The following is a 57,671-nucleotide window of genomic DNA, read 5'->3' as shown; positions in this document are numbered from 1 at the left end:
AAATTGCGGAGTTCACGATTTGGTTAATGCCCATAGAAATAGACTCACGAATAACCGTAACATCATTCATGACATAACTCAGCAGCTTCCCAACGCCGTTCTTGGAATAAAACGTTGCCCCCAGCCCGGTAAAATGATCAAATAAGCGGTTCCGCGTTTCAAACTCGAAGCGTCGACCATTCCGCATGATCATATATTGACCAATCGCGACAAGAACTCCAAAGGTAACGCCAATGATGAGCAGCTGCACACTGTATGTTACAATTAAGCTTTTACTCAGCCCGCCCTTCTGCAACTGGTCCGTAAACTTCCCAAGCAGCTTCGGATAATACGCGTGAACAATATTCCCTACCGAAATAGAGAGTGCGGCGATGACATACAACGGCCACTTCTTAAGTAAGAAATCAACCAATAACCGTGTAGGCTTCAAAACAACATCACTTCCCATTACAATTTTGTCTGGCATGTAAGGCTTTACATTTACACATTCTTCAACAGATGCATCACATTTTCCAGTATACGCCTATTCACATGTACTTCCTATATCAGATATTGACGTTATAATAAAGGAAGCCGTCATAAATTTACATAGCACGAAGGAGACGAACGAGAATGGATTTCATTTTGGATCGGATTGATAATAAAATTGAGTTCTTTCAAGCCTATGATATGAAAACATTAGAGAAGAAAATCAACGAACAAATCGACAATAACAAAGCACTATTGCTCGATGTTTACGCCATCCAACATCACGTTGTATTCGACCCGAATGCAGGTAAAATGCTTTATAGCGCTGTCGTTCATTTCAAAGTGAAGTAACATGACGATTAAACGCAGTATTCTGGAATCGGCAGGACACTTATATTTCGTACCTGAGCTGCCCCTTTATGTAAATCGCGTTCATGAAACCTTCGACATGCAGCAGCATACTCACGATTTTATCGAAATCAGTTATGTGGCTGAAGGAAGCGGCTCCCACTATATTGATAATATCAGTATGAAAGTGGCCAAAGGAGATCTGTTCTTCTTGCCCGTTGGCGTTTCCCATGTCTTCCGCCCTTCTTCTACAAATCAGAATAAACCTCTCATTGTCTATAATTGTATTTTCACACAGGCATGGATGAATCAATTGCTTCGGCATGCGGCAGCGATGGGAGAGCAGGAACTGCTTCTTTTTTTTCAAAAGTCTGCTGAACCGAGTGAACATGTGAAATGGCTCTCGTTTCAGGAGCAAAACGGTGAATTTCAGCCTCTGTTTGAGCGTTTACATTTCGAGTATAACGCCCGTCGCGTTGGTTTTATTACGGTTATGCAGGCTTGTGTTGCACAGTTGCTTGTGCATATGCATCGTGCGACGCTGGATCAACTTTCTGAGACACCTCAAACGACACCTCAAGCCAGTATGAAAAGTTTAGAGGGTCTTCTGACTCATATTCGCTTGAATTGCAGCTCGCCAATCACGCTCGTAGAAGCGGCGGCAAAGTTATCACTTAGTCAACGCCAACTCCAACGACAGCTGACTAAATTAACCGGAATGAGCTTTACGGCCTACGTCCAGCATGCGCGGTTAGAAGTCTGTTGCCAGTATTTACGAGAAACCAAGGACAAAGTTAGCGAAATTGCTGCGCAAGTCGGGTATCAGGATCTCAAATTTTTCAATCAGCTTTTCAAAAAAGTAATCGGTGTCACACCTAGTCAATATCGCCAGGGGCATGCTGAGCGCAGAAAACCACTCCCATTATCTGAATGAGAGTGGTTTTAATTTTTTAAAGATCAAGCATAAATTGCAAAGTCAAATCACCGAAGCCTGGTAATCCTTCATGACCGAAATCTGGGAAAATTTCTAGTTTTTTGTTCGCTTTGATTTTATTATAAGCTGCAAATTGGGTAGATGGCGGGCACACTGTATCGATGAGACCTACGCCCATCATGACGTCGCCCTGAATACGATCGGCCAAGTTTTGGATATCGATATACCCTAGCTTCGTGAAGTATTCGTCCTCACGTTTGTGTTGCGGGTCATGACGACGGAAGAAATCCTTCAGTTCTTGATACGCATCTTTAGCTAGATCCATTTCCCAAACGCGCTTGTAATCACTAAGGAATGGAAAAACTGGCGCTAACTTCTTAATGCGTGGTTCTAATGCTGCACAAGCAATCGTCAAAGCACCGCCTTGTGAGCCTCCCATCGCACCTACACGCGTAGGGTCAACCTCAGGCATATTCATCGCAATACCTGCAAGCTGTGCGGTATCCAAGAAAATATCACGGAATAAAAGCTGATCTGGGTGATCATCCAAACCGCGAACGATGTGCCCTCTTAATGTCGTCCCTTTAGTTCCGCCAACATCTTCGGATAATCCGCCTTGACCGCGGCAATCCATGGAGAAGAAGGAGTAACCAAGAGCTGCATAGGATAGCTTATCATGCCAATCCCCCGAATTTCCGGAGTAACCATGAAACTGCACGATGGCTGGATGCGGTTCAGTTGCGTGCTTAGGACGAATGTATTTCGCGTAAATACGTGCTCCTTTTACACCTGTGAAATAAAGGTCAAAGCACTCTGCATAAGGTACTTGAAATTCACTCGGGCGAAGCTCGATTTGTGGATCTACTGCTTTCATTTCTGCGATAGCGCGCGCCCAATAAGCATCAAAGTCTTCAGGACGTGGGTTTATCCCTTGATAAGTGAGAAGCTTTTCTAATGGGTAATCAACTGCTGGCATGTTTTCATCCTCTTTTCTTTGGTTTTAAGCGACCGTATACGAAGAAAAATCAATTGTTTCATCATTGACTCGTCTATTGATTTCTGGATCTGGGCCACTTGCTAGCAACAATATTTGCATATCCAAGGATGTATAAGTAATCTCGTTGTTAGGTCCGTAAATGGGTTGCTTGCCTTTCATCATCTCAGCAAATTGGTGGACATCGCTGATGCTATGGGACTCTGCTGTTGCGAGATCGATGCATTCAACTACGACTGCATTCGTTCTGCCACGGCTAGTCACGAAGCAGCGATCCTCCAGAACCTCGCGGTAATAGGGTTGCTGAATAAAGACAGCCATATATACATTGGCGCAGCGTCCAAATAGTCCGTTTGGTGTCTCAACCCACTCACCTAGTGGTAAACAACCTTTGATGTAAACAGGTTGATTTTCAGGCATGGAATAGGAAGCAATAATCACATTCCGATGAAAAAGCACTTCTGTGTATTCGCTTTGATGCCGTAGATCTCCTTCTGGCTGTTCCAAATCCGGATGGAAAAAATAAGCATGATTCACGCCTTGCAGCTGGTCCAATGGGAATGTAACATCCCAACGGTGCTGCTCGTTATCAAACTCGCGAATGCGCTCCCACATGCCCCCCATCGCAAAGCTCTCTGTAAGGTACACATAGCTGTGAAGCACATCATTCTCGTGCTCAGCTTGACTAATCTGTTTCGGAACTTGCCTTTTAATTTCGACAGGCACTGATGACCGTTGCAAAGCCGTTTGCACACTGGATGCAGGAGCTTCATACGCAAGGAAGCCAGCATATTCGGTTCTTGGCATGTGATCTGGCAGCTTGAAGTCTCCGTATTGCACATAGTCGTGCAGCACATTCGTATCCTTCGGCATATCATGCGGCCAAATTCGAGCATGCGGGCCTACCCATGCGCCGCCTAGGTAAAATGTTGCGCGTTCATTCCAGAGGTAATCCAACATCCGAGCTAGCTCACTTCGGATATCTGTATTTTGCGCTAAATGCCAAGCACATGTAAAAGCCTGCACCCAATGCCAGAACCACGGCAAACCGCCGTACTCTGACATCCCTTTGGAAGTCACTCGCTTGTACGTCATTCGTAAACTTTCGAAACCCTCTGCTAGTAAGGCAGCATCCTCATATCGTTGGCCAAAAATCAGCTTCGCAGCAGTATATTTGGCATCGTGATGACCATAATGCGTGACTGGCTTCCGATAGAAGTTGCTGTCATAAATATGCCTTAGTGTGTTATCAAAAGCTACGCGAAGAGCCTCACTCATCTGCTCTTGATATCGTTGAGCAAAATAAACCATCAAACTCCCCATAAGCTCAACAGGCAATGTATTCTTGGATGCCTCTTGAGGCGTTGGTCGTAAGTTAAGCGGCCAGTGGCCGTACGTCATGCTGGTTGGATTCTGATCTTGAATCTCTACTAAATGAAGAAAAACCTGCTCTGCTTTTTCCTTCGCTTCTTTGCGGTCACCTACGAAAGTAATTGCAGGATCCACGGAAGCTGCAAAAAGATAGGATGCGTAGTAGAAATTATCACGAACGTCTCCTTCAAATAAAAACCCATTGCTCAAAACAGGCTGATTATACGCTGCTGACGCAATGCTCGCAATAATTTCATCCTGTCGTTGCTGTATCGTAGTCAAATTGTCATCTCCTATTGGAACGCTTATTTTAACGTTCTTTTTGTGTTCTAAGAGTGCCGCATTAATCTGAGTTGAAACGTTTCACTTTTTCAAGTTTATACGTTACTAAATGTAGCGTCAATGCGAAGTTTTGGGTAAGGGATGGAAGAGTTTGATGGGTCTGGCTAATCTTAGCAGCATGAAACAACTGGAAAATGTAAATAAAAAAAGAACTTCCGCGGTATGCGGAAGCCCCTCGTCTATCTTTTATTGAATTAGCGAATATATATCCATATGCTCATACCCATGCGCTTCAGCAACTGCTTGATACGTCACGTGACCGTGTGCCGCATTAATGCCTTTGGCAATGGCTTTATTCTCAAGCGCAGCGCGCGCGAAGCCTTTGTTAGCGATTTGCAATCCGTAGTTGGTTGTGACATTCGTCAACGCCAATGTGGATGTACGTGCAACCGCGCCCGGCATGTTAGCTACAGCATAATGGATGACGCCATGCTTCACATACGTTGGTTGATCATGTGTGGTAATGCGGTCGATCGTCTCGATCGATCCACCTTGGTCAATGGCAACATCAATGATAACACTGCCTGGACTCATTGTTTTTACCATGTCCTCTGTCACGAGACGCGGTGCGCGTGCACCTGGAATGAGCACAGCGCCAACTACCAAATCGGCACGGCGAACGACTTCTGCGATGTTGTAGGGATTGGACATGATCGTTTTCACACGTCCTTGGAATTGATCATCCAGCTGACGCAGTCGATCTGCATTCAAGTCGACGATCGTTACCTCGGCTCCGAGGCCGATCGCCATTTTGGCCGCATTGGCGCCGACGATCCCACCACCGATCACGGTAACTTTACCTTGCTCAACACCAGGTACCCCACCTAGCAGAATGCCCTTGCCACCATGGGCTTTCTCCAAAAAGTGAGCACCGATCTGCACGGACATGCGTCCTGCCACTTCACTCATCGGCGTTAACAACGGCAAGCTTCCATTATCTAGTTGAATGGTTTCATAAGCGATGGCGGTTACTTTTTTGCTAACCAAAGCATGTGTTAATTCAGCCTCCGGCGCAAGGTGTAGATAGGTGTATAAAATCAAACCTTCATGAAAGTAGCCGTACTCCTCGGGAAGCGGTTCTTTTACTTTAACAACCATATCAGATGACCATACTTCAGCTGCAGTTGCAACAATTGTCGCTCCAGCTGCTGCATAATCTTCATCCGTAAAACCAATGCTGTGACCTGCTAGCGTTTCAATCCGTACTTCATGTCCTGCATTTTTGTATGAAAGCACCGAGCTCGGTGTCATGCCAACGCGAAACTCATTGTTTTTAATTTCTTTAGGAACCCCAATAATCATGGCTCATCAACCTCTCTTGAGGACTCCATAAATGAGGAATCGCTCTCTACTTGTCTCCAAGTATAAGAGAGATTTGAGTCAGTTCCATTAGACATTTTGTCAAAAATTGACCACTGTCCTTTTCACAATTTATTTTCCGGATGCAAGAGCTGATACGCTCTAATCCCTACTTGCAGCGCCAATCTTTTCTCAGGAAGCATATAATCAGCGCCCAGAAGCTCCTCGATTTTGTCCAATCGATAATATAGGGATTGTCGCACGATAAAAAGCTGCCCTGCAGCTATTTGCTTCGAGCCATCGTGGTCGAGATAGACCTTAAGTGTGCGCAGCAGCTCGCTGCCTTTCTGTCTATCGTGATCAATTATCGGGCCGAGATAGGACCGAATGAAGGACTGTAGAATCCCTTTGTCCGCAATATGAAAAAGCAGCTCAAATACGCCCTGCTCATCATAGAACATGACTTTCTTCTGTTGTAGTGTCACCGTTAGTGAAAGCGCTTGAAGTGCTTCCTGATAGCTGCGATGCGCTTGCATGAAGCTTTGATTCGGTTGCCCAATGCCAATCATTAAGCGAATGCCCTCACTGGTCTTCATTTCCTGAAGCGACTCAAACACGTGCTGCAGACGCTCCTTTGCGGGCTTCTTGGGTACCTTATCGAACGCGACGACAACGAGTCTGTTGTGTTTTAACGTGATTAAAGGGTGAAATAGCTGCCCTTCAAAAATCGATCGAGCCACAAGCGATAAGTGCAATCCTACTGATTCGATCCCATCTTCTTCTGACGGGTTTTCTTCTTCGTGCTCTTGTTCAAATTCAATCAAAATCACTTGATAGCTCAACGCATTCAACCACTTGAATTCAGCACCAATCAGCACCTTGATCTGCTCTTCATCATGAATTCGCATATGAAGCAGATCATCCACCCACAGCGTTTGCGAATATAATTTGCGCTCTTCCATGTAGCGTTTCCGTAATAAATCCTGCGCGATGGAAAGTGAGGCCGAATCCAGAATTAGAAACTCAAATTCCTGCGGCTTCCGATCAAGCACAAGCAAGATGTGCGCCCAGGTTTTGCCCATAGCTCCCACGGGCTGAACAATAACGGTTTGACCCTCTACATCTTCAACATAAGGTCCAACCTCAGGTCCGATTTGCCCATTTTCGGAAATACGGCTTTGCAGAAATGTTAGCCATCTTGCAGATTCTCGCTTCGGGGCAGGAGGAATGAACTTTGGCTGTGCATCAACAGGCACATAGATGACTTGACCTTTGGTACTGCTCTGCAGGAGAGCAAGCACTTGCGTGACACCTTGGGAAGATAAGGTCAGGCGATGAAATTCACGAGAAATTTTCTCCAAGTCCTGGAGAGTTTTGTGATGCTGGTTAATAATCTGCGCATGAATATCCTGTGTAATATCGATAAACCTCACGGCTTCTGGGAAAATAATAAGCGGTAAATCATGGGCTTCTGCCGCATCCCTCCATGCTTGAGGGACCACACTTATATAGTGCCCCATCTCAACACACAAACAGGACACATTTCTATGAATTAACTGCTCTAGGTAGGTCATGAACAATTGGGTATCGTTTTTGAATGCGGCGCCTGTGGTTAGAATCATTTCACCACCCTGCAGCAGGGTTTCGAATTGAATGACTTCAATGATATGAACCCAGCGGACTAGCCGTCCTAAGCCCATCTCCCCCGCAGCAATATAGGCATGTTGAAAGGAAGGGCGTTTCAATACCTCTTCAACGGTTAATTGATATGGTTGATGCACGTAAAGTCACTTCTCTCTTGTCTCATCTCGTTCTGCTCGTCACAGAAAGTTATCCACAATCTCTCATACAGAGTATTTGTGGATAATACAATGTGCTGCTAAATAATCAAAGCTTTCCATGACTAAGTGTACACGAAAATAAGACGCTATCCAAAGGAATTGAAAAAGAAAAAAAGGCCGTCGCAATATGCGACAGCCTTCAAATCCTAGTATAACGCTTTATCGATAGCAACCGTTTGCCCAGTCCAAACCTGCTGCGAGGTCCACGGTGCCTCTGCACCTTGCCAGAACTCATCATCCTCTGCCAAGCCAAGCGGAAGAAAGACTGCGGAGCATAGGTATAAGCTTCCTGTTGAAATATACGGCTCGCCAAGTTCCGGCTGATGGCCGCATAGACCAATTCGCAACCAGCCCCCTTCGTCGAAGGTGCCTGGTGCTTCGCTCAATCTGCGAATAACAGCCGTCAGTGCACCGCGTACTTGAGCAGGTGAAACTCCTGTAGGCAGTTCGCAGCGAAGTGCCGTTTGGGCAAGTGATTGAAATGCACCGAAGCGGTAGGCTAGCGAACGACCAATCGCAGGAAAAGTACCCTCAGGTGAAATCGAACGTTCCTGAACAGCCGCATAGCGCTGAGCACGCTTCAGGATATTCGTACGCATTTGACCCCAATCCTCATAATGCACTTGTACATGCTCGATGATATCCACTAACATCGGCTGAATAACGAAGCTGTTGTAGTAATCCGCATGATACTCAATGCCATCACCATACATGCCGTCTCCAAGGTACCACTGCTCATGCTGCTTCAGTGCGAAGTCAACACGCATGTGATCCCAGTCCTCGCCCATGTAGCCAAGAGCTATTTCCGTCATCGCTGCAAAGAGCAGCCAGTTGTTGAAAGCAGGCTTGCGCGTTCGTGAGGTTTTCATCGCCGCAGCAAGATTCACTTTAACCCGCTCATCTAAGCTATGCCAAAGCGTGTTAGGCGCACGCAGTATGGCATTTGCAAGGAATGCCGTATCTACGATCGGCTGTCTCCCCTTCGCGAAGTTCAAGAAATCCGGAGATTCTGGATCCGTAGCCGCATCCATAGCCTCGCGAACCAACTGTCCATACGCTACCCGAAGCTTTTCTTCCTCCGCATCCCGTGCAGGTGTCTCCAGCCAAGGCGCCATGCCAACGAGCGTACGACCGAAAGCTTCGAGATGTGTGTATTGACGCTGCTCCTCTTGTTTACATTCCACTGGCATCGTCGCACGAAGTTTTCTAGCAGCGAGTGCCCGGAGAACAGGCTCTGCTATGCGAAGCATCGTCTGTATCCAATACGCGCGATCTGTGCCCACTGCCTTTTGTGAATTACTCATACCAGTACCCCTTGAAACCTTTTTCTAGACGAAGTAATGCTTCTAGGTAATAGTAGTCGCCCCAAATCACGTAGTCATCAGGTGCTAAGCCACCACGTACGAAGTAAGAACCGCGCTCAAGAAAACCTTGTGCATCCGGCTTTCCAATGGTCGCGTAGGATTTCACTAATCCAGCCATTGAACGTTGAACGCCATTTTCCAAATAAGCACGATCGGGATCATCCGCTGCTAAATGCTCCAATATCTCCAATGCACCCGCTGAAGCAATCGCAGAAGCAGAACTATCCCGTTTCGTTTCAGCATTTACTGGGACATTGAAGTCCCAATATACAACGTCATCCTCTGGCAAACGCTCGAAGAAATAACGCGCTAAGCGTTTGGCTGTCTCTAAGTAGAGTGGGTTTTTCGTATAGTGATATGAAAGCGCAAAGCCGTAAATTCCCCACGCTTGTCCCCTTGTCCAAGTTGAACCATCTTGATAGCCTTGATGCGTTCCACCATGCAGCGGTTCACCTGTTTCTTGATCAAAATAGAAGGTATGGTACGATGAATCATCACCGCGCACCAAGTAGCGGCGCGACAAATCAGCATGAATCGTAGCCACTTCTTTATATTTAGCATCACCTGTTTGTTCATAAGCCCAGTACAACAACGGTAAATTCAACAAACAATCGATAATGATCCGTCCGCCATTTTTCTCGTCACCCTCAGGTCCCCAAGCTTGAATATATTGCCCCTTCGGTCTCCAACGCTTCATCAGAACATCAGCAGCTTGCAAAGTGAGTTGCTTCGCATTCTCATCCTTCTCAAGAATCCATTGTGCCTTCGAAGATAGGGAATAAAGGAAGCCGATATCATGATGATCTAACCCAACATGATTTTCAAGTCTTTGCTTAAAGCTCGCAACGGTTTTCTGAGCGGCCTCTTGAAACACTTTGTCCCCGCTGTACTGATAGCTCAGCCACAAAATCCCTGACCAGAAGCCATCTGTCCAATCCGTATTCGGATTCAAATGATAAATATCGTTCTCACTGACATGAGGGAACTGATCCCCGAAACGCTCAATATTTACTTTCGTTTTCTGCAAAGCATCCTCAATTGCTTGTTTCCACATGTTAGAATCACTCCGTATCATTTGTTATAGGTTGCTCAGTAATTGCCTCAACTCCGCAAACTTGTTAAACGTTTAACACCCACTTTTAGATTAAATTGAAACGTTTAACCTGTCAAGTAAAATATACGGTTACATCGTTCTTCTTGGACGAGAGTGTTTACCCAAAAATAGAGCCGATGTATGATGTGAAACATTTAAATTCTATATTTTTAAAAAATAGGCTGCTCATTCTAAAAAAAAATAAAACCATCGGCTCCTTTCTTACGTAATACTATTCATGCATGACATTCTTTCAGGGTTAGGGAGGTTTCTTGCTTATGACAATGACACTAGCTTTTCACCAAAACACTTCAATTCGGGACGCTATCTCTATGGTAGTCTGGTATCTGCGAAAGAAGCGTAGAGCGTAATACAAGCCACAAGCCATTTCCCTAAGAAAATAGAAGAAGAACAAAGCCCATGGCTTTCCATTACCGGAGAGCCATGGGCTTTGTTCTATTTACCAGAATGGAGACACCTGCCTACAAGGCGGCACCTTTTCCACCATCGATGTTCACAGAAGTTCCCGTGACGTAAGAGGCAGCATCGGATGCTAAAAAGGTGATCACATTCGCCGCTTCCTCGGCATTGCCGATTCGGCCAAGTGGGATATCATGCTTCGGATCTCGCGCGAATTCATCCCAAGTCAGGTCTGGCGCAAGCCTTTTCCATACCTTCTCGATCTGGTCACTGCGAATCGTTCCAATACACACCGTGTTCACACGAATCTGAGCCGAGCCAAGATCCTTGCTCATCGCATTGGTCAAAGCCAACCCCGCAGCTCTGCTGACGGAAGTTGGAAGTGACGACGCTGGTGGTGTTTTGGCAGCGGAAGTCGTAATATTCACGATCGAGCCGCCACCCGCCTCTCGCATATGTGGAATCGCATAGCGCGAGCAATGAATCGCCCCGAATAATTTTAACTCCAAATCCTGACGCCATACCTCCGTGCCTACATGCTCAAACGGCGCAGCAGCGGACGTACCTGCATTATTCACAAGGATATGTAAGCCGCCAAAACGACCAACAATCTCTTCTATTGCACGCTGACAATCGGCTTCCGACGTCACATCGGCTTGAATGGGTAGTACCTCACCTTCGGTCAAATTGGCAATTTGGATGGCTGCTTCCTGAAGCTGCTCTGCATTACGAGCAAGGATAGCAACTTTCGCCCCTTCACGGGATAGCGCAATCGCTGTTGCAAGTCCGATTCCTTTGCTTCCTCCAGTGATTAATGCAACCTTATCTTGTAAGCCTAAATGCATACCTTTCGCTTCCTTTCCCTCGATAACGGAATAAGTCCTACACAACGATAAGCATACGCCATCTCAAAGCTGTTTTTCAAATTTCAATTGGGAAAAACACAAACCAATACAAAAAAAACCATCAGGACCGATCATCCTCATGGTATTTTCATTAATTAGACTTCTATTCGCTCAAATAAACAGCTTTGCCCGTACGCGCAGACTCATAAATGGCTTCAAGAATTTGCGAGACCACATACGCTTGTGCTGGTGTCACGACTGGCTCAATATCTTGATCAATGGCATTGATCCAAGCACGCATTTCCACATCTGCAGCACTTACGCTAGCTCCGTCATAGAAAGCAACGCCGCCCGATTTCAATTCAACCTCAGTTGTGTATAAACGGCTATGCTTCTCACCATTGATGCGAAGTCCGCCTTTCATGTCTGCGCCACCTTCTGTACCACTTAACGAACATTTCGCTTCGTCCACTTCAAGTGTATTCAACGCCCAACTGGATTCAAGGATAATTGTCGCACCATTCTCCATCACGATCATCCCGAAAGCGGAATCCTCAACTGTAAACTTACTTGGATCCCATGGTCCCCAAGCGTTGGCAGCGTTTTCTCTTTGGGACAATTCATGATAGGACGTTCCTAATACAACCTTCGGCTTGTAGTTGTCCATCATCCAGAGTGTTAGATCCAGCGCATGGGTACCAATATCGATTAATGGACCTCCACCTTGCTTTTCTTCATCAAGGAAAACACCCCAAGTAGGTACAGCGCGACGACGAATGGCATGTGCTTTGGCAAAATAAATGTGCCCTAGGTCACCTTCCGCACATACGTTTTTCAAATGCTGGCTATCTGCGCGGAAACGGTTGTTATAGCCGATTGTCAGCTTTTTGCCTGTGCGTTTCGCTGTTTCCATCATGCGTTTCGCATCTGCTGCCGTCTTCGCCATCGGTTTCTCACACATGACATGCTTGCCTGCTTCAAGCGCTGCAATCGAAATTTCCGCGTGTGAAATATTCGGTGTTAATACATGGACAATGTCAATCGTTGCATCTTGTAAAACTTCTTTATAATCCTCGCATACAAGCGCGCCTTCAATCCCATATTTCTTTGCAGCCGTTGCTGCACTCTCTTGGACTATGTCACAAAATGCGACTAGTTCAACATTTGCTAGCTTGCTTAAACTTGGCAAATGCTTCCCATTTGCAATTCCACCACAACCAATAATCCCAATGCGATACTTACGTGACATGTGACGACCTCCAGTAGGTTTTTACCTTGCATACAACTATATGATATATAGACAACTGTTCTAAATGTAGCACAGGAAAACGCTTATTTTTAGTCTAACATTCGGACAAATAGAGTCAGAAAATACGACATGACAAAAAACCAGGAGAATTTCTCCCCTGGCACCTAGTCAGCCAACATTAGCTTCTTCCTGCCCTCTTTTGGGCATCTTCCAAATAACTCCGAAAAAGCGGCTCATTCGGTTGCTCCTGCGTTAAATCTTCATAGTACCGAGCAACCTTTTGAAAATAATATGCGTGTACATCACTGGTCGGCACGAGTCGATGTGGTTCCCACCGATACGTTTCAACGCTGTACACCTGGCTTTGTTCCTGTGTCCACAGGGCGATTTCGCAAAGTCCATCAGTGCCGTTTCGTGTTGGCATATCTTCAATTTCCAAATGTGAATAAGTCGTTCCGGGGGGAATGACACGTTGAAACCCGGTCTGCGTCCATTGAATAATATCTAGCTCAGATGCGGGTTCTCCCCCGTTTTGCCAGCCGATAATAACATTCCAGCCTTCTTTGCGTGAGATTGGAGCTGCAGCAAAATCCTTTACCGCCTGCCCCCTGCCCGTTGAGGCCGATCCAATCGGAAACCAGTTGCCAGAGTATTCCTTCAGGGAGAATAAATATTGATGATCTAAATATCTATATAGGGCTGTGATTTCAGGGAATCCATCTCCATCTACATCGGCATATAGAATCGCCGCGGGATTTCCCTCCTGCTGCAGAACGACAATCTCGGCCTCCTGAGGTATACAGCTACGGACAACGGCTAGAAAATCAATCGAAGTCAAGCTCATGGTTATCCCTCTTTTCGCATCTTCTCTGGCTTATTATATGCGGAGGGGAACTTGGCACATGTATTGCATTCTATTAAATGCATAGCGGATTACACAAATAGAGGATCAAGCACTACCTCGTTCCTCATGCAGTTGGTGAACACATTGGATAAATCGCACCGTCTGGGTTTGAGCTCTCATTACGACAGAGTGGGTTTGTACACGACCGCCCCAGCCATATTTAACACCATTTAAAAAATCACCCGATGTTACCCCTGTTGCGGCAAAGATAATATCGGAATCTCCAACAAGCTCACGCATACCCAATATTTTCGATGGGTCCGCAATCCCCATTTTTAGGCAGCGAAGACGCTCTTCTTCATTCTCAGGAAGCAGTCGTCCTTGCAATTCGCCACCCATGCATCGGAGTGCCGCGGCTGCGAGTACACCTTCAGGCGCACCACCTGAGCCCACATGGAGGTCTATGCCAGTTTCCGGGAAGGCCACGGCCATTGCCCCAGCTACATCTCCGTCACTAAGAAGATAAATTTTGACGCCTAGCTTGCGCAAAATCATGATTTGCACGGCATGCCGATTGCGATCCAGAATAGAGACGGTAAGCTCTGATATATCCTTTTGCAGCAAACTTGCGGCTTTCTGAATGGTCAGCTCCAGCGGTTCATCGAGACTCAGCTTGCCAGCCAAGCGAGGCCCTACGGCTAGCTTCGCCATATACATATCCGGGGCATGGAGGAGATTGCCCTTCTCGGCAATTGCAACAACGGATAGTGCGTTGTTCCGACCGCTTGCTACAATATCCGTTCCCTCTAACGGATCAACCGCCACATCAAATTCTGGCCCAGCTCCACTGCCTACCTCTTCACCGATATAAAGCATGGGAGCTTCATCCATTTCCCCTTCTCCAATGACAACTGTCCCGCGAAAAGGAACAGCTCGAAAATATTCACGCATAGCAGAAGTTGCAGCCCCATCCGCATCGATCTTATTCCCTTTTCCTGTCCAGCTAGCCGATGCGATTGCTGCGGCCTCCGTTACCCGTACGATTTCCAAAGACAAGTCTCTTTGCATGAGCGATCCACCCTCTCCAAATTGGTTTGATTCGTTATATGATGCGTTATGCTCTTTCCGCCAAGATTAAGCCTGCTGTTTCTTCAATTGCTTTCTCACTCACATCAATAACCGAACAACCCAACTCGCGATACAACCTCATGGCAAAAGCTATTTCTTCCTCTACGCGCTCTTTCGTGGCATATTTGGCTCCAAAAGGAAGTCCAACGGCTTTCAATCGTTCCGTACGAATGCCAATCAGTTTATCGGCACTCATTGTGAGCCCGACCAATTTCTTCGGGTCCAGTTCATATAAAATGGCAGGAGGTTTAACCTCTGGAACAAGGGGATAATTGGATACCTTAAATCCTTTGTGGGCTAAATAGATGCTGAGTGGTGTCTTGGACGTCCTTGAGGGTCCCAGCAGCACGATATGCGCCTGCTTCATGGTGCTAGGATCCTTGCCATCATCACTATTGACGGTGAACTCAACGGCTTCAACCCGTTGATAATATTGTTCATCTAGTTGATAGAGCAGTCCGACTTTTCTTTTAGGCGAGTCCTTAAACGTATCGATGAAGGCTTGCATCATGGGACCCATAATATCGATCGCATTCACGTTCAATCGAATAGCTTCCTGCCGCATCATTTCTCTTAGCTCAGGCAGCACGAGGGTGTAGGCGATAAATCCCTTCAGCCGTGATGCTTCTTCAACGATTGCACGCACTTCGTCTTCCGTTCGGATGGAGCCGTGCCTCTTGACGACAACCTGACTTGCATTAAACTGCCGAATTGTTGCTTGTACAACCGTATTTGCCGTCTCACCTACCGAATCCGAACAAACGAAAATGGTATGCAGCTTCTCTCCCATGTAAACTCCCCCTGATTTACGTACCCAGCGCTACATCCAGCAGCAATTTGGTCATCGTTGTTTTCGTAATCCGGCCTACCACTTCCAGCCCTTCCCGGCCTTCAAGTGCCTTGACGACGGGTAAGCTGTCAACTTCATGATGAATCATTTTCCGTGCTGCCTCCAGCACACTGTCTTCAGGTTTTATCGTAATAATGTTCGGCTGTCTGGTCATTACTAACGATACAGGCATAGCCGTTGCCGTTGCATGTCCTAGCGTTACTTTGAGTAAATCTTTACGTGAGACGATACCAGCTAGGGCACCCTCTAGATTCACTATTACCAGACTTCCAACATTTTCGAGAAAAAGTGTAACGACTGCGTCGCTGACTGTTACCGTTTCTCGAAGTACAACGGGAATGCTCATCACATCCTTCACCTTCATGGACTCCATCGTCTTGAATGGTGTGTGTACCTCGAGAGATGCTGTACCGAGAAAATACCCTACCTTGGGTTTGGCGTCGATGTGCCTTAACATAACTAAGACAGCTAGGTCTGATCGAATGGTCGGTCGACTAATTCCCAGTAACTCAGCAATACGTTCCCCTGCTATGGGCGCATATTTGCCGACGAGATCAATAATTTCTAACTGGCGGGCTGTAAGCTCGATGATGTTTCCCTCCTAAACCGTGGAAATACCGTTATATAGTGTGTTCTATTTGTTATATATTGTACATTATATAACATTTTATCGAAATATAAAGTTGTTTATTGCCTATAAAAGAAATTTTTATCACCTTGATAAGAGTAAAAATGAAAAAAACTCCTTTCATTGCCTTGAAGGCACGAAAGGAGTTCGTGATTGAAGCCTCCCGTTTCGGGCGGCTCAGCCCCACTTTTTTAAATTCCTATAGAAAAAAGACAATCCCTAGAACGCCGGCAAGCACAATCACGATAAATGGGTGCAGCTTATATTTGACAATCGCAATAAAAGCGCCTCCTGCGATGAGAAGGGTTGCAACCTGTTTCCAAGTGACTCCCGTCTTTACCGTTTCGAAGGAAGATAAGCCAAAATGCAGCGCCGCATAGATGATAAATCCAGTCACAACCGGCTTTAAACCGTAGAATGATGATTTAAACCAGCTATGTGAGTGCCATCGGAATAAGAATGCGGCCACAACGATTATCAAAACCAATGAAGGCAGAACCATGCCTAAGGTTGCCAAGATTGCGCCTGGTACACCGGCAGCCTCATATCCAATTAGTGTCGCACTATTCGTGGCAATCGGGCCTGGGCTTGTGCCTGCTAGCGAAATCACATGGTTAAATTCGTCCAAAGTGAGCCAATGATGCTGCTCAACAACCTCTAGCTGGATTACAGGAATCATGGCATAACCGCCGCCAAAGGAAACAAGTCCGATTTTGAGAAAAGTAAGAAATAAACTTATCAGCATCTGCGAAGCACCTCATTCCTTAAATCCCATCCGCCATATACAATTCAGCGGTCTTGATGTCTGTGCTGGTAGCTTCTATTGAGTCATTATGGGAAAGGGGATTTTTCATACCCCATTTTTGCTTGAGATACGTGCCGATCACACCTACAACCAAGCCAAGTACAATCAACACAAGTGGCGATACGGGAACAACTATCATCACAATTACGGTTCCAACAGCGGTGAGGAAGGTCAATCCATCGAAGATCGAGGATTTCGCCATTTTGTAAGCCGCAGCCGCAATGAGACCCATAATTGCAGCATGAATGCCCTCCATGATGGCTTGTATTTTCGGGTAATGCTCGAGCCACGCATATAGCATACTAAGCATGAGGACAATCAGAAAGGTCGGAAGCGTAATCCCGATGACAGCTGCGATGGCTCCCGCAATTCCTGCTAATCGGTAACCAACTAACGCCGAAACATTAACACCAACCCCACCCGGGACTGCGCCGGAAATGGCTAATAGTTCTGACATTTCCGCGTCTGACATCCAATGATTCGTTGTGACAACCTCACGGTGAATAGCAGGCAGCATCGCATACCCTCCACCAAACGTAAGCGGACTAATTCGTAAGAATGTCCAAAATATGCGGATTTGCTTGCTTATGATGTTATTGTTCATGTTGATCCCCCCTGCACTTAATTCTATTTTGAACTAAAGTGAGGGTGAAGTCCAATCAGTTATATTAATCCGTTCCTATATACACGCTTATAATCTGGGTTATCAGCCCTTTAATCAAGTAAAAAATTCAACTCCCTTGGCATATTTAAATTATTTCGGAAGAAAGAGGCGTACATGTCGCTTCATCGCTAGATTCGTCATATAGACTCCCAACACGATCCAGAAGGCGCCCAATAAATGATAAAGCTGTAACGATTCTCCCGTAAAGGTAGTTGCAAAGATCGCGCTAAATAAAGGGATGAAGTTAAGAAAACCCGCGCAGCGTTGAGGACCAGCAAGCTCAATCGCTTTATTCCAGCTCAGGAAAGCTACAATAGAAGCAAAGATGCCGACATAAAGTAACCCACTCACCAAAGCCCCACTCCACGCCACATGAGGTGCCTTGACCCACCACTCAATGGACGAACTCGGAATCAACACAACGAGCGCGACAGCGACTTGCACCAGCAAAAAGGGGCTTGCCGGGAAACGTCCGGCCATCTTCTTCATTCCTACTGAATATAACGCCCAGCAAAGTACAGCAAGCAGCATGAACAAATCACCTTTATTAGCAGATAAATGAAGAAGTGCAGACAATTTCCCCTGACTAATAATCCAACATACACCTAGCATGGATACGCCAATCCCTGGCAGCGCCCACCAAGCAAGCTTTTCTTTCATCACAAACCAAGTAATAAGAACAACGAAAATAGGCGTTGCTGAATTCATTAAAGACGCATTGATTGAGCCCGTGTATTGGACAGCTACATACGTTAATGAGTTAAATCCTGCTACACCTGTCAGGGAGAGGAACAGCACCATTTTCCAATGCGTAAGAAAAATATCTTTACGCCGCCAAGCCTCCTTGCCGAAGAAGGGAAGCAAACACAGGAAGGCAATACTCCAACGCCCTGCTGCCAAAGTGATGGGAGGAATATGTAGGACGAGTGCCTTACCCGCAACAAAGTTCCCACCCCAAATACAAGTCGCAAGAATTAACAAGAAATACGGTGAACGTTTCAGCATAGATGAACTCCTTTGGGTCTTTCGAAATGTCTAACTTGGTGGCGATACGTTCGATTCCAATATCCCCATTGAAAAAAATGCATAATCAAGCATGGAAAATATCTACAGATCAACAGGAATACACTTGTCCAATACTTAGGCATCAATAAGCTTATCATCTCCCCACAAATTTTAACAACTGTTCGTCCCGATCTGATTTGGGATAAGCTTTAGATTGGCATATCGTCTATCCAATAGCGAGCTTTCAACTGGACGTAGAAACCAACATTCGTGATTATGGCATGATTCGCTAGAGGTCCTCATCCAGAAAACGAACCTCGCAGAAGCAGCCGAGGGGAATCATTTCGCTCAAGTAGCGAAGCATGTCTCCCTTCTCCTGCTCCTCCATTCGCTGAAGCGCATCGAAATCAAAATGAATGACACTATTGATGACGTCATAATGCTTAAACTGCAAGCGCCCATATGGAAATTTCCGGTTAATCGCGGCTAGAATCCCATATTGATTCAAATTGCTGCGCAAGGCGGTTTGAGCGATATCCAAGGGTACTTCCTGCTGCAACGGAACCTTATCCGCTCTAACCGCGCAATATGCCTTGACTTGGAAAACCACATACGGGTACAAGTAAGCGTTTGCATATTTCTCTACGTTCAGCGCATCTTGCTTCGACAGTTGCAAATCTTCCGTCCAAGCATAGATAGTTGCCTTATATTTATCTGAAGTGTGAATTCGGATGTACCTTAAATGGGGAAAGCGGGTTTTCACAAGCTGTTCCGATAAAAGCCTTGTTCCCACCAAGATCACCTCTTTCAATCGTGTCATTGTGCTATTAGTATATGCATGAAAACAAAAACAGCCATCCTTTTACTTAGAAAAGGTAGCTGTCTTTGGCATTTCATTTATTCAGGAACTGGCAAACCAAGCCCTGCAGCAATGCGCGCCCCATATTCAGGGTCCGCTTTATAGAAGTGGCCAATCTGTCTGAGCTTGATCGCATCCTGCTCAACAGGCTTCATTGCTCCCACAATCGTTTGAACCAATCGCTCACGCTCTTCTTCGCTAAGGAGTCGGTACAGATCTCCAGGCTGTGTGTAGTGATCATTGTGATCATAGGCGATACTATCTGCTGATCCCGTTACCTCGAAAGCTGCCGGTTTATAGGCAGGCGTTTCCGATGGGCCTCCCGCACTGTTCGGCTCGTAATAGACGGAGCCGCCACCATTATCATCCGCGCGCATCTGACCATCGCGTTGGTAGGTATTGACCTCGCTTCGCGGCCGATTGATCGGTAACGCCTGATGATTGGCCCCAACGCGGTAGCGATGGGCATCACCATAAGCGAATAAGCGGCCTTGCAGCATTTTATCAGGGGAAGCTTCTACACCTGGAACGAACGTTCCCGGCGAGAAGGTTGCTTGCTCAACCTCAGCAAAATAATTGTCCGGATTGCGATTCAGCACCATGCGGCCGACCTCAATCAGTGGATAATCCTTCTGCGACCACACCTTCGTCACATCAAACGGATCGAATCGATATGTATTCGCATCTTCCAGCGGCATAATCTGTACACACAGCTTCCATGCTGGGAAATCGCCCTTCTTGATCGCTTCAAACAGATCCTCCGTATGATAATCCGGATTATCGGCAGCAAGCTGCGCTGCAACGGCTGGCGACATATTCTGAACGCCTTGCTCTGTTTTGAAGTGATACTTCACCCAGACAGCTTGCCCTTCTGCATTTACCCACTTGAACGTATGCGATCCGAATCCATGCATATGCCGCAGCGTAGCTGGAATTCCGCGATCTGACATCAGGATCGTGACTTGATGTAACGACTCCGGTGATAGGGACCAGAAATCCCACACGGCATTCGGATTTTTCAAATGCGTCTGCGGGTGCCTCTTCTGCGTATGAATAAAGTCGGGAAATTTAATGGCATCGCGAATGAAAAAGACAGGCGTGTTGTTGCCAACTAAATCATAGTTACCTTCATCCGTATAAAATTTCACCGCAAATCCGCGAGGATCGCGGACCGTATCTGCGGAGCCGTTCTCCCCCGCAACCGTAGAAAAACGAACGAATAACGGCGTTTGTTTCCCGACCTCAGACAGGAAGCTCGCCTTCGTAAACGCTGTCAAATCTTGCGTTACCTCGAAATACCCGTGTGCACCTGCCCCTTTGGCGTGCACAACACGCTCCGGCACACGCTCACGGTTGAAATGTGCTAATTTCTCTAGCAGGTGAACGTCTTGGATCAACGTAGGTCCGCGGGCACCTGCCGTTTGCGAATTCTGGTTATCCCCTACGGGCGCTCCCCAGCTCGTTGTCAGTTTGCTTTTATCATTCGTACTCATATCGATTCACCCACCTCATTTCATCATTCCTCACTCATCTATATTCCAGAACTTGGCCTGATATGATATGGAGGGACAAAGAGGTAAGCAACCTTCAATAGATCTGAGGAGCACTTTGGGTTGGCGGCGTAGGGTTTATATTAAGAAATAACGATGGACTTTTCTTTGTACTTCTGAGAAAGATCAAGAGCCCGCTCTGAAGGACAAGCCATGAGCAGCAAGTTCTTGGCGAATCGCTTCTTTAGCCTTAGGGCCCATTCCGTGTAACTTCATAAGTTCCACCTCTGTGATTTTGGTGAAATCCTTGAGGCTTGTTATGCCTGCCCCTGCTAACGCTCGCTTTGCTGGACTTGATAAGCCTTTAGGAAAATCCGATTGCAGATCCCCTTGTGTATGCGTTGACATTACCTATTCCTCCTTCTTTCGCCCAGCCAAAAAAGTACGCATCACTTGCTCCGCTTTCTGCGTTAAAAGCTCCGGTGTTCGGCTCATCGCCTCCTGAAGCGTTATTGGCCCATTTACGATGCTATGAATACTTGTCATGCCTTGCAGGTAGAGTTTCTCAATTCCTTGTCCCACTGAACCTGACAAAACAATAACAGGTATGCCAAGCTGCTGAGCCGCTTGCGCAATGCCCATCGGCGCTTTGCCGGAAGCGGTTTGCGCATCCGTTTGCCCTTCGCCTGTGAACACAAGCGAGGCATCTTGCAGATGCTTATGCAGCTTGGTCTGTTCCATCACCACATCGATACCACGCTTGGTGCTCGCAGGGAAGAAAGCTTGGAAGGCGCCGCCAAGCCCACCCGCGGCGCCAGCTCCAGGCAGTTGGTGTACCGCTTTTCCGGTATGCGCTTCCATCATATCCGCCCAATGGGCGAGCGCACCATCTAGCGCCTCAACCATCTCTGGAGTCGCACCTTTCTGTGGTCCGAAGACATGGGAAGCCCCTTGCGGACCAATGAACGGATTCGTGACATCGGAGGCAATGATGAAGCGCGATTCCCTAATTCGCTCATCCCACCTTGACGCGTCAATCCGAGTTATATGAGATAGGGCTTGTCCTCCTCCCCCTACATCTCTCCCTTCCACATCCAAGAGCTGTAAGCCCAACGCTTGGAGCATGCCGCATCCACCATCGTTCGTCGCGCTGCCGCCAAGCGCAAGAATGAAGGAACGATAGCCGCGATCGAGCGCGTGCCTGATCAATTGACCTGTACCAAAGGTCGTCGTCACCATTGGATTTCGATGCTCCACTGGAATTAAGATTAATCCGGAAGCCGCGGCCATTTCAATCACGCACGTGACGCCATCGCCGAGAACACCATACACAGCGACCACTTCATCTCGCAGCGGACCTTGCACAGTGACAGAAATCTTGGTTCCCTGTGTAGCCTGTACAAGGCTGTCCACCGTTCCTTCTCCCCCGTCAGCCACGGGAATGAGCACGGTTTCGGCCTCAGGCAGGGCTCGCAGAATCCCGTCTCTTATCGCCATCGCTGCCCTTTCTGAGCTTAGGCTGCCTTTAAACGAATCCGGTGCAATCACGATTTTCATAGAGCATCCTCCTGCTATTGGTCGTACCGTACTTTCTTACTTGTTAATTAATTTATACAATGCCTGGGTACCACTTTCCTCTTCACCCATTTCAGCTAATTGCTCGTAGAGCGATTTAGCTAGCGTTAACCCAGGAAGCTCTAGGTTCATCTCTTCCGCAGATTGCAGCGCGATTTTCATATCCTTGATAAAATGTTTCACATAAAAACCAGGTGCAAAATTGTCCGCCATCATGCGTGGGCCCAAATTACTTAATGACCAGCTGCCCGCGGCACCAGTCTCAATGCTTTGCAACACAGTTGCCTGCTTGAGTCCCGCTTTCTTCGCATAAACGAGGGCTTCAACCACACCCATCATGTTGCTTGCAATCGCAATTTGATTGCACATCTTCGTATGTTGACCTGCACCAGCTTCGCCTTGATGGACGATATTCGTGCCAATCTTTTGGAAAATAGGCAGCATCTGCTCAAACACCTCGCGAGAGCCCCCGACCATAATGGACAAACGAGCTTCTTTGGCTCCGATGTCTCCACCAGAAACAGGTGCATCCAAGGAGAATAGCTGTCGCGCCAGCGCTTCCTCATAAATTCGTTTGGCCAAGGACGGACTCGACGTGGTTAAGTCGATTAGGAAGCTGCCGGGCTGGGCCATGGTCACGATCCCATTTTCGCCAAAGTAAATGTCTTCGACGTCACTCGGAAAACCCACCATTGTCATAATTACCTGGCACTGTCGTGCTAATGCCCCCGGTGACTCCTGCCATTTCGCGCCTGTGTCTAATAGGTCTTGCGCTTTTTCTTTCGTACGCGTATAAATATGAACTTCATATCCCGCTTTCAGGAAATGTCCCGCCATGCTTTTACCCATAACGCCTGTTCCTATAAGTCCTATTATTGGATTCACCGTATTTACTGTCATTCGTATATCCACCTTTCATCCCTCAACCAGATGCCTATTCTTGTTGTTTTATCAAGCTTCTTTAAACTTATCACCCACGTCTTATCTGGTCAAATGGAGATACCCCACTGGGTGATGAGAAGTCTTTCCCAACTCAATACCCAAAAGGCTGCACCCTTGGGGTACAGCCTTTTCGACTTATTAAATTCCTTTGAACGTAAATCCATACGCATACGTACGGTTCGCGAATAGCGTAAACTCGGGATGTGTTCTTGCTCCCCAGCTATCGTCACCGCCAACGCCCATTTGCTTGTAATTCACACGCAATACGACTTTATCGCTCACTGGCAGTTTATATGGATGATCATGTGCTTCCAGTTCGGAAGGTGAGTATGGCAAGGCATTTAGCTCGACTGTTGGTAAGCCAGCAATGCGGAGCCCGCGACCTGCCGCATTCGTTAAAGTTGCAAAGCGAACATCCGTCTTATTGCCACATTCTTGCGGACGCAGGTATGGCACGAATTGTTCTTCTACCGTGCCGGTATGCAGCGCTAGCTTAGCGCCAACATTACGATCCCAGTGGTTTTCGTGAGGCCCGCGACCATACCACGTTAAGTTCTCGAAGGCAGCATCCAATTCGAACATGACGCCTACTTCAGGGATTTCTGGCAATTTGTCGCCAGGCGTTAATTGCATCCCAACCTCGACCTCTCCGCTTGTTGAAACAGTGTATACTAGCTGAACCTCGGAAGCAGGCTGCGTTGCGAGTTCAAAGCGCACACGAACCTCAGCGCTTCCCGCATCCAGTGACTTCGCATGGAATGAAAGCAGCCTACGTCCACTTCCTGCCTCCTGCCACGGTGCACAACGAATGTGGTGCTGGTTCCCGCGGTCATTATCCGTAAACGCACGCCAGAAGTTCGGTATTGGTCCCGCACGGAACAACTCTACTTCTTCGTACAGATACGATGTGATATCGCCTGTCACCGCGTCAAACTTAAGTGAGAAATGATCCCCATTTAACGTAATCCCTTCTGCAGAAGTGACGACTTGTACAGCTGCCTCCGTAGTGATCGTCGCAGCGGATTCTTTCTCCGCTTCCCAATTGCGTGAAGAAAGGGCTAATTGATTCACCGATGGAAGGATAAATTGCTCCCATGCGATTTCATGTCCTTTTACTCCCCATAACGTATCATTTTTCAGAATCAAGCTCAAGGTTAACACGAACTCATCATTTGGGAATTGACTTTCTACCGAATCCAAAGCAAGCTCAATAATCGCAGTTTCACCAGGCACAACCGAATAAGAATCATTGACCACACGACTTGCCGCAGCGACGCCGTTACGTGAGATCGTCCATGTCCAATCAAATTCATTCAAATTCGTGAACAAGAATTGATTTGTCACTTTAATTTGACCTTTGGCCGCATCAACAGCTGCAAACTTCACATTCTGGTAGCACTTCTTCACTTCATGCAGCTTCGGTGAAACCGAACGGTCTGCGAAAATCAATCCGTTGCCACAGAAGTTGCCATCATTCGGCGTGTCGCCAAAATCGCCGCCATAAGCTTGATACGTGACGCCATCTGGCGTCGTCGTGCGAATGGATTGGTCGATCCAATCCCAAATGAATCCGCCCTGTAAGATTGGGTATTGATCAAACAGCTCCCAGTATTTAAATAGATTTCCACAGGAGTTCCCCATGGCGTGGCTGTATTCACAAAGAATAAACGGCTTTTTCGGCTTACTTTTCGCGTATTCTTCGATTTTTTCAATTTTGGAATACATATGACTTTCAATGTCGGACGCTCTGTCCGATGCACGCCAGTGGAATACACCCTCATAATGAACAACTCTGGAAGGATCGGCTTCACGCAGGAAATCATGCATGAGTAGGAAATTATCTCCCCCGGAGGACTCGTTCCCTAAAGACCAGATCACAATGGATGGATGGTTCTTATCTCTTTGCAGCATGGAGTTCGCCCGATCAATTACAGCCCCCGTCCATTCAGGTCGGCTTCCTGGCACCGTTTCGCCTAGTTCCTCTTGCCCATAGCTCCACGAGCCGTGAGTTTCTAAATTCGTTTCATCAATCACATATAAACCATACTGATCACAAAGCTCATACCAAAGCGGGTTATTCGGATAATGTGAAGTCCGTACTGCGTTGATATTATATTGTTTCATAAGCAAAATATCGGCAAGCATACTTTCCGCGTCGACAGAACGTCCACGATCACGGTCAAATTCATGGCGATTCACACCTTTGAAAACAATAACTTCGCCGTTGATTTTCATCAAGCCGTCTTCGATCTCAAACTTCCGGAAGCCCACCTTACAGCTCTCCGTCTCTAACAGCATACCTTCTTCATTCCATAAACGAAGAACGAGCGTATACAGATATGGACTTTCTGCACTCCATTTAGCTGGGCGATCCATGTGAGCGGAGAATTCCACCGCTTGCTTAGCAGTACCACTCGTTTGAATGCCAACGCGAAGCGGTTCCTCCCAAAGCGCTTGCTGCTCACTATCGTATAACATCGCTTCCACTTGATGCACGCCTTGACTCTTCAGATCATAGTTGGTGATCGTAGCTTGAATGTGCAGCTCCGCATCCTCGCAAGCGCTATCCAAATTCGTGTTTACTTTGAAATCAGCGATATGCGCCGTAGGCGTCGTGTACAAATACACATCGCGGAAAATCCCGCTCAAGCGCCAGAAATCCTGATCTTCCAACCAGCTTGCATCGCTCCAACGATACACTTCCACAGCGAGCTTATTCTCTCCCTCGATGAGATAAGGTGTAATATCAAAATCCGCAGGTGTAAACGAATCCTGGCTAAAGCCAACCAAATCACCGTTCACCCACACATAGAAGGCCGATTCCACACCTTGAAAGCTCATATACACAGGCTGTCCGTTCCAACCCTCCGGGATCGAAAAGCTGCGCACATAAGAGCCAACTGGGTTATATTTTACCGGGGCAAATGGAGGCTTGAGATCCTCATGACCTACCCACGGATAAATGATATTCGTATACTGCGGAAAATCAAAGCCTTGCAGCTGCCAGTGCGACGGCACGGGAATATCCGCCCATTTACTGTTATCAAAGTCCACTTTATAGAAATCCTGAGGACGTCCCTCCGCATTCTCCGCAAAATGAAATTTCCAAGTGCCATTTAAGTTTTGATAAAATTTCGAAGCTTCCCGAACTCCAGCCAAAGCTTCCGCTTCTGTATGATAAGGCATCAGTGTGGCATGTGCTTCTAACCGATTTAATTGGTATATTTGCGGATTATTATTCCATTCTGGGTAACCGTTCTCAGGTGCTGTGTATACAAATTTGTTCGCCATGGATGTTTTGCCTCACTTTAGGTTATTGGATTATGAATCAACCTGCTTCACTTATTGTACAAGACAACTATTTCTTTTAAAATATAAGAAACAACGCATCACATATTAAAAAATGAAAGAGATGGTCATTACCTTGGCAAGCGATTATAGAAAGTTTTTCGTCATTACCGAAACCGACCGCAAGCTCCCCCTCATCTTGGAAACGATCGGATATGAGCGCGAGCAGCAATATTATAAACGCGAAGAGGGCTATCCCTGCTTTCATTGGCTCCAAACGATTGCTGGTACCGGCGAAATCATTCTGGACAATGGCCCTGTTAAGCTTGGCGAAAGACAAGGCATGCTGCTAGCTGGCGGGGTTCCTCATGCGTATCAAGTTCCTGACACCCCGTGGTCGACTTGGTATTTAACGTTTGACGGCGCGTTAGCTGCGTCCATTGTGCATTCACTTGAAATCCCGCTCTCTACCCCAATGAGTTGGGGAGCTGATACACCTCTTGCTAGCATTCATGATTACTATTATGAAAAATATCGCGATAGCCACGACTTCACTGGAACCAACGGTTCACTGGAAATCTATCAATTCCTGACGCTGCTGAAAAAACACGGCATCATCAACAAAAGTGCCTCCTTCTCTCAAAGCCACGAACGGCTTCTGCCGCTCCTGCTCGAGCTGGAGCATAGCTTCGCTGCTACTCACGTTGGACTTAGCTGGATGGCCAACCAGCTTGGTATCTCTCCGCAGCATGTGAACACCTTATTTCGCCGCGCTTTCGGACTCTCTCCCTACCAATACCTGCTTCAGCTGCGTCTACAGAAGTCCAAAGAAATGCTGATCGCGCAACCTGATCGAACCGTTAAACAAATCGCAGAAACCACGGGCTTTCTCGATGCTTCGCATTTCATTTCGACCTTCCGTAAGGCTGTTGGCCAAACACCGGATGTTTTTAGGCATCCGTATATTAAATAACGTGGTGGTCCCGAGCCGTTTTCGATGCAATATCTTGAAATTAACTATACTTTCCCTAGACTTAGCTACTTTTAGGTCCCTTCCTAGCAACTCTGGATTGATCCTTCCTCCTCAAGAACAAAAAAAACCGCCGCGGCGGTTTTTGAAACATCTTCATATGAAATTTTAATGATTCGGTATGAATTCGCTATGCACTTCAAGCAGTTTTTGAACGAAAATCTCAAAGTCTCGTAGATTCGACGAAAATTTGAAATCGGTTACACCTGTGTTGAAATCAATAACTGTTAAGGCAACGCGATTCAAGGGATACTCGGGAATCGGTTCAGAGGCAAGTGAAATATTTTTGAAAGGGTAAATGGATGTTTCACCGTAGAAACGAAGCACTGTTAAATGATCATCTCTTAACTCCAACGAAATCTGCTGTTCCGAATCCGTGAAACTCTTCAGTGTACTCATCATAGATCAATCCTCCTCTTGTCCTCTATTTTACTCTCAATTTGAAGGATTAAGAAGCCCATTTTGTAAATTTTGTTGCCTATCGAGGCCATTCAAAGATGAGCGGCCGCGTTTGAAGAGGAGAGACTTTGGTCTCCGCCCAAAGATCCCTATGTATGGTTTTATCGCCAATATGAAAGCAGTTTTCGGTTACCGAAAAGCTAAACTTTCCTATTTGGTTACAAGAAAACCTCGCCAACGGCGAGGTTCTATCCATTATTTAAACTTGTTAATAAAAGCAATCGCGCTCGCGATATCTTTCTCTGGCTGCTCGCCAACTTCACGTTCAATCGTCAGATAGCCTTTGTACCCGATATCTTGCAGCGCTTGGAAATAATGATCGAAATCAACATGCCCTTCACCTAGTGCAAGCTCTCGATAAGAATTCCCTGATGTCGCCGCCTCAGCGATATTTTCATGGGTCATTGGCTTAAAGCCCAGTGAACCGTAGACTTCGCGTGGGTCTGCTTGACGAAGACGAATACCATCCTTCACATGCGTGTGAACGATATAATCTTTCAGGGTATGTACCCCCTGAACAGGATCATCGCCCGTCACCATGACCATATTCGCAGGGTCGAAGTTAACCGAGACACCTTTGGTGGATAGGTTATCAAGGAAGCTTTTCAGGTGTGCCGAAGTCTCAGGCCCCGTCTCTACAGCGAAATAGGCGCCTAAGCTGCTCGCATACACACCCAGCTCCTCACAAGCCTGCAGCATCGTTTGATAGATCGGATCATTGCGATCCTCTGGTACTACGCCAATATGTGTGGTTACAACGTTTGAACCCAGTTCAACCGCAAGGTCAAGAATACGCTTGGATTTCTCAATTTTCGCTGCATTCACTGTCTGATCTTGGAAGCCGTGTCCACCCAAATCACCACATAGTGCAGAGATTTGAAGATCTAATGAAGCAATGTATGCCCGCAGCTCCTTGCGTGCTTGAGCCGTTAGATTCGCTGGATCCATTTCACCAGAAACCGCATATATTTGTACGCCGTCTGCGCCAAGCTCTTTCGACTTCTTAAGTCCATCCCGCAGTCCAACTCGCAAGCTATCTACCATAATACCAATTGGATTGATGATCATTACTTCGAACACTCCTTATCATGAGGCTAGAGTTAGTTTATTTCATCCCAGATTCTTCTAATATTCTGCAAGCCGATTGAAGTGCCCTTCTTGCACTCTTCCATCCCTTCAAATTCCAAGGAAATGTAGCCTTCATAGCCTGAGCTTTTGACCACACGCAAAACCTCGCGAATATCAACATCACCATGCCCCACAATCGAGCCGCGCAAATAGGTGCCATGAGAAGATTGGAACCAGCCTTCGCCTGGATTCTGATAAGATGGTCGAATGTAGAAATCCTTCACATGGACAATAGAGGCATAAGGAAGGTTACTCTTCACTGCAGCAACGGAATCCTCGTCTACACATATGAAATTCCCAATATCCAACGTTGTGCGGAAATTTGCACGATCAACCGCATGAATTAAAGCTTGAACACGATCGCTATGCTGCACGAAGTAACCATGATTCTCGACGCTTGTCACGATGCCATATTGACTGGCATAATCTGCGATCTGACGGCAAGCTTCAGCTAGACGTTCCAGGTTCGCATTGAAGTTCCGAATCGAGAGATCGTCACTTCGAGCTACGTCATGTCGCATTAGAGTAACACCTAACCTTGCAGCTAGATCTACTTCGCCTTTGACACGCTCAATTTCCTTGTGGTAATCTTCTTCGGACTCGATTAAGAAATTTGCCCCGATCGCATAATTGGAAATATCCAAACCTCGGGTCTTTGCTTTCTCACGAATCTCATCTGCAAGCGCAAAGTTACCCGGTAAATCATATCCCAATGGCACAATCTCCACATGTTCACCGCCCTGATCCGCAATCCAATCAATGACGTCCATGATCGACATTTCTCCAGACTTTAACGCCTGGTACAAGCTATATGTGCTAACGCCTAGCTTCATGATCGTTCCTCCTATACGCCGAATCGTTCGTTCGGGCTATAATCTAATTTCTTGACCTTTGGCTGCTGATTCATAAATGCCGCAAAGGATTTTCATCATTTCAAGGCCATCTTCCACCGGGCTAATCGGCGTTTGGCCTGTCTGACAGCAAGAAACGAAATGATCGATTTCATTTTGAAAAGCGCTGTTGATCTCGATCGATTTGTTGTTGATCTGTGGCGTCACATTCGTAATCGTGTCCAAAATCTCAGTCACGAAGACAATTTCCGGCTCCAATTCCACGCCGCCTTTGTCGCCATAGAGCTTGACAGCGATTTCATCCTTCTTAGCATGGAGTGTGAAACTTACGTCTACCATCAATGAAGCACCATTTTCAAAACGAATCAACACATTTGCCAAATCCTCAACCGTATTACGTTCCGCATCATAATCGGCTGCTTTATAAAAAGATAAGTTCTTTACATTCTTCCGATTGCCAAGTCTGTTATACGTATGCCCGCTCACCGCAACCGGCTTCGGCTTACCCATTAAGTACCAACATACATCAATGACATGGACGCCAATATCAATCAGCGGCCCCCCACCGGAGCGCTCAACATCGGAAAACCAGCCGCCCGGATTACCCAAACGACGCAGGCATGACGCCTTCGCATAATAGATCTCACCTAAATGACCATTATCTATAAAATGCTTCACAAGCTGAGCATTCGTATCATATCTTCGTACAAATCCAACCTGTAGAATTTTCCCAGTTTCACGAACGGCATCTTGAATCCGCCCAGCTTCCTCTACGGTTTTGCAAAGTGGTTTCTCAACTAACACATGCTTGCCAGCATGGAGCGCAGCGATACTAATCTCGGCATGCGTATTGTTCCATGTGCAAATACTGACCGCATCGATCTCTGGATTCGCCAAAAGCTCTTTATAATCCGTGTAAATATGAGCAATATGATATTTCTCAGCTTTCAACGCTGCACGTTCACGATTAAGATCACAAACAGCAACAATGACCGCATCCTCTGATTTTATATATGACGCAAAATGCAAATCTGAAATCGAACCTGCACCGATGACACCAATTCTTAGTTTGTTTATGCTCATTGCACATTCATGCCTCCTATAAATTAACTACCTCCTAAAGTTAACATGCTTTGGACATCGGGTGAATACATAAAATAAGCAGCTCCATGGACTATATGTTCAAATTCAAGTTATGAAAAAAAGCGGCAATCCTAGATCATATCTATGATTCACCGCTTCTCCCTTATGGTATTAGCAAAATCTTACCCGTACTCTGTCTACTCTCGAGTAATCTGTGCGCATTAGCGCCGTCCTTCAAAGTGAACGTCGTCATCGTATTCATCTTCAGGCTTCCGACACGAAGCGCTTCGAAAAGAGCATTTGCTCGGTGAATCCGATTCTCCAAACTAGTCACGTGATTCCAGAGGTCTCCGCCTGTCAATGTTTTGGAGGTGTCCATCAGCATACGAGGATCCACAGGAGCTGGATCTCCGCCAGCCATACCATAGAAGACAACGGTGCCTTTCGTTCGAACAGCAGCAAAGCTGTCCTTCAGGGTTGAACCTACGGAATCATAGGCAACCTGGGCACCTAGTTTGTCTTGCGACCATTGGATGACGTTGTTAACCCAGTCGGTGGAATAAAGGAAGACGTCATCCGCGCCTGCCTCTAGGGCGACTCGCTTTTTCGCTTCGGATGAGGTGAGACCGACCACCCTGGCTCCTTTACTTTTGCACAATTGGATCAAAATCTGACCCACTCCGCCTGCCGCGGCATGGACTAGAACGTCATCTCCAGATTGGATACGATAGCTATCGTGCACCAAGTAATGCGCAGTCATGCCTTGCAGCAATAGGCCTGCTGCATGTTCAAAGGAGATGTCCGCTGGCAATGGAATCGCTCGATCGATGGGAACGATGACCAGCTCCGCATTCGCAAATGGTACATCGGCAAAAGCAATACGATCACCGATTTGAATATGCTCGATATGTGAAGGCACCCATTCAACGACGCCAGCACCTTCATATCCCAGAATGTAAGGCGGATTCCCAGCCAAATGATAATTCCCTTTGCGACGATAGACATCTGCGAAATTAAGACCTATTGCTTTCGTCCTTACAAGAAGCTGATCCCCTTCCACGATAGGCTCTGGGATCTCCTTATATATGAGTACTTCGGGCCCCCCGAATTGTTCGAAAATTAATGCTTTCATGTGTGACCTCCCACGATTAATTGACCGTAGTAATTTTAACATACCCGCTAAAAGAAACAAAAAAAGTGCCTGCAAACGCTTCCAGCGAATGAAGACACGAGAAATGAATGGAGACTATTAGTTCGTTCTCTCAGTTAAATATCCGTAAGCTCATTCAGAGAAGGTAAATCTGCATATGGCACTGGCTTATTGATATAGTAGCCTTGAATTCCCCAGCATTGCATATCTGCCAACATGTGGAAATGATCGCTTGTTTCAATGCCTTCAGCGACAACCTGCAGATTCAAAGCTTTGGCCATAGCTAGAATAGCCGCAATTAAAGGGACATTGCCATCCGCAATGAAAATCCGGTCAATTTTCAGCTTATCAATCGGCAACAGCGTTAACATACTTAACGACGAGTATCCCGTTCCGAAATCATCCAACGCAATCGTAAACCCTGTGGCGCGCAGCTTGCTTAATATGAGTTGCACTTCCTGCAGCGAGTGAAGCGTCGTACTTTCGGTAATTTCTAATTCCATCGCAGGTGGTTCTACACCCTCTTCTTTCAAAATTTGCAATACCTGTGCAACAAAATGCTCTTCATTGAGTTGAATTCGCGAAATATTGACCGATATTTTGAAGAGAGGACCGTAGATTTCCTTAAGTTGATGCCAATCCTTGCAGGCTTGCCTAATAAGCCAATAACCGATGGGTACAATGAGACCTGTTTCCTCAGCTATAGGAATAAAATCATTCGGCTGCATTCGCCCGCCTTTCGTACTATGCCATCTCAGTAGCGCCTCTGCACCAACAGCCATCCCTGAAGCTGGATTGTAAATAAGCTGATAATGCAATTGCAGCTCTTCCTTATCAATCGCTTGCGATAGGGCAAGCTCATGAATGAAATTTTCCACATGATCGTAGCGAGAAGAAGCTTCATATAGATGATAGCGCTTACGACCAGCGCCTTTGGCTTTGTAAAGTGCGATATCTGCCTGTTTCAGCAGTATCTGAATCGTTTCATCGTGCTTTCGTTCCGTAATTCCGATACTCACGTTCACTTTCACGGCATGTTCATCCACTCGAAAGGGCTCATGAAACAACTGACTTAGCTGCCCTGCTGTTTCCTCCACACATTTGGAAGGCATGGTATCAACAACAACAAATTCATCGCCACCCAGTCGAACAAGTGAATATCGGCTATGGCCGAACACTTCGATAAGTCGACATGCAACCTCAACAAGGACGGAATCTCCAGCCTGATGCCCGAAGGTATCGTTAATATTTTTGAAATTATCCAAATCCAATAGGTAGATGGTTGACGGCTCGGAAACATGCTCTAGTAAGTATCTGCGATTAAAAAGATTACAAAGATCGTCTTGATATGCGTAGTGATACAAAGTATTCTCATGCTGCTTGCGCTCCGTTATGTCCCGAGTCACGGTAAAAATAAAACTAACATTCCCATATTCGTCCAAAATAGGCGTTAAAATGCTCTCTCCGCTTAACGTCCCGTTGGGTAATTTGACGCCATCCTCATAGCGAATCGTCCGACGTTTCTCGACAACTCTGGCATATTTTTTATATAAATAGTCCGCCATCTGGCTCGAGTTCGCTTCAAAGAAAGTTTGACCTACTTGTTCCATCGAGATACCGCTAAATTGAGTTGCAGCGTGGTTCACGTAATAATATGTGATTTCCTCGCCCGTCACTTTCATAATGTAAATAGAGTCTTCAATATCATCCAGCATCATTTGCAGTAAATTCAAATCCAAAGTTGTAATTGCAGGAATTGTCATCCGTAGGACTCCTTTATCCGAATAACCTAAGCTTAATGCCCACTATGGGCTATATGTACTATCAATTCGACACAATCCTATATTTTCCTTCAAATTATGTTCAACAATCTACACGTAAGTGACCACATAACCAGAGACTAAACCTTGACCTGTAAACATTTGTAAACCAAAAGAACCTTCTAAAGCGAACTCAACCCACTCCGGACGAGAATCAAGCAAACCGCGCGATCTCCCTTTAGCCGTCTTATGCAAATAATCGTTTTGTGCTATTCATAATCGTTTTCCTTCCTTATTCTTAGGGCCTGAAAAGGTTTACAATTACATTAAGAATTGAAAAAAGCTATCAGCTTGGGAGGTTATACGAATGATTACAAAAGGGAATCCATTTTCGCTCATGCAATATATCAACGAAGGCTTTAGCGGACCTATGCAAGGACTTACGCTGGAGGAATCTGATCTATATTATAATCGCTTCTTCGATGTGATTGGACAGAACAAATTTGAGCCAGGTCCTACGAAGATGAACCTATCTGCCTGGCATCAGCATCATCATTGGGCTTATACACTTGCCGCGCATCCTAGTATCGTTAACGCTATGAAGCAGATTTTGGGCGATGATTTGGTCTTGTGGGCCATGCATTTCTGGTACAAAGAGCCTAACAATGACAAATTCATTCCTTGGCATCAGGATATTAATTATTGGCCTATGGAGCCAGCGATTAATGCAACAGCTTGGGTCAGCCTAGGGTGGTCTATTCGTGAAAATGGTTGCCTGCGCGTGATCCCTGGAACGCACAAATCGATCGTCGAGCATGTTTCTACAGGAACCGATCAAAGTGCGTTCGAGCAAGGCCTACCTGCGGAATCAATCGACGAATCCCTAGCCATCGACTTAGAGATGTCTCCCGGTCAAATCGCCTTTTTTAATGAAGCTACCTTCCATGGCTCTGAAAATAATAAATCGAACATTCCTCGCGTAGCCTTCTCGGTACGCTACACAACCCCTGAGGTCAAATTCAAGATCGACGAATGGGGCGGCGATACTACGCGAATTCGCACTTTCCTCGTAAACGGTGAAGACACGTTGAAACGGAATGAAGACATTAAGGGCCTTGTCCCCCAATCTTAGATGGACAGAAGGATGAGGATCAACGGATAAACTTTTTACATGAATGTCAGCCAAGCAGCTCCCTCCTCTCCTCGTTTCGTAGACACGAACATGGTAAAATAATAGCAACGACGAGGCGTAGGGTGAGGAGGCGTATACTTTGAATTCTTTTCAGATGATGATTGAATCGTTAGAGATTCGATTCCTGCATATTACCCAGTATCAGCTCGACTATTGTTGGCAGGAAAGTGCGCGCACCCTACGGCATTGCGTGATGTGGTATGTGCATAAAGGAAGCTTTCAGCTTGAGATTGACCAAGCAACTTTTCATTGTAAAGAGGGGCACATGGTCATTCTGCCTGCCCATAGTGTGATTAGTTTTCGCGCAATCTCCGATGAGCTGCAACTAACTAGCATTAACTTTGATGCCGAAATTTCCTTAGTCAGCTATCGAAGTTGGGTTCAGCTACTGAATATTCCGATACTATATGAGAACAATACGATCTCCGTTGAACCTATTATTCAAGAGATGCTTGAGCATGAGCGGGATGTGAGTGCTTTTGTTCATCTTATGCAGCAGTCTTCGCTGCTCCGGATTTTGTATGAATTACTTCATCAAGAGATGATGGACCAGCCAAGCTCCAGTTATTCGCACATGGATAAGCGGATTCACACCATCATCCACTTTCTTCACGCGCATCCGCGTCGGATGCCCGAAATTAGCGAGCTTGCTGAGCTTGTCCAGTTAAGTGATTCTCATGTGCGCAAATTGTTTATCAAACAAACGGGGCAGGCGCCACTGCATTTCGTGCATAGCATCAAAATTGAACAAGCCAAAAAAATGCTGGCTTCCAGCGTGAAGCCCGTCTCTCAAATTGCCTACGAGCTTGGCGTGGATAATCCGAATTATTTCTCGCGAATGTTCAAAACCAAGACCGGACTAACCCCCTTGCAGTATCGACAGCGGCACGGGTTGTGGTTAAATGGTTAGCTCAGTCCATCTCCAGCGTAACTACAAAACTCACCTGCGCTCCGACCTCAGCAGCAGCTAAATCGATCAAGTACACAGTCTCCGTACCGCCCTCATGATTCTGATGCTCCACCTCTTGGATGGACGCAGTCAACTGTTTTGCATCGTATCGCATCAATTGCTGATGTTTGCCCTCTGCGCCAAAAGCTTGTCCCTCTTCGAAACCAACCTCAAGGCGAATCTCGCCATCACGCACAATGACTGGTTTATACTGCGTAACGAAGCGCTCCGTCACCGCTGCGCCCCATTCACGGAATACGAATGAATCCGTGAGCGTCAACTTGCCTTGCAGCTTATCAAACTCGAAGTTTCGCTCGAGCTTCTCAAGCGAAGGTACCGCATACGCTTGCGTCAGATCAAGCTCGAACCCTTCGCTCCCACCCGAGCAATCAGCAGCTAGCACTTGTGCACAATGCTGGATACCTGCTTGCTGGTGGCAACCGTTAATGATCGGAACGCTGTGACCCGCTGAGCTGTTACAGAGAATGGAATATCGCTCATCTCCGAAATATTGCTTCGTGTAGAGTCCCGCTCCCAAATCTTCGAACCATCTAACGCCATCTACGATCCAGATGAAATGTCCGATGTCATTATGATTATGAGGCTCGTCGTTATGCCCTCCTTTGGCTGCGAAACTTACGAGTTTGTCCCTCACCTTCGCCCGACTCACCATCCATTGTGCTTCTGGGAGGAAGTCTGTTTGAAGTGGCAAACCCTCACGTTCACGAAGCAGTGTTTCATTTAACCAAACGACATTCCGTACGGCACCCGCGAAGCGGCCACAATGATCAATTGTTGGAGGGAGATGGTCAAGAGTCGCGACTCGAATCTCCTCAAATTGCTCGCATAAACGGCTGAAAATCCCGATTTGAATCCCATTTCGCCTAGAGCAATCCGAGAAATTAGCAATATGATTTCCTTGTAAGAAACAAGTCTGCGGGAATTGGGCAACTCTACGAGCTTTTTCATCCGACTGGAGAATATCAACCTTACCGCTTGTTCGCTGTTTCAACAGCTCTGAGAAATACACATAGTAGCCAAACCCATAATACCAGTATCCCAAGCCTTCCAAACACGCGCCTTCTTCTGAAAACCCATCTAGAAAACAATCCATCGAGCCAAGAACACGTTGAATGAGAGGCATTAACGCTTTAGAATCAGGCAGCAAGTAAATTGCGGCCATGCCAATGTTCCCTGCACAAACGGCAGACCAATTAATCTCGCACGTTTCCCACCAATAGGCTCTCTTGAGGGCCACATAAGGTTCCAGAACCCGCTCCATAATTTCACGCTGCACCCTTCGCACCACTTGACCATTTAGGTGATCTCGGAAAATATGGCAGGTCTCACTAAGGGCATGTGCAGTTTCTGAAGCAAATAAATCTATATGTTTGAATTCTTCTCCTTCTACAGCCTGATCATGGTTCATCAAATGTGCAGGCAAGCACCACGTATATTCATCGCAAATAGCCCATATCGTATTTTCCAACGCGGATAGATAAGGCTCAATTCCATCCTTCAACGATGCTACGACCAATGCCGCTAACCGACGACGACGATCAAAATAAAGCGCTTCAAATTCGATTCGCGATCCCTTCGAACGATATAAATCCCACTCTTTAAAAGGTAAGGCAGCAATAGGCTGATTTTCAAATTTGTGTATAAGCGGCGTAATTTCGTTATAAACAGACTTTAGTAAGGGACTCTCCGTATGCAAAATAGGTGAATTAGCTACCTGCAAGGCTTCGTGGAACAGGTTTCCGTGATCGGATTCAGCTTCTAGTAACGCTTCTAATAACATTCTACTATTCATAGAGGATCCTCCCAATTAGTACACTTTACTCTTAACTATAACCTCATCGATGACTGCAAAATAGCTACTTTCTTTACCTTTATACGTCAAATATTGACCTCTTTGCACATAATAAAAGCTTCTCGCAACAAGCGGAAGCTTTCAATTCCAATATCTTATAGATACGACTGATTTCCCTACTCTATTGCGCCAACAACCTTAAGCCATGCATTCGCAATAAGGGCATGTCCAGCAGGAGAAGGATGCACCCCATCCGGCGCCCAGAAAGCGCTGTCGGCTTGCGTAGAGGCTTGTGCAAATAAACCATCCAAGCAGAGTAGACGTGTGTTGAATTCTCTTGCTAATTCACGAACTACGGTAATCTTCGGATCCAAATCTTCTCTCCACAACTTGCGATCCTCGGGTACTGGGAGAACAAATGGCTCGATAAGAAGCAGTTTTGCTCCTGTGCTCGCCGTTTGATCAAGTAATTGACGATAACCCTCTTTGAATTTCTCCGTCGAGGTTCCATCATTGCGATCATATCTACGCCAAGTATCGTTAATGCCGATATAAATCGAAACGAGATTAGGTTTTAAATCCAAACAGTCTTGCTGCCATCGCTCCTGCAGGTCAGGGACACGATTGCCAGAAATCCCGCGATTTAGAAAGGTAACCTGCTTCTCCGGATATTTCGCCGAAAATAATGCAGCCGCCATGAGCGCGTAGCCTATCCCTAGATCACGATCATTTTCACGAGCGCGTCCTGCATCTGTAATACTATCCCCTTGAAATAGAACGATATCTCCTTGCTCCAACCATGCTGCCATTGTGACGAACTCCCCCTTTGATTGCCAAGCTTCCTTCAGATTGTTAGGAATAAATTTCCTCACAAATTATACCATGTCCTGCGGATTGAGAGAACAAATCTTTTATCCTTGGGTTGGCCAGCGATCGCACTCACACGCAAACTTCATCGCTAAAAAACAAAAAAAACCGAAATGCACACCCGCAAGTGTGAACTCGGTTTACTAATTAAGCGATGGTACGTATAAAGCTTGATTGATAATAGGTATTCAGCAGTTCATCCAGTGCGATAGAAAGTTTCAATACCGTTTCAGACAATAGGCCATATGTTTGACTAGCAAGATTCAGCTCAATTCTTAATGCTTCAATCTTCTCTTCCAACTCATATCGTTGCCCCATATTGATCCCTCCGATTTTGAAATTCATCTTTTGGATAACTTACATGTTTTGTTACCTATATCATAAATGATTAATGTTAAGAAACTATTAGCAAACCATTCGTTTATACGAAATTTTACAAATAAATACTAAATTCGAATGAATTGTCCAGCAGGAATCTCCACTGGCTCCCCTTCAGCACTGATCCAGACCCTGATGGCGGAAGGATTATGGATGATTCGACAATCGGCCTTCCTTCAACGACTTCGCAATTTCCAAAAGTACACCGTAGCGCAAGTCGATCGCATAGTTCAATCGGTAGTTCAACACAGGCATACCATTCTTGTAACTATAATGCTCGAACATCCGCTCACGGCCAAGGCAGGATTGACCGTATTCTCCGATTGGTGCCGGGCTTATCGCTTCGTGCGCCCCACCATACGTAACGGGTGTGAAAGGATATACATTGCCTGTTGAAAATACGACGATACGGGACTTGCTGTATTTCTCAGCTACACGCCCTGGCAGGTAAGCGTTCATCACCCATGTGAAATGTTCCTTCCCTGTTGTCCCAAACTTCGTGCCAGCCATATAAATGACACTAGGGACATCTGGTAATGCCTGCAACGCCGCGTCGTTCAGAAGATCACAGGCAATCGTGTGTACGCCATAGGATTGAAGCTCCTCTTGCAATCCTCCTTCTGAGAATCGGGAAACCCCATAGACCTTTTTATCCACACCCGCTTCTTTGATCGCATTCATCGCAAGCTTCGCCAGGCTCGGCCCCATCTTCCCGCCAACACCAAGCAGCATGATATCCCCCTCTAATTCTTTCATAAATTGAATCAGTGCTGAGGAGGGGTTAGACATGACCTTATCCAAATCTTCCAGAGTATTCATTTGTCACAAGCTCCTCACGTTATAATCTGAAATATGCTTCCTGACTGTAGTATACGGACTCACAAACATAAAAGACAAATCTTTAAATAGTCTTTTAATGGATAAAGGAAAACCGCTCTCTTTGACCGAGGTCAACAATAGAGCGGTTATTCGTATACAACAATAAAAGGCTACGAGCCTGTCGGATCAATGGCGAACTTCTCCAGAAATCGGAGTCGGAATGTTTGCTTTGGTCTCCCTTTTGGTACCTTCACATACCCAACTATCGAAATCAAATCATGATCCATCCATTGCAGCAGCAAGCGGTGCGTACTTCTGACGGTAACCCCTAGGATATTTGCAAGCTCATGCACCTCGTAGTCCAGCTTACTCGTTCGTGCAACAGTGGCCATGAGACGACTTAAATACGTCGATGTCATCCCGGCATCCTCGGCACTCTTGAGGAGCACAGGATCCGTTACTGACAAATCCCTGCTTAGCGGATCCGCCATTTCCAGCGGACCAATCAGTGTCTTGTCTTCACGAACAATGAAGCAAGTATTTCCGCCTGCTTCTTTGCATCTGCGCAGCGCGATACGTGCATGGGTACCCGCTTCATTCGCACTGCGACCAAAGCCGATCCCCATACTTAGTGACAAGCCAAGTGATTTCCAGACTTCACGGGCGAGCGGAACCGACTTGTAGCCAACGGTCTCTCTTTCGAAAATCCCCCGTGTTGTAAAGAATAAATACTCATCGGCGCCAAGATGTGTTAAATAGCCATCCAACGACTCCACATAGTCGATCAGCTTTCGATGCACCTCAAGCTTGAACCGCTGAATATCATGCTCCGTGCTCTGCTGTTGCAGCTTTTTCCCGAAATCATCCACATTGATCATGCCGACGAGAATTTGCGCTTCTTTACTTCGCCGAGTTTCTGTAGATAGGAGCGCACGCTCCAGAGCAACAGTGATATTCTGATCGGTCGGCGTAATCCATTCGCAAGGAATACCCCGTTTGCCCAGTTCATCAGCAACTTCACTCTCGGTTGTCATAGCAGCTTGAGCAGCTCCACTGCGATAAGCTTCAACGTGAAATTGCGTAATTGCATCGACTTGTGGGTAGGGTAAACCTTCATAAATGAGAAAACTAGAGAGTGCCTCGCCAATTTCTTTGACATGCCGGCTTAAGGCTGAAGACGTGAACGAATCTATACTAAACACAGTGTCCGATAAAACAAGTTGCGGCTTACTCCGCAAACGATATAAGGCACTAAACAGTCCTGTGTCAGTCAATGGGATCATATGCACAGGCAGGTGCGTAATAATTTGTTCCTTCACGCGTCGATATAGTGTCGGCCCTGTTACAAGAAGTACCTCGACCTCTAGAAGTAATTGCTCAGCCGCTTCTTGCGCATCTTCTGCCGAACACACTTGCGCAATCGGCTGAAAGGAAGGAAAGGACGACGCTATGACGCTTAACACTTTATTCACCAAAGCCTCTGGACCTAAAACGCCAATGGCAATTCGATTCGGACTATCCATGACGAGCGACTCCTTTACTTAGGTGGTATGCTCATGCAACGTTATGCCATGAGGCATGTTTACCCTAAGTATATCCCTGCCGCCAATTAAAAGACAATTCTTTTTGGTGTCTCAAAATAAACGATTACACCGTCCCTATGTCCTTGTTCTTAGGAAGTGAAAGGCATTACTGACAAGAAGTCCGATAAACAAATACATCAATCCGCCGAAGAAGCCATATATAACAACACCTACAATTGCGCTCAGCAGACCGAATACGATTTGATCCTTATTTTGGACTGGAGAGGTTGGTGGATCCGTCAGCATGAAGAGTGCAAAAAACAATGAAGCATTAATAAACGGCGGTCGAAATGCATCCACAGCATCCCCGAGATGCAAGACCCCCATGAGAAGTAAACACAAGAAATAAGCGCTAAGGAATGCAAATACTTGGGGGAATTTGTGCACACGATTCGTAACCGCGTAACCACTAATTAACAGAATGCCAATCGTCCAAACAGGCAGATCTCCAAATGCTCCCCACCAGCTCTGACCAGTTTGAAAAAATAGAATGGATAACAGCAAGCCGAAGGCAGCTGGGTTAAAGACCGGCTTTTTTTTATTAACCAGCAGATGTTTAGAAAGAATTGCCATGATGGCCGTCATACCAACGATATACCAAGAGGTTGCTGTGCTTAAAATTAAGGCAATGATAAGCCCCGTAATCACCGCGCCATCTGGTTGCCATTTTTTTCTTTTGCCTATATGAGAGCATAGTAAATCTGCCCCTACTGCTGCCACGAGAGCAGTGATCGCATTATACATTCCGTTAATGTCTGCTGCTAATATCGAAGCTATTACTAGTAGGACTACCATGGAAATGATGACATAGCTCTTTGGTTTTTTGTACCAGTGATGAATGGACACTTAAATCCCCCCTACTCTTTCCACGTGACCTTTTGAGGTGATCAAAATCCCCTTCACTCCTATTTCATCTATTAATTTTTTCCCTTGATCCATGCCAAATAAGCATACAACCGTAGAGAAGACATCTGCCATCATCGCATAAGGAGCCACGATACTGCAGGAGATCAATTCGCATGGCGACTGCTTGCTTCTCGGATGAATAATATGATGAACATCGGCGTTAACCTCACTTTTACGTTCATAGCCGCCCGATGTACAGATCGCTTCATTGGATATTTCAATCGTTTCTATAATACGATCCTTATACGCCGGATGTTGAATACCGATTTGCCAAGTTTGGCCCGTCTCATCTACCCCTCCAGCGTACAGATCACCCCCGGCATTAATAACAAAGCCCTGAAAGTCAGCCAGCGACTGCGCGGCTATGTCAATGGCAAAGCCTTTCGCTACTGCGCCTAAATCAATCACCAATGGTTTGTGCAAATATAAGGTGTGATCACTCTCTTGTAAAACGATATCCCGGTAAGTGGCGTTATTTGCAGTGAAGGATGAGATGGTTTCTCCCGTTAAATAATGCTGATTGAAGCCATGCTCTTCCATTGTTTTTCCAATTGTCGGATCAAAAACCCCTTCTGTCCACTCCGCGACTTGCAAGGCAAATTTAAGGGGTTCAAATAACCAAGAGCTGATCGGAACTTGGGTTCTCAACCGTTGGGAGGCTTTCATTAGCTCGCTATCGAGCGAGAATCGACTGCATGCCTGTTCAACCTTTCGAAATGCTTCAAAAGCTCTCTCTATCACGGGCTCAGCCTCACGTAAGGTAAGCAGGGTAACGACCTTAATTTCAACGACGGTATCCATAAATAATTTCGATTTCTTCACTAGGTTTGCCATTAGGCATTCCGCGCCTGTGCAAGAGCGTCTTGAATGGCATCTTTAAAGGCTTGTGTACTGTAGGTCGCTCCTGATACATTCTGTACCTGTGCACTTTGCTTTTGTACAACTTCTTGTGGCAATCCAACAACATCATTCTTCGAATAATGCATGGCAAAATGGCTGATTTCCACGTCCATTATTTTGTCATTCTTAATGCTGACTTTGACATCAATTGACCCGCGTCGATTTGAGCCACTTCCATCAAAGATACCATTTTTATATTGACTTTTGACTTGGCTGCTGACTGCTCGCGTTGTTGTCGTTTGCACTTGCTGCTGTGGCTGCTGCAAAGTGGCTTGTGTTTCCGTTGCCATATATCCCGCACTGTATATTACGCCAATGGCTGTAGAACAAAGCACAACCCATTTCTTATCCATTTTGGCCATATCCATACCTCCAACTTAGGCTTAAAGCACTTATGAATGCGTGCTGCTCATTCTCTGCTGCAAGACTAATGTTACGACATGTAAATGAAATTAAACTGAAATCTGTTAAGGGAGGAACTCAATCTCAAAAGTACTTCCCTTCCCTTCTTCACTCGTCACATGGATGAAGGCCCCATGACTGCTTAGAATATCTGCAGCGATGGAAAGACCTAAACCTGCCCCACCTAGTTCACGGGAACGTGCTTTATCCACTCGGTAGAAACGCTCAAAAATGCGTGCAAGCTCATCCCTCGGAATGCCTATACCCGTGTCGGCAATTTGCAATGTTGTTCGACCGTTAGGAGCCGTGCGGCAGGAGATTGTTACTTCTCCGCCTGGAGGCGTATACTTAATGGCATTATCAAGTAAGATATAAAGTAATTGTGTTAATTGATCTATGTTACCGTGAACTAGAGGACGATCAGAATCGGGCAAGGGAGCAGCGTCCAGCACCAAATGCACATCTTTTTTAAGCGCCAATGGTTGCATGGCCTGAAAGGATTGCTGCGAAATTTGACTAAGATCAACCGTTTCCATTTTGACCTGCAAAGATTTCGAATCACTGCGGGCTAAGGTTAGTAATGACTCTACAAGACGGATCATCCGCTTCACTTCATCCTGCAAGCTTTCCAGCACATGCTGTTCAAATTCGGGTAATGCCTCCTTACATTCCTCCAACAATTCAACAGAGGAATGAATAACACTCAACGGTGTCCTCAGCTCGTGAGAGGCATTCGTTGTGAACTCAACTTGGCGATGATAGGATTTTTTGATGGGGACCATCGCTTTACCTGCAAAAAAATACGCTAAACCAATAGCAATGGACAATAACACGCATGTAAATAGGGAGAGTAATAACTTTATCGTTTGCAATAGCTCCACATTTCCTGAAATATCAATGGCCATCCAATATTCGCCCCCCCCATCCATTAACACATGGGAACTCACCAGGAAAGTCTGTCGATTCTCGCCTTCTTTTAACTGAAATCGCTCGCCTTGCTTATCTTTTCTTTCATGCTCTTGAGCCCATTTGATAAGCTGGTTGGACATGCTTGTATAGGTACTAGGAGAGGTCACTGTTTTCCCGTCAGGACTCACCCATACGATCAATTCGTCGGAAAGCAGGAAGATCCACTCCACATTCTTCTGTTCACGCTCAGGAGGATGATCTCGCTTATCCTTCTTCTGCTCCTCTATGCGATGCTCCCACTGCTGTGACATTTTATCACCGAGATCTTTTAATTTCTGACTTTCATCGTGATGCAAGGTTTGCTGCAGAATAAAATAATAGAGCAATGATATGAGAATGATTACGACGCCGAGGATACTGCCGAAAAATAACGTCAGTTTTTTTCTGGTTCGCTCGAACATCAGTCTCCTCCTTCTACAATTAAGCGATAGCCGAGCCCGCGTACGTTTTGAATGATTTTGTCAGGAAACGGATCATCCAGCTTTTTCCGAAGTAATTTGATTGTCGCATCTACGGTATTCAGTGTAATTTCCGCATCCAATCCCCAGACGCGGTCAATCAACTGATCCCTGCTTAAAATTTGTTTCGGATGCTGGGCTAGAAAGGACAGCAATTGAAATTCGCGTCTAGATAGAGGAATCGAAACGCCATTTCTACTCACTTCATACGTACTATGGTCAATGACAAGCGTATGTCCAAATGTTTTGGTATCCGATTCCCAGTTCGTTTCTTTCCGGCGATATAAAGCATGCAGACGTGCGATTAATTCTTCGAATGCAAAGGGTTTAACTAAGTAGTCGTCTGCTCCTGCGTTTAAACCCTCTACACGATCAGTAATCGAATCTCGTGCCGTCAGCATAAGGATCGGTGTCCGATTCTTCTTCATTCTGATCTCTTTACATAGCTCAATCCCCGTTTTCTGCGGGATCATCCAGTCCAGCACATAGAGATCAAAATGAACTCGCTCGATGAAATCCAGCGCCGTCTCTGCATCAAGTGCCCATTCTACTTGGTATAACTGTTTTTTTAGCTTATATTGAATCAGTTCACCAAGCTTTACGTCATCCTCAACCAGCAAGATATGCATAGAACACGACCTTCCTACAACCACTCTTTATAAAAAAGCGTGTATCAAAAATAAGAGCGCAAAGGCTAGTCCACATCGCAAATGCCATTTCCGATCCAGCCTCCGATAACGGAATAAACCCGAAATAGGTACTGGTAAAAGGACAATCAGTGCAAGAAGCCCGCTTATATTGTTGAAATCCCATTTAAAACCATACATAAAGACGGCAACCGCATGAAGAACAATGAGAGCAATAGCAAGGATTGCAATTGGGGTATGCCAGCTTTTTACAATGCGCAGTAAGGTGACCAGCCCTTTTTTCAGAACATCGAATCGCCCCCAAATACGCTGTTTAATTAGGAAAGCTAATACGTAATTCGCTAATACAACGAACAGAGCTAATCGTGCATTGGAGCCATAATTTTTAAACGTATGCTCAAAGCGGCGGTTGTGCAGGGTTTCTGATGGCGTATGAATAAGAACCCAAAGCTGCCAAATCAGCAGGAGTGTGGACAAGATAATCGCGCCTACCACCCATATTCGCTCTTTCTTTGGGATCCATGATTGATTGTCGACTTTATTGTGCTGCGTGCTCATCGTATTTCCTCCACTTCATAATAATAACAGTAATATACCCCATTATTCTGAAAATGAAATGAAAAAGTCCGAAGGATTATCATGATCAAGTGCAATAACGTTTGCTCATCACGCTATTATGTGATATGATACTTTCAATACGCTTTAAACATAAATTCACATATTGAAAAAGTGATCATTTGTGTAATGGTCGGTTTTCCAATGTGTGATTTTTTTATTTAAAAAAACATGTTAAATAACTTTTCGGAGGTAATGAATAATGGAAACAGGAACAGTAAAATGGTTTAACGCAGAGAAAGGTTTTGGCTTTATCGAAATGGAAGGCGGAAATGACGTATTTGTACATTTCTCTGCAATTCAAGGAGATGGATTCAAATCATTGGACGAAGGACAACGCGTTGAGTTTAACGTAGCTCAAGGCAACCGCGGCCCTCAAGCCGAAAATGTTGTAAAACTATAATTCTCTGCAAACTGCCCTTAACCTGTGTTAAGGGCAGTTTTTAATTTAATCGAAGAATATAGTCAGGAAGTCGTTTATTTTGCCAAAGGAGGAGTTAACCATGTATTTTCGAAGAAAATCGTTAGTGGATCTCCCACAGGAAAACACTAAAATTTGGGCTTGCCACACCAAAGATTGTAAGGGTTGGATTCGGGACAATTTTTCGTTCGAGTACGTCCCAACCTGCCATCTGTGCCAAGCACCCATGATTAGCAGCTTAAAGATGCTGCCCTTAATTTCTAACTCCAACATAGATATGAAGTCTCTTCATACAGGCAGACTGATTTCCTAATCTATATACGACTTGTTGCATATTTCGGGGCTGATCTCATGTAGTTTACGCTACGTGAAGATCAGCCCTTTCTCGCTTCAAAACGATACTTTTAAGTAAGAGGAAGCTACTCACAGTTGAGCTACATGACATATGTCATACCTTCGTACTGACGTTTATAACTACTAAGCGCCTATAGGGTTGTTTATACTAAATTTAGACAAGGGCCTAAGACTTCGGACAACATTGCCCGCGCATCATTTGAGGAGGAATTTTCACAATGGACAAGAATCATATCTCTCATTTAAAAAAGAATGTAGCCCCCTTTGAGAAAACCGATACGAAGGCAAGTATCCGACAATTAATCAATACGTTGGTTCCGCTAATCGCTCTCTGGTATACCGCTTATCTAAGCCTTGCTGTTTCTTACTGGCTTACCTTCCCCATTGTGCTCATTGCTGCCGGGTTTATGATTAGAACCTTCATCCTGTTTCATGACTGTTGTCATCAATCGTTCTTTAAGAACCGTAAGGCAAATGATATACTCGGTACCATTCTTGGCGTAGTTACCCATATTCCCTATCAGCAATGGAAGAATACCCATGCGATCCATCATTCCACTAGCAGTAACCTTGATAAGAGGGGCACCGGAGATATGTGGATACTTACTATTAAGGAATATATTGATTCTCCTTTATGGCGTCGTATCGCTTACCGCGCTTATCGAAATCCGCTTGTCATGTTTGGCTTCGGACCGATTGGCGTGTTTCTCGTTCAATATCGTTTCAACCGCAAAGGTGCGAAACGAAAGGAACGGATGGGCAATTACTTGACTAATGTTCTTCTAATGGGTTTATATGCTGGGATGATCTGGGCAATTGGATGGCAGGCGTTTCTCATGATTCAAGGACCGATCTTCCTTATTTCCGGCAGTATAGGAATTTGGTTGTTTTATGTACAACATCAATTCGAGGACACCTATTTTGAAAATGAAACAGAGTGGAGCTATGTCAATGCCGCCGTCGATGGAAGCTCCTATTACAAGCTACCCCTTATTTTACAATGGATTACCGGAAATATCGGCTTTCATCACGTACATCACCTGAGCCCGAAAGTACCGAATTATCATTTAGAAAAGGCGCACAACGCATCTCATCTCCTCCAGAAAGCAACGACGATTACGATATTAAAGAGTCTAAAGTCGATCAGTTTCCATCTGTGGGATGAACAGACCAAGGAGTTCATTGCCTTCAAAGAACTGAAGCACCATCCGGTAGTTGTGCGTGCTGACAATTATGAAAGTTCGACTTCAGGCCCACCATTACATTCGGAACGCGCAAGCTAGAAGCCCCTATTTGTTATATAATAAACTTCATACGTATGGTTCGAAAGGGAGGGCATCATGAAAAAGTGGCATCATATTTTCCACAAAAGCACGGGACTTAGTCCCTATGTATGGGTCGTCTTTTACATCCTCCCTTTTTATTTTATTTTACGTTCCTCCAACACCTACGAGGTCGTCATCGGCATCATCATGATTCTGGTGTTTTTTGCTTCCTATGTGCTTTCATTTGTTTCAAAAGGTTGGTTGGTCTACTTCTGGACTAGCGTCCAGATTCTCATTTCTATCACGATGACCTTACTCTTTGGATATGTCTATTTCGCTTTGTTTTTAGCGTTCTTTATCGGTAATCTCCAGAGTCAGATTGGTTTTTTCACACTGTATACGGTTCATCTTGTAACTACCCTTGCAGCTATAAACGTTGTTTTTGTGACTCGAAATCCGACTATCCTCTCCCAGCTGCCGTTCGTCGTGGTCAGTCTATTTGGCGTTATTCTACTCCCAGTTACCACCTACAACCGAAATAAACGAGACAAGCTGCAAAATCAGCTTGAACATGCAAATAAACGAATTTCAGAGTTAATCAAGCTGGAGGAGCGTCAACGTATTGCCCGTGATCTCCACGATACTTTAGGCCAAAAACTATCCTTAATCGGGTTGAAAAGCGATTTGGCGTTCAAATTAATAAACAAAAACCCAACTCAGGCGCAAGCTGAAATCAAGGATATTCGTCAAACGGCAAGAACCGCGTTGAAAGAAGTCAGGGAATTAGTGACAGAAATGCGCGGCACACGGTTGGAAGATGAGCTGTTTCGAGTCTCACAAATTTTAAAAGTTGCAGAGATCGATCTCATTATAGAAGGCATCCCCCAATTGCCCAGCTCTTCCCTGATTGCTGAGAACGTGCTCAGTATGTGTTTGAAGGAAGCTATAACGAATATTGTAAAGCATAGTAACGCAACAAGCTGTCTAATCGCAATCGAACCTTCGCCTACCGAGCTTGTTATCAAAGTAAAGGACAATGGCATCGGTATCACAGCGGATTCTTTGAATATCAAAGGAAATGGTATGCACGGAATGAAAGAACGTCTTGAATTTGTAAACGGTGTGATAGAGATTGTGTCGGATTCCGGGACAACGGTTGTTTTTAGAGTCCCCATCGTGAATAAACAGCCGGAAAAAAAGGAGGCGATGGTATGATTAGAATCGTGATTGCTGAAGACCAACGGATGCTGCTCGGAGCTCTAGCTTCTCTGCTCGATTTGGAAGAAGATATGCAGGTCGTCGGTAAAGCTAGCAATGGCGAGGAAGCCGTTCGACTGGTGCTTCATTACAAACCAGATGTTTGTATTATGGACATCGAAATGCCAGGTATGAGCGGAATCGATGCGGCCGAGGCCTTAAACGGTACGGGCTGCAAAGTGATGATCTTGACCACCTTTGCCAGATCCGGTTATTTTGAGAGGGCAATCAAGTCTGGCGCAAGCGGTTATTTGCTGAAGGATAGTCCTAGTGAAGAACTAGCAGACGCGATTCGAAGCATTATGACCGGCCGCCGCATCTATGCGCCTGAATTAGTTGATAGTACGGATGGATATAATAATCCGTTAACAGAGCGTGAGAAGGAAGTATTGCTTCTTATTGCAGATGGCAAAAACACGAAGGATATTGCAAGCGAACTCTATCTTACGAACGGGACCGTCCGCAATTATATATCCGTAATCCTAGATAAGCTAGGTGTTAGTAACCGGGTTGAAGCCATTCTTCGTTTCAAAGAAAAAGGCTGGTTCAAATAAACCAGCCCTTTATTGCAGCTAACCCAATTCCGCAAGTGTCGGCATCCCTGCCTGAGCTCCGAAGCGACTCACGGACAACGCGGCTGCTTTGACTGCGATCGTCGGGCGACTTATGTCACTCTTCTTCTTATTTGTTCACCCAATATGTCATGTTTATCAAAAAAAGAAGAGTCAAGCAATTGCTGCTCGACCCTACGAACTAAAGATTAACACACTTACTCCCAGGCCATTTCAGCACGAGCGAGCCTGTCTTTCAAAGCACGGACCGCCGTCACAACGCTTTTGGGATTACTTGCATGAGGCAAATAATGATGCAAATGAGGCTCAACCGACAGAAAACCTGCGTAACCGCGTTCACGTAATTGAAGCAATAAGCGATCAATCTGCCCATCACCAGCACCCGCAGGAACGAATTGTCTCGGCTCGCTCGTCGCATCCTTCACATGAATATATGCGGTAAATGCATCTAACTTCGGATATGCTTCATCAACTGGTTTAACGTCATTCATAACGAAATTACCAGGATCGAATGCCAAGCGAAGCGAACTTGAAGCACAATGTTGCAAAATGTCCAAAACGCGATCATCTTTCGAACCGTATAGATTATTATCATTTTCTAAAATAAGAATGACATTTTGGCTCTCAGCAAGCTCGGTTAGCTGCTTCATTCGGCTCAATACTTCGTCCCTACACGCGTCTAGATCGCCATTCTCCGGAGGATGAAACGAAAAGATTCGAATATAAGGCGTACCTAACGACTTAGCGGCATGAATCGCTCGTTGCAAGGCATCCAACTGAGGTGCAAAATCATCTGCCACTGGATATTTACCAATCGGTGACGCAATGGAAGAGACAGCAAAACCGCGCTGCTCTAGCAATACACGAATAGACTGAAGTTCAGCTTCACTCAAATCTAGCACATTCTTCCCCCATACATTGCGGAGCTCAATATGTGCTATTCCTTCTGCCTGAAGAACATCCAATTGTTCTTCCAAATCATGCGAGATTTCATCAGCGAAACAAGTAATCTTTACTTTTGACATGACGATTCCTCCTTTTATTTCGCAGTCCCGAAGGAAGCTGACATATCAACGACTGGCACTGGTGTCTCATTGACTTTTTTGACGAAGCTGGACGTTCTAATCTTTTCATCCAAATGAACTTGGAACGCATCACCATCAAAAGGCACGGTTATCGGGCGTTTCTCGAAAGAGGACAGCATGATCCCATTGGCCAATGTTAATGCTCCCAGTCCTTCTGGACCCTCAGCAATTAAATCCACATCTAAACCTATTAGTCGATCAACCAAACGTCTCGTCACAATCGGATGACCGTTCGGAGTTGTCGTATCGACAGGAACTTCCTCCGGTTTAAGCTCCCATGCCGCGAAATGCTGCTCTGTCTCTTTAGTGAAGGTCAGAATGGATTGCGGGTATTTGTAGTGGAGCAACTTGCCGTTCTCCAGTAGCAGCTTACCTTTATCGCCTACAATTTCCAGACGGTTCGTGCCCGGCAGCTCAGCGGTAGTCACCATCAAATGGCCAATCATCCCGTTTGCATGTTCAAAATAAGCCGTTACTTCATCTTCTACCTCAATATCATGGTACTTCCCGATATGGGCATGACCTGAAATAAGGGCTGGTAAACCGAACAACCATTGGTACATATCTAGCGTGTGTGGACACTGATTCGTTAGGATGCCGCCGCCTTCCCCTGCCCAGGTCGCGCGCCAGCCACCGCTGTTGTAATACGTCTGCGAACGAAACCACTTCGTATGAATCCATGTGGCCCGCGTCAATTGGCCAAGCTCGCCGCTTGCGACAATTCCCTTAAGCTTCGCGTAGAATGGAAGCGTTCTCTCTTGAAACATGATCGCGAACTGTAAGTTCGGATACGTACCTCTAGCCGCTTCATAGGCATCAATCATCCGATTCGCATCGTTGACATGCACGGCGATCGGCTTCTCACACATGACATGAATACCGCGCTCAAAAGCTTCAATCGCAATCACTGGATGATCGTAATGCGGAACTGCAATAATCACTACATCGAGACCCGATTGAGCTAATAAATCACTCGCATTATAGTAAGCCTTGGTCCCATAAGTGGTCGCATGCTGATCCGCCTTCTCTTGATCGACATCACAAACACCTACTAACTCAACATTCGCCATTTCACTCAAATATTTCAGATGTGTTCGACCAATGTTCCCAATCCCTACGAGTCCAAATTTGATAATAGGATCACTCATGTATGTTCCCTCCCACATATTGAATATCTCACTCTCATCCTATATCATTATAATTACTAGTTCCTTGAAGAAATTGCCTCATAAGTGGATAATCTTGCTCTGTTAGAAAGAGAGACCGATGATGATTTCAGATTACTTAGCACAAATCGATGATCATGTAAATTTCCTACATGCAACTAGGAAGCCGCCCTTTAATGTTCATTTCCACCTTCATCAAGGTTGTGAAATTTTCTTCTTAATTCGGGGTGACGTGAATTACTTTGTAGACAAAACCGTATACCCCTTGCAATATGGAGATCTCATTATTACGAATGAGCATGAAATACACAAACCTGCCCTAACTAGCGATGCCATGTATGAACGCGTCACGATCGAGTTTAATCCTGCTTTAATCGCGCAATTCCAAACGGAGACGATTCAGCCCTTGCAATGTTTCTATGACCGCCCTCTAGGCGAAAATAACAAAATCAAGCTAAGCGAGAAGGAAGCCTCTGCCTTGGTCGCGTTATTTCAAAAGTACAACCATACCAAAAAGCATCCCCTTTCAGGGGATGCTCTGATCAAGCTTGGTTGTATGTTAGAAATTATTGCGCTTGTGCAGCGGTTTTTCGAGACGAACAAAGAAAAGGCGCCTGGCTTGGACTTGCCTGTTCGCTTGACTCCGATTCTCGCTTATCTAGATCAGCATCTGGCTGAAGATTTATCCCTGGAACGACTAGAGAAATTATTCTTTATTAGTAAATATCATCTTAGTCGTCTCTTCAAAAAGCATACGGGCAGCACGATTCACGAGTATATCGTCTATAAACGCATCGCGCTCGCCAAGAAACTGCTCAAGGACGGAGCGAATGTAACGGAAGCATGTATGGGATCAGGATTCAACGATTATACCGGGTTCCTTCGGATGTTTAAGAAAAAAGTCGGCGTCCTGCCGAAGCACTATGCAAAACAAGCGACTGCTACCCAATTGAATGGTCAGATGGTTGAATGGCAGTAGCTTGGGTTAGAAGAAAAAGACAACCCGTAGGCTGTCTCCTTCATTCACTAAGCAGTATTCTCTTATTATACAAGCGATATAGGAAATCAGCTATTCTTGCTCATCCACCATTCGATTTGTCAAAGCACCGAGCTTCTCAATTTCAATCGTAACCACGTCGCCATGCTTCAAATAAACACGTTGATCTACGGGCTTACCGAGAACAACACCCTCTGGAGTTCCAGTCAAAATGATATCACCAGGAGACAACGTCATGTGCTGGGAAATATAGCTGACGATTTCATCACAGTGGAAAATCATATCCGATGTGTGAGAATTCTGTCTCGTCTCACCATTCACTGTACACGTAATTTTCAGCTGATTCGGATCGCCCACTTCATCTGCCGTGACGAGATACGGCCCAAGCGGACTGAATTTATCGCAAGATTTCCCGAGCAACCATTGTTGTGTACGCATTTGCAAATCACGTGCGGACAAGTCATTCACATTGCAATATCCAAACACATGGCTCAACGCCTCTTCCTTCGACACATATTTAGCCTGTTTACCAATGACAATCACGAGCTCAGCTTCATAATCAACCTGACTTGTAACACGATTCGGAAGCGGAATTTCATCGCCTTGTGCGGCAATCGTATTATTAAATTTGTTAAAAAGGATCGGATATTGCGGAATCGGCGCATTCGTTTCTTCTGCGTGCTTGCGATAGTTTAATCCTACGCAAATGATTTTGCCTGGCTGCGTAACGCAAGGACCGTACTTGACTTGGGATTCTTCCAGAAGGAAAGCATTTCCGTCCGTTGACCCCTCTAAAACTTTTGCCATATAACGTTCAAGTTGACCTAATACAGATTCCGAGTTGCTGATTACGGACATGATATCTGTTGGTAAACCATTTTCAGGAATCGCTTTCAATGACGCGGTAATATCGAATACGAATTTCTCTAGCTTCACTCCAAGATGAAACACACCGGAATGATCAATCGTGACTAGTTTCAAAAGTAACATCTCCTCTATGCTAACTATATTAGAAAAAACAGGCTTGATTTACGCATTTTTACCGAACACTGCGCCACCATCGATGTATAAAGGTGATCCCATCATGAATTTAGATTCATCGGATGCTAGGAATAACGCGGCTTGCGCAACATCCTCAGGCGTTCCGAGCTCATCGCTAAGCTGTCTACTTTTCAGAGAAGCAATGGCGGCCTCAGGATCATCATAAGATGTTTTCAAATAGTTCTCAACAAAAGGTGTCAAAATCGTGCCTGGTAAGAGGGCATTCACACGAATTTGATACGGTGCATAATCGACTTGCATCGATTTCGTTAACGCCAGTACAGCTCCTTTGGTAGCTGCATAGGAAGCGCGTCTGGCTAACCCAATTTCCGCAATGCAAGAAGACATGTTAATAATAGACCCACTACGTTGTTCCATCATATGTGGGATCACATATTTGGATGGTAGAAATACGCCGCGAATATTCACTCGGATGACGCGATCCCACTGCTCAGGCTCCAATTCGTGAAGGGCACCAACACCGCTAATTCCTGCATTATTAAAAAGTACATCAATTCGTCCACATGCTTCGATTGCACGGTCTACCATCGTTTTAACGGACTCAGGATCTGTCACATCGGCTTGCAGGAAAAGGGCTTTTCCTCCGTTAGCTTGAATTTCGGAAGCTGTTTCTTCTCCCTTGACTGCGTCCAAATCATTAACAATCACCTGAGCTCCTTCTTGACCAAAAAGCAGCGCGGTGCTCTTCCCAATTCCTGATCCTGCACCTGTAATCATGATTACCTTATTGAGCAATCTCACTTGGCACTCACTCCTTAGTTTATTATAATAAACTTAGTTTAATATTTAAAATTATAAATTAAGTTTAGCATCCGCGTTACGTATCGTCAATCCAAAAAAAACTAGCTGTGATCCGAATTCCGGATGATAGCTAGTTTTATTCTTTATATTATAGCTGACAACGAATGAGCCAGTCGCTGCATTTCTTCCTTAGCCAGTGCTTGCTTACTCTGCCATTGATGAACAGGCATAGAACAGCTGACAGCCGCTATCCGCACGCCGTTTCGGTCCAGAATTGGCATGGCCAAGCAGCAAAAACCAAGAACAATTTCTTCTTGATCGACCGCATAGCCGCTTTCTCTAGCGAATCGAAGCTGTTCCAGCAGCTCTTCTCCGTTCCGAACCGTATTCGGAGTAAATGCTTGGTAGCCGCCTTCCTCATACAAAGCGAGCACCTGCTCATCCTCCATTGCGGAAAGCAGAACTTTTCCCATGGCTGTTGCATAAGCAGGCAAGCGCATGCCGGGCTCCGAGATCAGACGAACTTGGGTTGCAGCCTCTTTTTTGGCCAAATATACAAGTTCGCCTTTCTCCAACCGGGCCAGCTGAAGGGTCTCCCCAAGTCGCTCCACAGCGCGGGATGCCTTTTCCTCAAATAGCTTCACCAACGTCATGCCCGCAAAATAAGCGTTTCCAATCACACCGAAAAAGGAACCTAGCGCATAAGTATCCCCTTTTTCTTTGATGACCCAGTTCAAGGTTTCCATCGTATGTAAAAGAGAAAACATCGTGCTTTTATTAATGCCCGTTGCCCCGCTCAAATCCATCAGCTTAAGCTTTGAGGGTTGAGCTGCTACTAGCTGGAGCACGTCTTGTGCCCTTTCCAGCGCGGGAACCCAGTATTTTCTTTCCATCCTCTTACCTCACAGACCACCGAACAGGTTTTTCATTTGATGATAACACAAAGTGGAGTTTGGCGTAAGTTCGTCTTCAAGACAACTCCTTGCGTGTATGATGTCTAAGCTTTCGTCTAGCCCGTTGCTACGAATTGAAGTTTCCCCTATAAGCCCCCGACGTCACCCCGGTTGCAGCTTTAAAAACGTTCGAGAAGTGATGCACATCCGTGAAACCACAATATTCGCTTACTTTTTGAATGGATACGTCATTCTTTAATAGTTCTTGTGAATGCTCAATCCGTAATTTCAACAAATATTGGTACGGCGTCATATGAAAATGTTGCTTGAAGAGCACGTTAAATCGAGTAGAAGATAAACCGGCTCTCTGAGCCATATCTGCTACCGTAATGGGTTCTGAAATGTGAAACGCAAAAGGAGGAGTATGGCATCATATCGAACTGCCCAGGACGTGTAACGAAGCTCTCTTCTCTTTGTGGATTAAAGAAAAAATCGAATTGTTCAACCCTTCATCTCAGTCGCATTCTACACCAAAAATACGTGTAATTTACAAAGGCATCGGTACCTCTGTTTCTTATACCTTATGTTTATCCGCCAGCAACCCGATTCCGTCGGAGAAAATCGTGCACGCTTATGGTGAAATAGCTGCAAAGGATAAGCGAACCCTACATCGGATCATGCTAAGTTCCAATCAATTTGACACTGATCATCCTCAGTTTTGGGGATATTACGATTGCCACGGATGCGGAGGATACTAGCTTTCAAGGTGTACAATGGTGAGATTCACAGAACCCACTTATCATCAAATTCAACTAGTCCATCTACGAAATACCGAAAAGAACGCCACACAGAGCGAGTGGCGTTCTTCTTCTACCTTCTTTTCCTAAATGCCTAAAAATTTCGCAAGTTTATCAAGTAATCGTTGTTGCGATGTCAATTGTATAGATATGTTGTCAAATCGGTTGTTTAGTATTTCTTCCTTTGAAGAATTTCGGCTGCTGCTTACTTGTTCCATGAGTTCAGCTACCTTCTGAGCGAGGGAATCGAAATTTTTATGCATTCGAGAGACTTCTTCAGATATGGCCTCATCTCGCTCCATAACTTCTATAATCTTGGGCTGAACGGTATGAAGCTCATTCTGCAGCCCTTCTACATCTTCACAAACACTCTTATATTGGTTGTTTAGTACATCTATGTTGGCGGCATTTTCACTTCGCAGTTCTTGCTCCAACTTCGAGATCACTTCATAATGT

56 protein-coding genes and 1 pseudogene (1 of these 57 running past the window's edge) are annotated in these 57,671 nt (G+C 45.6%); 11 read left to right on the top strand and 46 right to left on the bottom strand.

Annotated features, from left to right (window positions below; all coding sequences use genetic code 11):
* Positions 1–466: the 5' end (the start) of an ABC transporter ATP-binding protein gene (locus tag AC58P7_RS03380; protein ID WP_497340008.1), read on the bottom strand. It extends 1,325 nt beyond the left edge of the window; only the first 466 of its 1,791 coding nucleotides appear in the window; the start codon lies at positions 464–466; its stop codon lies off the left edge, out of view.
* A 146-nt stretch (positions 467–612) separates the two neighbouring features.
* Here AC58P7_RS03380 and AC58P7_RS03375 point away from each other — a divergent pair, with 146 nt between their 5' ends.
* On the top strand, positions 613–819 hold the full coding sequence (locus AC58P7_RS03375) for a YrzA family protein (protein WP_497340007.1): 207 nt from the start codon (positions 613–615) through the stop codon (positions 817–819).
* Position 820: 1 nt separating this feature from the next.
* Positions 821–1,750 carry a helix-turn-helix domain-containing protein gene (locus tag AC58P7_RS03370; RefSeq protein WP_497340006.1) on the top strand — a complete coding sequence of 310 codons (930 nt, stop codon included), beginning with the start codon at positions 821–823 and terminating at the stop codon, positions 1,748–1,750.
* Between the two features lie 16 nt (positions 1,751–1,766).
* Here AC58P7_RS03370 and AC58P7_RS03365 read toward each other — a convergent pair whose 3' ends face one another.
* The 21 genes from AC58P7_RS03365 to lacZ all read right to left on the bottom strand — a co-directional run bounded on the left by AC58P7_RS03365 (position 1,767) and on the right by lacZ (position 26,649).
* The gene (locus tag AC58P7_RS03365; protein WP_497340005.1) at positions 1,767–2,726 is read right to left on the bottom strand and encodes an acetylxylan esterase; all 960 of its coding nucleotides are present in this window, start codon (positions 2,724–2,726) and stop codon (positions 1,767–1,769) included.
* Between the two features lie 24 nt (positions 2,727–2,750).
* A complete protein-coding gene (locus AC58P7_RS03360; protein ID WP_497340004.1) occupies positions 2,751–4,397 on the bottom strand; it encodes a hypothetical protein in 1,647 nt (548 codons plus the stop codon).
* 246 nt (positions 4,398–4,643) lie between these two features.
* Positions 4,644–5,759 carry an alanine dehydrogenase gene (gene ald, locus AC58P7_RS03355; protein WP_497340003.1) on the bottom strand — a complete coding sequence of 372 codons (1,116 nt, stop codon included), beginning with the start codon at positions 5,757–5,759 and terminating at the stop codon, positions 4,644–4,646.
* 122 nt (positions 5,760–5,881) lie between these two features.
* Entirely contained in the window at positions 5,882–7,537 is a 1,656-nt protein-coding gene (locus AC58P7_RS03350; RefSeq protein ID WP_497340002.1) for a PucR family transcriptional regulator, read from the bottom strand.
* A gap of 206 nt (positions 7,538–7,743) precedes the next feature.
* Positions 7,744–8,901 carry a DUF2264 domain-containing protein gene (locus AC58P7_RS03345; RefSeq protein WP_497340001.1) on the bottom strand — a complete coding sequence of 386 codons (1,158 nt, stop codon included), beginning with the start codon at positions 8,899–8,901 and terminating at the stop codon, positions 7,744–7,746.
* On the bottom strand, positions 8,894–10,015 hold the full coding sequence (locus tag AC58P7_RS03340) for a glycoside hydrolase family 88 protein (protein WP_497340000.1): 1,122 nt from the start codon (positions 10,013–10,015) through the stop codon (positions 8,894–8,896). The genes AC58P7_RS03345 and AC58P7_RS03340 overlap by 8 nt, the downstream gene beginning before the upstream one ends.
* Before the next feature lie 521 nt (positions 10,016–10,536).
* Positions 10,537–11,319 (bottom strand): SDR family NAD(P)-dependent oxidoreductase, encoded by a 783-nt coding sequence (locus AC58P7_RS03335; protein ID WP_497339999.1) that lies wholly within the window; start codon positions 11,317–11,319, stop codon positions 10,537–10,539.
* Between the two features lie 163 nt (positions 11,320–11,482).
* The gene (locus AC58P7_RS03330) at positions 11,483–12,568 is read right to left on the bottom strand and encodes a Gfo/Idh/MocA family protein (protein ID WP_497339998.1); all 1,086 of its coding nucleotides are present in this window, start codon (positions 12,566–12,568) and stop codon (positions 11,483–11,485) included.
* Between the two features lie 178 nt (positions 12,569–12,746).
* Positions 12,747–13,412, bottom strand: a complete 666-nt coding sequence (locus AC58P7_RS03325; RefSeq protein ID WP_497339997.1) for a hypothetical protein — start codon at positions 13,410–13,412, stop codon at positions 12,747–12,749.
* A gap of 105 nt (positions 13,413–13,517) precedes the next feature.
* On the bottom strand, positions 13,518–14,480 hold the full coding sequence (glpX, locus tag AC58P7_RS03320; RefSeq protein WP_497339996.1) for a class II fructose-bisphosphatase: 963 nt from the start codon (positions 14,478–14,480) through the stop codon (positions 13,518–13,520).
* A gap of 46 nt (positions 14,481–14,526) precedes the next feature.
* Positions 14,527–15,330 (bottom strand): pyruvate, water dikinase regulatory protein, encoded by an 804-nt coding sequence (locus AC58P7_RS03315; protein ID WP_497339995.1) that lies wholly within the window; start codon positions 15,328–15,330, stop codon positions 14,527–14,529.
* Between the two features lie 16 nt (positions 15,331–15,346).
* Positions 15,347–15,952, bottom strand: coding sequence for a helix-turn-helix transcriptional regulator (locus tag AC58P7_RS03310; RefSeq protein ID WP_497340874.1), 606 nt, complete (start codon positions 15,950–15,952; stop codon positions 15,347–15,349).
* A gap of 265 nt (positions 15,953–16,217) precedes the next feature.
* The gene (locus tag AC58P7_RS03305; protein WP_497339994.1) at positions 16,218–16,763 is read right to left on the bottom strand and encodes a chromate transporter; all 546 of its coding nucleotides are present in this window, start codon (positions 16,761–16,763) and stop codon (positions 16,218–16,220) included.
* A 19-nt stretch (positions 16,764–16,782) separates the two neighbouring features.
* On the bottom strand, positions 16,783–17,427 hold the full coding sequence (locus tag AC58P7_RS03300; RefSeq protein WP_497339993.1) for a chromate transporter: 645 nt from the start codon (positions 17,425–17,427) through the stop codon (positions 16,783–16,785).
* A gap of 150 nt (positions 17,428–17,577) precedes the next feature.
* On the bottom strand, positions 17,578–18,492 hold the full coding sequence (locus AC58P7_RS03295; protein WP_497339992.1) for a DMT family transporter: 915 nt from the start codon (positions 18,490–18,492) through the stop codon (positions 17,578–17,580).
* Between the two features lie 289 nt (positions 18,493–18,781).
* Positions 18,782–19,312 carry a hypothetical protein gene (locus AC58P7_RS03290; protein WP_497339991.1) on the bottom strand — a complete coding sequence of 177 codons (531 nt, stop codon included), beginning with the start codon at positions 19,310–19,312 and terminating at the stop codon, positions 18,782–18,784.
* Between the two features lie 77 nt (positions 19,313–19,389).
* Entirely contained in the window at positions 19,390–20,844 is a 1,455-nt protein-coding gene (gene katA, locus AC58P7_RS03285; RefSeq protein WP_497339990.1) for a catalase KatA, read from the bottom strand.
* Positions 20,845–21,027: 183 nt separating this feature from the next.
* Complete coding sequence (locus AC58P7_RS03280) at positions 21,028–21,249, bottom strand: helix-hairpin-helix domain-containing protein (protein ID WP_497339989.1); 222 nt, start codon at positions 21,247–21,249, stop codon at positions 21,028–21,030.
* A 3-nt stretch (positions 21,250–21,252) separates the two neighbouring features.
* Positions 21,253–22,398 (bottom strand): glycerate kinase, encoded by a 1,146-nt coding sequence (locus AC58P7_RS03275; protein ID WP_497339988.1) that lies wholly within the window; start codon positions 22,396–22,398, stop codon positions 21,253–21,255.
* A gap of 36 nt (positions 22,399–22,434) precedes the next feature.
* Entirely contained in the window at positions 22,435–23,316 is an 882-nt protein-coding gene (locus tag AC58P7_RS03270; protein WP_497339987.1) for an NAD(P)-dependent oxidoreductase, read from the bottom strand.
* Between the two features lie 180 nt (positions 23,317–23,496).
* Positions 23,497–26,649 carry a beta-galactosidase, LacZ type gene (gene lacZ / locus AC58P7_RS03265; RefSeq protein ID WP_497339986.1) on the bottom strand — a complete coding sequence of 1,051 codons (3,153 nt, stop codon included), beginning with the start codon at positions 26,647–26,649 and terminating at the stop codon, positions 23,497–23,499.
* A gap of 112 nt (positions 26,650–26,761) precedes the next feature.
* Here lacZ and AC58P7_RS03260 point away from each other — a divergent pair, with 112 nt between their 5' ends.
* A complete protein-coding gene (locus tag AC58P7_RS03260) occupies positions 26,762–27,619 on the top strand; it encodes an AraC family transcriptional regulator (RefSeq protein ID WP_497339985.1) in 858 nt (285 codons plus the stop codon).
* A 165-nt stretch (positions 27,620–27,784) separates the two neighbouring features.
* On the opposite strand, the gene AC58P7_RS03255 is transcribed toward AC58P7_RS03260, so the two are convergent.
* The 6 genes from AC58P7_RS03255 to AC58P7_RS03230 form a co-directional block, all read right to left on the bottom strand.
* A complete protein-coding gene (locus tag AC58P7_RS03255; protein ID WP_497339984.1) occupies positions 27,785–28,075 on the bottom strand; it encodes a hypothetical protein in 291 nt (96 codons plus the stop codon).
* 255 nt (positions 28,076–28,330) lie between these two features.
* Complete coding sequence (locus AC58P7_RS03250) at positions 28,331–29,203, bottom strand: sugar phosphate isomerase/epimerase family protein (protein ID WP_497339983.1); 873 nt, start codon at positions 29,201–29,203, stop codon at positions 28,331–28,333.
* Between the two features lie 32 nt (positions 29,204–29,235).
* On the bottom strand, positions 29,236–30,096 hold the full coding sequence (locus AC58P7_RS03245; protein ID WP_497339982.1) for a sugar phosphate isomerase/epimerase family protein: 861 nt from the start codon (positions 30,094–30,096) through the stop codon (positions 29,236–29,238).
* Between the two features lie 36 nt (positions 30,097–30,132).
* The gene (locus AC58P7_RS03240; RefSeq protein WP_497339981.1) at positions 30,133–31,197 is read right to left on the bottom strand and encodes a Gfo/Idh/MocA family protein; all 1,065 of its coding nucleotides are present in this window, start codon (positions 31,195–31,197) and stop codon (positions 30,133–30,135) included.
* 163 nt (positions 31,198–31,360) lie between these two features.
* Positions 31,361–32,329, bottom strand: coding sequence for a quinone oxidoreductase family protein (locus AC58P7_RS03235; RefSeq protein WP_497339980.1), 969 nt, complete (start codon positions 32,327–32,329; stop codon positions 31,361–31,363).
* Between the two features lie 134 nt (positions 32,330–32,463).
* Positions 32,464–34,110, bottom strand: a complete 1,647-nt coding sequence (locus tag AC58P7_RS03230) for a putative bifunctional diguanylate cyclase/phosphodiesterase (protein ID WP_497339979.1) — start codon at positions 34,108–34,110, stop codon at positions 32,464–32,466.
* 364 nt (positions 34,111–34,474) lie between these two features.
* Here AC58P7_RS03230 and AC58P7_RS03225 point away from each other — a divergent pair, with 364 nt between their 5' ends.
* Together AC58P7_RS03225 and AC58P7_RS03220 are read left to right on the top strand one after the other, a co-directional pair.
* The gene (locus AC58P7_RS03225; RefSeq protein WP_497339978.1) at positions 34,475–35,239 is read left to right on the top strand and encodes a phytanoyl-CoA dioxygenase family protein; all 765 of its coding nucleotides are present in this window, start codon (positions 34,475–34,477) and stop codon (positions 35,237–35,239) included.
* Between the two features lie 139 nt (positions 35,240–35,378).
* Positions 35,379–36,209, top strand: coding sequence for a helix-turn-helix domain-containing protein (locus AC58P7_RS03220; protein ID WP_497339977.1), 831 nt, complete (start codon positions 35,379–35,381; stop codon positions 36,207–36,209).
* Between the two features lies 1 nt (position 36,210).
* Here the strand turns inward: AC58P7_RS03220 and AC58P7_RS03215 are convergent, their stop codons facing one another.
* The 11 genes and pseudogenes from AC58P7_RS03215 to AC58P7_RS03165 all read right to left on the bottom strand — a co-directional run bounded on the left by AC58P7_RS03215 (position 36,211) and on the right by AC58P7_RS03165 (position 46,548).
* A complete protein-coding gene (locus AC58P7_RS03215) occupies positions 36,211–38,061 on the bottom strand; it encodes a hypothetical protein (RefSeq protein WP_497339976.1) in 1,851 nt (616 codons plus the stop codon).
* 176 nt (positions 38,062–38,237) lie between these two features.
* The gene (locus AC58P7_RS03210) at positions 38,238–38,870 is read right to left on the bottom strand and encodes an SGNH/GDSL hydrolase family protein (protein WP_497339975.1); all 633 of its coding nucleotides are present in this window, start codon (positions 38,868–38,870) and stop codon (positions 38,238–38,240) included.
* A gap of 205 nt (positions 38,871–39,075) precedes the next feature.
* Positions 39,076–39,246 (bottom strand): Spo0E family sporulation regulatory protein-aspartic acid phosphatase, encoded by a 171-nt coding sequence (locus AC58P7_RS03205; RefSeq protein ID WP_497339974.1) that lies wholly within the window; start codon positions 39,244–39,246, stop codon positions 39,076–39,078.
* Between the two features lie 225 nt (positions 39,247–39,471).
* Positions 39,472–40,125, bottom strand: a pseudogene (locus AC58P7_RS03200) (NAD-dependent epimerase/dehydratase family protein); the annotation flags it as partial.
* A 170-nt stretch (positions 40,126–40,295) separates the two neighbouring features.
* On the bottom strand, positions 40,296–41,648 hold the full coding sequence (locus AC58P7_RS03195) for a hypothetical protein (RefSeq protein WP_497339973.1): 1,353 nt from the start codon (positions 41,646–41,648) through the stop codon (positions 40,296–40,298).
* A gap of 135 nt (positions 41,649–41,783) precedes the next feature.
* Positions 41,784–42,554 (bottom strand): RnfABCDGE type electron transport complex subunit D, encoded by a 771-nt coding sequence (locus AC58P7_RS03190; RefSeq protein WP_497339972.1) that lies wholly within the window; start codon positions 42,552–42,554, stop codon positions 41,784–41,786.
* Positions 42,555–43,448: an FAD:protein FMN transferase gene (locus AC58P7_RS03185; RefSeq protein WP_497339971.1), complete on the bottom strand. Its 894-nt coding sequence runs from the start codon at positions 43,446–43,448 to the stop codon at positions 42,555–42,557.
* Entirely contained in the window at positions 43,448–43,876 is a 429-nt protein-coding gene (locus AC58P7_RS03180; RefSeq protein WP_497339970.1) for an FMN-binding protein, read from the bottom strand. The genes AC58P7_RS03185 and AC58P7_RS03180 overlap by 1 nt, the downstream gene beginning before the upstream one ends.
* Before the next feature lie 105 nt (positions 43,877–43,981).
* On the bottom strand, positions 43,982–45,286 hold the full coding sequence (locus AC58P7_RS03175) for a sensor histidine kinase (RefSeq protein WP_497339969.1): 1,305 nt from the start codon (positions 45,284–45,286) through the stop codon (positions 43,982–43,984).
* Complete coding sequence (locus tag AC58P7_RS03170; protein ID WP_497339968.1) at positions 45,286–45,972, bottom strand: response regulator transcription factor; 687 nt, start codon at positions 45,970–45,972, stop codon at positions 45,286–45,288. Before AC58P7_RS03170 ends, AC58P7_RS03175 begins: the two co-directional genes overlap by 1 nt.
* Before the next feature lie 27 nt (positions 45,973–45,999).
* Positions 46,000–46,548: a hypothetical protein gene (locus AC58P7_RS03165; RefSeq protein ID WP_497339967.1), complete on the bottom strand. Its 549-nt coding sequence runs from the start codon at positions 46,546–46,548 to the stop codon at positions 46,000–46,002.
* 259 nt (positions 46,549–46,807) lie between these two features.
* Here AC58P7_RS03165 and AC58P7_RS03160 point away from each other — a divergent pair, with 259 nt between their 5' ends.
* The 5 genes from AC58P7_RS03160 to AC58P7_RS03140 all read left to right on the top strand — a co-directional run bounded on the left by AC58P7_RS03160 (position 46,808) and on the right by AC58P7_RS03140 (position 50,456).
* The gene (locus AC58P7_RS03160; protein WP_056625586.1) at positions 46,808–47,008 is read left to right on the top strand and encodes a cold-shock protein; all 201 of its coding nucleotides are present in this window, start codon (positions 46,808–46,810) and stop codon (positions 47,006–47,008) included.
* A 100-nt stretch (positions 47,009–47,108) separates the two neighbouring features.
* A complete protein-coding gene (locus AC58P7_RS03155) occupies positions 47,109–47,339 on the top strand; it encodes a cold-shock protein (RefSeq protein ID WP_497339966.1) in 231 nt (76 codons plus the stop codon).
* A gap of 259 nt (positions 47,340–47,598) precedes the next feature.
* Positions 47,599–48,663 carry a Delta(5) desaturase DesA gene (desA, locus tag AC58P7_RS03150; RefSeq protein WP_497339965.1) on the top strand — a complete coding sequence of 355 codons (1,065 nt, stop codon included), beginning with the start codon at positions 47,599–47,601 and terminating at the stop codon, positions 48,661–48,663.
* Positions 48,664–48,720: 57 nt separating this feature from the next.
* Entirely contained in the window at positions 48,721–49,860 is a 1,140-nt protein-coding gene (locus tag AC58P7_RS03145; RefSeq protein ID WP_497339964.1) for a sensor histidine kinase, read from the top strand.
* The gene (locus tag AC58P7_RS03140) at positions 49,857–50,456 is read left to right on the top strand and encodes a response regulator (RefSeq protein ID WP_497339963.1); all 600 of its coding nucleotides are present in this window, start codon (positions 49,857–49,859) and stop codon (positions 50,454–50,456) included. Before AC58P7_RS03145 ends, AC58P7_RS03140 begins: the two co-directional genes overlap by 4 nt.
* 215 nt (positions 50,457–50,671) lie before the next feature.
* On the opposite strand, the gene AC58P7_RS03135 is transcribed toward AC58P7_RS03140, so the two are convergent.
* Together AC58P7_RS03135 and AC58P7_RS03130 are read right to left on the bottom strand one after the other, a co-directional pair.
* Positions 50,672–51,499, bottom strand: a complete 828-nt coding sequence (locus AC58P7_RS03135; RefSeq protein WP_497339962.1) for a sugar phosphate isomerase/epimerase family protein — start codon at positions 51,497–51,499, stop codon at positions 50,672–50,674.
* A 14-nt stretch (positions 51,500–51,513) separates the two neighbouring features.
* Positions 51,514–52,707: a Gfo/Idh/MocA family protein gene (locus AC58P7_RS03130; protein WP_497339961.1), complete on the bottom strand. Its 1,194-nt coding sequence runs from the start codon at positions 52,705–52,707 to the stop codon at positions 51,514–51,516.
* Positions 52,708–52,828: 121 nt separating this feature from the next.
* Here AC58P7_RS03130 and AC58P7_RS03125 point away from each other — a divergent pair, with 121 nt between their 5' ends.
* On the top strand, positions 52,829–53,704 hold the full coding sequence (locus AC58P7_RS03125; protein ID WP_497339960.1) for a cupin domain-containing protein: 876 nt from the start codon (positions 52,829–52,831) through the stop codon (positions 53,702–53,704).
* Positions 53,705–53,794: 90 nt separating this feature from the next.
* Here the strand turns inward: AC58P7_RS03125 and AC58P7_RS03120 are convergent, their stop codons facing one another.
* From AC58P7_RS03120 to AC58P7_RS03100, 5 genes are all read right to left on the bottom strand, one after another.
* A complete protein-coding gene (locus AC58P7_RS03120) occupies positions 53,795–54,703 on the bottom strand; it encodes a fumarylacetoacetate hydrolase family protein (protein ID WP_497339959.1) in 909 nt (302 codons plus the stop codon).
* 48 nt (positions 54,704–54,751) lie between these two features.
* Positions 54,752–55,525, bottom strand: a complete 774-nt coding sequence (locus AC58P7_RS03115; RefSeq protein ID WP_497339958.1) for an SDR family NAD(P)-dependent oxidoreductase — start codon at positions 55,523–55,525, stop codon at positions 54,752–54,754.
* A 143-nt stretch (positions 55,526–55,668) separates the two neighbouring features.
* A complete protein-coding gene (locus AC58P7_RS03110; RefSeq protein WP_497339957.1) occupies positions 55,669–56,418 on the bottom strand; it encodes an IclR family transcriptional regulator in 750 nt (249 codons plus the stop codon).
* Positions 56,419–56,545: 127 nt separating this feature from the next.
* Entirely contained in the window at positions 56,546–56,821 is a 276-nt protein-coding gene (locus AC58P7_RS03105) for a helix-turn-helix domain-containing protein (RefSeq protein ID WP_497340872.1), read from the bottom strand.
* A gap of 480 nt (positions 56,822–57,301) precedes the next feature.
* On the bottom strand, positions 57,302–57,671 hold a 370-nt coding region (locus AC58P7_RS03100), incomplete at its 5' end, for a hypothetical protein (RefSeq protein WP_497339956.1).

It is taken from the genome of Paenibacillus sp. J22FR5, from assembly GCF_059691975.1.
This window is presented reverse-complemented; position numbering and strand designations above follow the sequence as displayed.

Excerpts from the sequence above, each read along its gene's own strand:
- AC58P7_RS03225 (WP_497339978.1), top strand. The coding sequence starts at position 34,475 with ATGATTACAAAAGGGAATCCATTTTCGCTCATGCAATATATCAACGAA.
- AC58P7_RS03170 (WP_497339968.1), bottom strand. The coding sequence starts at position 45,972 with ATGCATATCTTGCTGGTTGAGGATGACGTAAAGCTTGGTGAACTGATT.
- AC58P7_RS03195 (WP_497339973.1), bottom strand. The coding sequence starts at position 41,648 with ATGGATAGTCCGAATCGAATTGCCATTGGCGTTTTAGGTCCAGAGGCT.
- AC58P7_RS03325 (WP_497339997.1), bottom strand. The coding sequence starts at position 13,412 with ATGAGCTTGACTTCGATTGATTTTCTAGCCGTTGTCCGTAGCTGTATA.
- AC58P7_RS03240 (WP_497339981.1), bottom strand. The coding sequence starts at position 31,197 with ATGAGCATAAACAAACTAAGAATTGGTGTCATCGGTGCAGGTTCGATT.
- AC58P7_RS03290 (WP_497339991.1), bottom strand. The coding sequence starts at position 19,312 with ATGACACGATTGAAAGAGGTGATCTTGGTGGGAACAAGGCTTTTATCG.
- AC58P7_RS03175 (WP_497339969.1), bottom strand. The coding sequence starts at position 45,286 with ATGTTCGAGCGAACCAGAAAAAAACTGACGTTATTTTTCGGCAGTATC.
- desA (WP_497339965.1), top strand. The coding sequence starts at position 47,599 with ATGGACAAGAATCATATCTCTCATTTAAAAAAGAATGTAGCCCCCTTT.
- glpX (WP_497339996.1), bottom strand. The coding sequence starts at position 14,480 with ATGCAAAGAGACTTGTCTTTGGAAATCGTACGGGTAACGGAGGCCGCA.
- AC58P7_RS03205 (WP_497339974.1), bottom strand. The coding sequence starts at position 39,246 with ATGGGGCAACGATATGAGTTGGAAGAGAAGATTGAAGCATTAAGAATT.
- AC58P7_RS03300 (WP_497339993.1), bottom strand. The coding sequence starts at position 17,427 with ATGAACAATAACATCATAAGCAAGCAAATCCGCATATTTTGGACATTC.
- AC58P7_RS03305 (WP_497339994.1), bottom strand. The coding sequence starts at position 16,763 with ATGCTGATAAGTTTATTTCTTACTTTTCTCAAAATCGGACTTGTTTCC.
- AC58P7_RS03235 (WP_497339980.1), bottom strand. The coding sequence starts at position 32,329 with ATGAAAGCATTAATTTTCGAACAATTCGGGGGGCCCGAAGTACTCATA.
- AC58P7_RS03165 (WP_497339967.1), bottom strand. The coding sequence starts at position 46,548 with ATGAGCACGCAGCACAATAAAGTCGACAATCAATCATGGATCCCAAAG.
- AC58P7_RS03145 (WP_497339964.1), top strand. The coding sequence starts at position 48,721 with ATGAAAAAGTGGCATCATATTTTCCACAAAAGCACGGGACTTAGTCCC.
- AC58P7_RS03250 (WP_497339983.1), bottom strand. The coding sequence starts at position 29,203 with ATGATCATCAATCCAATTGGTATTATGGTAGATAGCTTGCGAGTTGGA.
- AC58P7_RS03245 (WP_497339982.1), bottom strand. The coding sequence starts at position 30,096 with ATGAAGCTAGGCGTTAGCACATATAGCTTGTACCAGGCGTTAAAGTCT.
- AC58P7_RS03135 (WP_497339962.1), bottom strand. The coding sequence starts at position 51,499 with ATGTCAAAAGTAAAGATTACTTGTTTCGCTGATGAAATCTCGCATGAT.
- AC58P7_RS03370 (WP_497340006.1), top strand. The coding sequence starts at position 821 with ATGACGATTAAACGCAGTATTCTGGAATCGGCAGGACACTTATATTTC.
- AC58P7_RS03260 (WP_497339985.1), top strand. The coding sequence starts at position 26,762 with ATGAAAGAGATGGTCATTACCTTGGCAAGCGATTATAGAAAGTTTTTC.
- AC58P7_RS03335 (WP_497339999.1), bottom strand. The coding sequence starts at position 11,319 with ATGCATTTAGGCTTACAAGATAAGGTTGCATTAATCACTGGAGGAAGC.
- AC58P7_RS03365 (WP_497340005.1), bottom strand. The coding sequence starts at position 2,726 with ATGCCAGCAGTTGATTACCCATTAGAAAAGCTTCTCACTTATCAAGGG.
- katA (WP_497339990.1), bottom strand. The coding sequence starts at position 20,844 with ATGAGTACGAATGATAAAAGCAAACTGACAACGAGCTGGGGAGCGCCC.
- AC58P7_RS03315 (WP_497339995.1), bottom strand. The coding sequence starts at position 15,330 with ATGGGAGAGAAGCTGCATACCATTTTCGTTTGTTCGGATTCGGTAGGT.
- AC58P7_RS03280 (WP_497339989.1), bottom strand. The coding sequence starts at position 21,249 with ATGTCAACGCATACACAAGGGGATCTGCAATCGGATTTTCCTAAAGGC.
- ald (WP_497340003.1), bottom strand. The coding sequence starts at position 5,759 with ATGATTATTGGGGTTCCTAAAGAAATTAAAAACAATGAGTTTCGCGTT.
- AC58P7_RS03140 (WP_497339963.1), top strand. The coding sequence starts at position 49,857 with ATGATTAGAATCGTGATTGCTGAAGACCAACGGATGCTGCTCGGAGCT.
- AC58P7_RS03275 (WP_497339988.1), bottom strand. The coding sequence starts at position 22,398 with ATGAAAATCGTGATTGCACCGGATTCGTTTAAAGGCAGCCTAAGCTCA.
- AC58P7_RS03160 (WP_056625586.1), top strand. The coding sequence starts at position 46,808 with ATGGAAACAGGAACAGTAAAATGGTTTAACGCAGAGAAAGGTTTTGGC.
- lacZ (WP_497339986.1), bottom strand. The coding sequence starts at position 26,649 with ATGGCGAACAAATTTGTATACACAGCACCTGAGAACGGTTACCCAGAA.
- AC58P7_RS03270 (WP_497339987.1), bottom strand. The coding sequence starts at position 23,316 with ATGACAGTAAATACGGTGAATCCAATAATAGGACTTATAGGAACAGGC.
- AC58P7_RS03155 (WP_497339966.1), top strand. The coding sequence starts at position 47,109 with ATGTATTTTCGAAGAAAATCGTTAGTGGATCTCCCACAGGAAAACACT.
- AC58P7_RS03340 (WP_497340000.1), bottom strand. The coding sequence starts at position 10,015 with ATGTGGAAACAAGCAATTGAGGATGCTTTGCAGAAAACGAAAGTAAAT.
- AC58P7_RS03110 (WP_497339957.1), bottom strand. The coding sequence starts at position 56,418 with ATGGAAAGAAAATACTGGGTTCCCGCGCTGGAAAGGGCACAAGACGTG.
- AC58P7_RS03130 (WP_497339961.1), bottom strand. The coding sequence starts at position 52,707 with ATGAGTGATCCTATTATCAAATTTGGACTCGTAGGGATTGGGAACATT.
- AC58P7_RS03330 (WP_497339998.1), bottom strand. The coding sequence starts at position 12,568 with ATGTCACGTAAGTATCGCATTGGGATTATTGGTTGTGGTGGAATTGCA.
- AC58P7_RS03345 (WP_497340001.1), bottom strand. The coding sequence starts at position 8,901 with ATGAGTAATTCACAAAAGGCAGTGGGCACAGATCGCGCGTATTGGATA.
- AC58P7_RS03185 (WP_497339971.1), bottom strand. The coding sequence starts at position 43,448 with ATGGCAAACCTAGTGAAGAAATCGAAATTATTTATGGATACCGTCGTT.
- AC58P7_RS03255 (WP_497339984.1), bottom strand. The coding sequence starts at position 28,075 with ATGAGTACACTGAAGAGTTTCACGGATTCGGAACAGCAGATTTCGTTG.
- AC58P7_RS03215 (WP_497339976.1), bottom strand. The coding sequence starts at position 38,061 with ATGAATAGTAGAATGTTATTAGAAGCGTTACTAGAAGCTGAATCCGAT.
- AC58P7_RS03295 (WP_497339992.1), bottom strand. The coding sequence starts at position 18,492 with ATGCTGAAACGTTCACCGTATTTCTTGTTAATTCTTGCGACTTGTATT.
- AC58P7_RS03210 (WP_497339975.1), bottom strand. The coding sequence starts at position 38,870 with ATGGCAGCATGGTTGGAGCAAGGAGATATCGTTCTATTTCAAGGGGAT.
- AC58P7_RS03230 (WP_497339979.1), bottom strand. The coding sequence starts at position 34,110 with ATGACAATTCCTGCAATTACAACTTTGGATTTGAATTTACTGCAAATG.
- AC58P7_RS03180 (WP_497339970.1), bottom strand. The coding sequence starts at position 43,876 with ATGGCCAAAATGGATAAGAAATGGGTTGTGCTTTGTTCTACAGCCATT.
- AC58P7_RS03375 (WP_497340007.1), top strand. The coding sequence starts at position 613 with ATGGATTTCATTTTGGATCGGATTGATAATAAAATTGAGTTCTTTCAA.
- AC58P7_RS03125 (WP_497339960.1), top strand. The coding sequence starts at position 52,829 with ATGATTTCAGATTACTTAGCACAAATCGATGATCATGTAAATTTCCTA.